The organism is Streptomyces curacoi, from assembly GCF_001513975.1.
In the GTDB taxonomy this organism is placed as follows: domain Bacteria; phylum Actinomycetota; class Actinomycetes; order Streptomycetales; family Streptomycetaceae; genus Streptomyces; species Streptomyces curacoi.
In genome coordinates, this window is the sequence record NZ_KQ947987.1 from 494,616 (window position 1) to 552,286 (window position 57,671).

Here is a 57,671-nt window from a genome sequence, read left to right on the forward strand (position 1 = left end):
CAACATCAACGGGCCGGCCAACATCGGCGACCACGGACGCATCGAGATCAACAACGGCGCCGACCCGGCCGCACTCGTGCGGCTCGCGGAGCGGCTCGTCGAGCGGCTGCACACCGAGAACCCGGCGCTCGTCCCGCAGGCGCAGATCATCCAGGGCGAGCTGGTCCACGCCGCACAGGACGGCCAGCCCGCCAACCGCGGCCGCATCCGCTCCGCCCTGGAAACCATCGGCATCGGCGTCGCGGCAGGCAGCGGCAGCCTGGCCCTGGCCCAGGAGATCGGCCGGGTGCTCGGGCTCTGAGGGGAGGGCGCCCCACACGTCCTGTGGGGCGCCCCCATCCGGTCACTGGGCGCGTACGACCGGGTCACCGGACGCGTACGACCGGGTCACTTGGCGCGTACGACCGCCCGCACCCCGCCTCCGAGGTCCAGCTCCAGGCCCGAGCGCAGCGGGACCGTCTGGCCGGGGCCGATCTGCTGGGGCGTGCCGTCGGAGCGGGTGCCCGTCCAGGTGTCCTTGGAATGGTTCTTTATGCCGAAGCGGCCCGGCTTGCTGGGGTGTTCGACCAGCTCCGCGACCAAACTCCCGTCCGAGCAGTCGTGCCGCGCCGGCTCGGGCAGCAGATGGTGCGTCTGGACGCGTGCCTCCCTGCGCAGCCGGATGTGGTGCTCGGTGCGCGGTGGCGGCGTGGTCACCGTCAGCCGGGGCGGCAGCACCAGCTGTGCCCTGCACGACCAGCACACGCGCGACGGCGGGTTCGCGCCCGGCTCCGTCATGTTCTGCCGCCCGCAGGACGCGCACTCGACCACCGCGTCCAGCACCGCCCGCAGCGCGTTGCGCCACTCGGTCTCGCGCACCCGGGCCGCGGGATCGTGCAGACCGGTCGTGAAGCTGCGGCGGAACAGCTCCTGGAGGGTGCCGACCGCCGCGTCCCACGTCGCCAGCACGGTCGCGTGCTCCATCGGGTCGGGCGCGTTGGAGTCGTCCGCCGGATCGAAGACGAACAGCGGACTCCTGCCGTACAACCGCTTCTCCGCCGCCTCGTCGAAGCAGTGGATGCCCAGCTCACGCATGCCCTCCAGCGGGTGGTGGTTCATCAGCAACATGAACAGCAGCACGGCCAGCGAGTGCAGGTCGGACTGGGTGCCCGGGCGCGCCCCCGGGTCGGCGCGCACCAGCTCCGGCGCCATGAACTTCATCGTCCCCGAGATACCGCTGGCATCGCCCTCGACGACCGCGTTGTCGTTGTCGCAGACCAGCACGTCACCCGTGGCCGGATCGAAGAAGACGTTCCCCCAGGAGATGTCCCGGTAGGCGATACCGCGCGAGTGCAGCGCCTGATACGCCTCCACCGTGTACAGACAGGCCGTCAGCAACGCCCGTGTGCTGGTGCGCAGTTGCCGCCGGAACAGGTCCGGCAGCCCCTTGAAGCGCTCCGGGCGCAGCGCCATCAGGTAGCCGAACGAACCCCGGTGCGCGCTGACGTACGCCTCGGGCCACAGGAACCGGTCGTCGTCGAAGTCCCGGCTGACCAGCTCCTTGACGATCGCCTCCTGCTCGGGCGTCGCACACGTCGGGTAGTACCACTTGAGCGCCTTGTCGCCGCCCGGAGTCCGCACCCGGTACACCTCGCCCTGACCGCCGGCCCCGAGCAGGTCGATGATCTCGACCTCGTCGCCGTTCTCCGCGGCCAGCCGCGTCCCGCTGTCGAGCATGCCGCTCATCTTCTACGTCTCCGTCTTCCGTTCCGTTTCCATGGCCGGGGTGTCCTCGGCCACCAGACCGACGTGCCGCAGCGCCGCCGCCAGGGTCGTGTCGTCACCGGAGTACCGCGAGGCCTGCCGCAGCCACTGAGGCAGCGAGGCCCGCACCCCGTCGCTGCCCTCGGCCAGCAGCCGGCCGTCCAGGCCCGCCACGAACTCCCGGTACCCGTCCGCCGAGGCGAAGCTCTTCGACAGCCCGTCCGTCGACAGCACCACCAGCCGCGGTGTCCGCGCCTCGTCGAACAGCGGCGCCCAGTGCGTCCGCACCGCACGCCAGGCCTCGGAGCCGCACAGCGACTCCGTCTCGTCGCCGAGGTCCTCCTCGCCGGTCGCCAGCGGCCGGCGCAGCGTCCCGTCGTGCTCGACCACCGCCAGGTCCCCGTCGCCGATCTGCCAGGCCACGAAGAGCCAGGGCGTGAGCACCGCCCCGATCAGTGTGGTGCCGTACAGCACCAGCTTCTCGTCCGGCGCCGGCTCCCGCGCCCCCTCGTCGGCGACCGGGCGGTGCCGGTCCCAGTGGCCCAGGGCCGCCTCCCGCCAGTCGTGCACCAGCACGCGCGGGAAGTCGTCCCGGGCGTAGGTCATCAGCCGTGCCAGGCGTCCCCGTTCATGGCAGTCCCGCGCGGCCCGCCCGAACTCGGCCGCCCGCACCACGAACCGGTCCACGGCGAACCGCGCACCGAGCCCGCTGCGCGCGTGCACGGCCGAGCCGTGCCCGTCGGCGACCGCCAGCACCAGCGGATCGTCCCCGCCGCCGCTGCCCTCGCAGGCGTACCAGTCCTGGTTGTGCTGCTTGTTGACCCCCTGGACGCTGTCGCCGATCGTCTCCCAGCGCCGCACCCCGAGCGTCACCACACGTCGTCGTCATCGTCGTCGTCGAGGACCGGCGGCGCGTACGGCTGCTTCACGGCCGCGTCCGCGGAGACCGCCATCTGCTGCGAGGCCGCCTTCACCGCCGCCGTCGACGCCCAGCGGATCGCCGCCGCGAGCTGCTTGGGGCTGTTGGCGTCCAGCGGCTGCAGCTCGGGGTTGCCGAGGAACTCCTGGAGCACCGAGCGGTCCGCGTCGGCGCCGATCGCGATGGCGACCCGCACCGCCTTGCGGCCCCACGGCGTGGCGTCGATCGCCTTCAGGCCCGCCCGCCAGTCGTCCGTCGGCACCCCGTCCGACACCAGCGCCAGCACCGGCTTCAGCGCCCGCTGCGGCATCGGCGGGCTCTGCAGCTCCCGCGAGACCAGGTGCAGCGCCTCGCCGAGGTTGGTCATGCCGTCCACCTCGACGTCCTGCCAGGTGAAGTCATCCACCGGGACCGGCGTCGGATGGTGCCACTGGGCCGTCGTGGAGAACGTGATGGTGCGCAGCAGCAGCTGGGCCGCCGGGTTGTCGTGCGCCACCGAACGCATCTCGGGAACGGCTTCCCTGATCGCGTAGTTGAGTCTGGCGATCTTCTCGCCCTGCATCGAGTACGAGCAGTCGAGCAGCCAGATGAAGTGGACCGGCCGGTTCGCCATGGGCCCGCCGGGAATGTCACTCACTGAGCTTGTCCTTTCCGGTAGTTGAGATGTCGTACGTCGCGGATCAGGGCAGCAGCCACATCGCGAGCAGGGCCAGGCCGGCCCCCGTCAGCACCAGCGAGGCGAGGAACAGGCCCGCCGCCATGCGCCGGCCACGCCCGATCGGCTTGGTCACCTGGGTCATGCCGGGCTGTACCTCTTCTCGCGCTCACCGCCGCGCGGCCTGGTCCCGCGCTCCTTGCCGCCCGCACCGCCGCCGGGCCCGATCAGCGCCCCGGTCCGCAGCCCCGAGGCCGCGAGCAGCCACAGCACCGGCTCGGCGGCCCTGCGCTGCTCCGGCTCCAGCGGGCCGGTGCCGGTGGCCGCGTGGGCGCTGACCGCCCAGTAACGTGCCGACCGGAAGTCGTGCCCGAGGGCGCGGACGAGGCCGCCCAGGCCGATCTCCGCCAGCCAGGTGTCGATCCGCGCGCCGGCCACGGGCAACGAGGTCAGCTGGTCCAGCACGTCCCGTTTGGTGACGACCGCCGCCACCGACAGCCGGCCGCGCCGGCCGGTCAGCGCGGCGAGCTCGCCGATCAGCCGCTGGTACGTCTCCCACGGCCCCTGCGCGGAGGGGCGGGCCGCCCCCGCCCGCCGGGCGTCGTCGGCACTCAGCCTGCCGCGCACCTTGGGGTCGGCCAGGACGTCGGCGACCAGGACCACACCGTCGGCGTGCGCCAAGTACCGCTGGGCCCGCACACGTTCGGCGTCGCTCACCGACTCGCCCATCGGGTCGTACAGATACAGCAGCCGGCGCCGCCGCCCCCGTGTCACGGTCAGCATCAGGGCGCGCGGCTGGCCGCCGGTCGTGGCGTGCGCCCAACCGGTCTGCTTCAGCTCCTGGCCGAGGTCCACGGCCGTACGGCGGTCCTCGGCGGAGGCGTACTCGACGGTCAGGTCACCGCGCCGGGCCCACGCGTGCAGGCCCTCCACCATCGCCGCCATCAGCATGGTCTTGCCGGACGAGGTCCCGCCGACCAGCGGGGCGTGCACCACACGGGTGGTGCCCGCCGTCTCCGGCAGCGGCCGGGTGCAGTGCGGGCACAGCGCGGTCAGCTTCCCGCGCCCCGCGAGCCGGGTCGTCGGCAGCCGGTGCCCGCACGCGCACGCGTGCCACAGCACGCCGTACCGTCCCGGCCGCAGCGCGCGATGCTCGGCCCGGCAGTTCGGGCAGCGGTGCACGGCCAGCGGTACGGGGCGATAGCAGCCCGGATAGGGGCACTTGACGCGCACCCCCCGCGCCAGCAGCCACCCGCGCTCCACACCCCGCAGCACCGGTACGGCCGCCGCGCAGCCGAGCCACACCAGGCCGAGCAGCACGGCGAACACGGCATGGACGAGGCCCAGTACGACGGTGGCGAGCACGACACTGAGCAGCGCGCCCAGGGCGAAGCCGGGCCCGAAGCACGCCGCCAGCACAAACCTGGACGCCGGTGAGCTGCCGCGCACCCCCGAGGGACGCCGCCCGTGGAACAGGTTCCGTACGAACCGCTCCATCCAGGGGTCGCGGAAAGCGGTCCAGATGACCCGCATCCCGTACCCGGCGGCCGAGACGGCGTCCACCCGCAGCTGCCGCCACCAGTAAGCGAGATGCGCGGGCTCCCCGGCACCCACGGCCGGCACCCGCTGATCCGGCCGCCCCGCCTGCCACGGCCCGAGCCCGCGCCAGACGGCCCCGACGCCGATGCCGAGGAAACGCCACAGCAGGCGGAAGAGACAGAGGCCGACGGCGATGGCGAGCGACGAGCCGAGCAGGGCGAAGAGCGGGAAGGCCAGGGTGAGCGTGTTCACGAGAGTCATCGGCGCCGCCCCTCGGCAGGCGGTTCCACGTCTCCCGGCCACACCGGCGGCTGGTCCGTGCCGCGTCGGCCGCGGCCGGACAGACGGCCGGCGAGACGGCCCAGGGCGCCGGGGCGGTTCCAGGTGCGGAACGCGTCGAGCCTGCCGCGGCCCGCGCGGCCGAGGGCCTCCTCGACCGCGGCGACGTCCTCGGCGGGCAGCGCCCGCACGACCGGCCGCAGCACCTTCGTCAGCAGGGCCGTCCGCGTCTCGTCCCACTCCGTACGGGTCCCGGGGAAGGCGCTCCAGGCGCAGAAGCAGGCGGCGGCAAACGACGGCACCGTCCGCAGCCGGCTGCCCACCCGGTCCGAACGCCCCGCCCGCTCGTACGCCGCCAGCAGCGCCGGCTCGGCCGACCGGGCCAGGGCGTACAACTCGCTCTCCGGCGCCGGTCCCTTGACGAGCCGCCACGCGAGGGCGTCGAACACCCGGTCCACGACCGCCGCCGGAACGGGCTCGGCCGCGCCGTCCCGCAGCGCCAGCACCCGGCCGACCCAGTCCTCGCCCTCGCCCTCCGTGCCGAGCAGGCCGGCGAATTCCAGCAGGAGCAGGGCCGCGCGCTGTCCGGGACGCAGCTCCGTGGGGAAGCAGCGCAACAGGTCGGCTGCGAGGGCAGGGACGTCGTGGTCGTCCCGGGGCGCGGCGAGCGCGGCGTCGATCAGCAGGTCCCGGGTACCGCTCGCGCGGTGGATGTCCGAGCCCAGTTCGTTCAGCAGCAGGCTCGCCTCCTGGCCCGTCGGCAGATCGCCGGACCAGACCAGAGCGAACGCGGTGCGCAGAACCGCCGGGTCGGCGTGCGGCGAGACGCCGGCGGTGCGCAGGACGCTGTGGAACCGGCCCAGCCGGTCACCGCCGGGCTCGCCCGCCGTGGCGCACATCCGCAGATGCGGGAACCCCGGCTGCAGGCCGACGGGGAGCCCCGCCCCGGCCAGCCTGCGCGCCACACCGGGCGGGTCGGCCGCGGCGAGCGCGTTCAGGGCGCCGAACAGCGCGATGCGCAGGGCGGGGTGGTCGTGCACGGCGTCGAGGAGGGCGGACGCATACGGCGCGGGCGAGCCGCCGGAGGGTGCGTCGGCCGCGCCGCCGGAGGGGGCGGCGCCTGAACGGTCGGCCGGTGTGCTGCCGGTGCCGTCGGCCGGGGTTTGACTCGACCGGCCGTCGGCCGGGTGGCGGCCCGGGGCGTCGCTCGGCGCCTGAACCGTGCGGTCGGCGGGGTGGCGGCCCGGCCTGTCGGCCGGTGTGCTGCCGGAGCCGTCGCTCGGGGCTTTGCTCCACCAGGCGTCGGCCGGGTGGCGACCCGCGGCGCCGGGCGACGCAGGACCCGCGCCGTCAGCGGGGGAGCGCCCCGGCGCGGCGGTCGCCGCATACCCCTCCGCGTGCCCCTCCGCACACCCCTCCATGTCCCTGCCGCCCCTGCCTGCCGCGCCCGGCGCGTCCGAGCCCGGTCCGCCCGCCGCAGCCGTCGGGTGGTCCGCGACCAGCCCCCGGGCCAGCCGGGCCGCCAGTTCCGGAAGCAGGTCCTGGCAGTCGATGTCCAGCAGGTCGGCGATCCGCAGCAGCGCGAGGGGACGCCCGGCGGCCGGCTCCCGCTCGTCGGCGACACCGGCACGCAGCGCGGGCGCCAGATCCCGGGCCAGTGCGGCCTGCGCCGGTGCCGTCAGCGACCCGGCACGCAGGGCGGGCACCGGCCCGCGGCCCAGTACCGCCGAGGTCAGCACCCGCGCGGCGAGCGGCGCCGTCACGGCGACCGGCACCCGCCCCTCCAGGCGGGCCAACAGGTCGGCCAGCGCGGCGTGTTCCTCGCCTGCCGGGGCGGGCGGGGCGGGCCTGGCGACGACCGGCTCGTGCCCGGCGCACAACGCCCCCACCAGCGCCGCCAACGTGTCGTCGGAGAGCGAGCCCGCGTGGTCCACCGCCCACCGCGCCGCAGCCGTACGCCCCTGAGCGCCCAGCTCGACCCCCGCCGCCAGCGCGGCCACCGCCAGCGGTCCGGCCTGTGCGGGCGTCTCGCGGAACAGGTCGGGGCGCCCGGCGCACCAGATGTGCGCGCAGACCTGGGCCCACACGTCCGTGACCGGCTCCGGCGACGGTCCGGCCGTACAATCGTGGACCCGGTAGCGGTGGTCGTGGCTGACCGGCTCGGAGGACGGCAGCACGCCGATGATCTGCTGCCGGGCCTGCTGCGGGCGGCGGGTGTACGTGGTGAACGTGAGCCGGTGGGCCTGCTCGCGCGGCAGCACCGCACAGGCGAGCGCGATCCACTGGGCGACGTCCGCGCTGTCGTGCTCGACGAGGACGATCTGGGCGGCGGCGTCCGGATCCGCCACCCAGGCCCGCAGGTCGGCCAAGAACGCCGCCAGGCGCTCGGACCGGGACGCGGCGAACGCGATCAGGCCGTCACGCCGGAGCAGGCCCGACGGCTCGAAGCGCTCGACCGGCTCGGGCCGGCCGTTGACGGGCGTGGAGTCCGCCCAGCGCGGCGACTCCCACGCCGTGATCGGCAGCGCGCCGTCCGGCAGCCGCGTCCCCGGCGGCATATGCAGCGCGTGCGCGTGGAAGTTGCCCCAACGGCCGCTGTAGTCCGCCCCGGTGTACACCGAGCGGCTCAGCAGCCGCCCTCCGTCGGCGAGCGCGGAGAAGGCGAAGGCCTTCGGGAAGCTCTTGAGCTGTTCGGCGTCGGGGCGGGCCGGGAAGTCGCGCGGGGGCTCGTAGCCGATGAGCTGCTCAACCTCCCTGAGCAGTCCGCGCGGGACCCCGGCACTGACCGCCGTGAACCGGAACCCCGAGCCGTCGGGCCCGGGCGGGGCCGATGTGTAGTGCAGCTGGGCGAGGGTCACTTGACACGTCCCTTCCCCGCCCGCCCCTTCGTGGCGGAGCGCACGGGCAGCAGGCCCCGGCGGGCCAGCAGCCACAGCAGCGGGTCCTCCACCCGCACCGGCTGCGGCCCCGACTTCGGTGCGTCCGCGGGCGCCTCGGCGGGCGGCGGCGCACCGAGCGCCGACAGTCCGAACAGCGACAACTCCGCGAAGTCCAGCTCCAGTTGGCGCACAAGGGCTCCCGAGTCCCAGTCCGCCATGAGCGACCGGATCTCCTCGTGCACGGCGAGCCGGTCGTCCTCGTCGAACCGGCCGTCGGTGTGCGGCGCGTTGCGCAGTACCGGCGAGTGCGGGTCGAGCAGCGACCTGAGCATGTCCGTCTTGGTGACGGCCACCGCGATCGGCGTGGACACCCGGCCGCGCGAGCCGCCCTTGCCGTGGGCGCGCAGCTGGGCCGCCAGGTCGGCGGCGATCTGCTGCGGCGGGGTCTCCACCACCGGCAGCGGAGGGCCGTCGTGCACGGGCAACCGGTCGCGCACGGAGCCGAGCTGGAGCGGATCGACGAGCAGGACTATCCCGTCCGCGGCGCTGAGATAGCGGGTGTAGCGGTCCATCGCCTCGGCCCCCGCGAGGTCCTCGCCCGCCGCGTCGAAGAACACCAGGGTCGTGTGTCGGGTACCGGAGCCCGGCCGGCCGCGTCTGGGCAGGCTGAGCCGGTACAGCAGCGGGTCGTTGAAGCCGAGGGCGGCCGGACGGGTGGCGTCCGGCAGCCGCAGCCGCTCGTAGAGGTCCTCGGCCATCTCCTTGTCCCGCTGCTGGGTGGACTGCCCCATCGCGGCCAGCGAGGCGTGGAAGGCCTGCCCTACGCGCTGGTTCAACTCGTTGACCAGCACGGACACATAGGTGCTCTTGCCGGAGGCCTTCGCCCCGACCAGGGCGATGATGCGGCTGTCCTGGTCGCAGTAGTCGCTCGGCAGATCGCTGTGACAGGCCCGGCACACCCGGACCGGCGTCTGCACCCCGCAGTCGGGACAGGGCACGCTGCTGCCGCCGCGCAGTGCGCTGCCCAGGGCGGGGATCCTGCGGGCCGCGGTGAACACGGGCCCGCGCATCCGGGCCGCCGGCGGCACACTGGGGCCCATGAACCCGGCCCATATGTCGTCGCGTTGAGGGCCGCAGGGGGTACCGCCGCGGACGCCGCTCGGCGTCATCAGACAGCGGTAGGGCAGCTTGGCCGCGGCGGCGCGGTCGAAGCAGTAGGGGCAGATCACGGTCGTCATGGCTCAGCGCACCACCAGGGTCGCGGGGGACGGTTCTTCGAGGCGGACGGCGGTCGCGTGCTCACCCAGCAGGAAGCCGCGCAGGGTGTAAGGGGCCGGGCAGGGCACGGCCGGCAGTTCCTGCTCGACCGTGCCGTGGCGGCTCAGGTCGGTGCCCGGTATGCGCAGCACGGTGGTGCCGTCGGTCGCGCTGCGCGGGCGGAGGGTGCCGCTGCGGGCGACGCACACGAACTCGGGTACGCCGCCATGTCCTCGGGGAGCGGACAAAGTGACGCGCAGCAGGGTACGGCCGCGGCCGAGGAACCGGCGCGAGGCGCGTACGAGTTGATAACCGATCGTCGTGTCGGGCGGCACTACGACCTCGGCGGCTGCGGCCGGTACGACGACGGCGCCGGGCGCCTGCGGAGCGGTCGAGGCCCGGATGCGGACGCCGTCGAGGCCGACGGGGAGTCGCAGTCCGCCACGGCGGTACGCGTGGACGGTGACGGTCCGTGTGCCACGGGCGTCCGTGCCGTCCTCCAACGGCTCCCAGGTGACGAGGAGATGCCCGACGTCGTCGGGCCAGTCGAGCGTGACGGAGACCTGCCCCTGCGGGAGCCGCTGGGCGGCCAGTCCGGTGACGGGGCGCAGCACCTCGACGTCGACCACGGGCCCGGCCAGCGCGCGCTCGCCGAGTACGGCGACGGCGGCGACCCGGCTGATCCCACCGGGCGGCGGATCCAGCACCCCGGCCCGCGTAGGCCGGTCGAGCCGCGCCGGCAGCCGGTCGGCACGCAGCTCGCTGCCGGGGGCCGGGACCTCGCCTGGCCACCGGACCAGATGCACCGCGGCGTTCCGCGCACCGGTCCAGTCGAACCGCAGTGCCGTGCCGTCGGGGTGTGCGGTCAGGGTGCGGACGGGGTCGGGCCAGGGGTGGACGGTGCGGGTGGCGTGCACGCCGGGGGAGGGGACGAGGCCTCCGCCCGGGGCCCGGTAGTGGCAGACGACGCGAAACGCGTGGGCGCCGGTCGTGAGGCCGGTGGCGGTGAATCCGTCGGCACGGCACGGCAGTCGCTCGACGACGCCGTCCGGCCCCGTCCGCTCGACCGTCACCTCGGCGGCCCCGGGTGGCCGCCGCCAGGAGCCCTCGATCCGCGCGGGCCCGTCCGTGAACGCCGGACCCGCCACCTCCGGGGCGACGAGCACCCGGCGCGAGACGAACGGCGGACCCACGACACGTCCGTCACACAGCGGGAGAGCGGCGTACCGAACGGCGGAGCCGAGCGCGGCGGCGGTGTCCTGTGCCCTGCCCTCCCGCGTCGCCACCTCCCGGACCTTCGGCGCGCCCTTCTCGTCGCGGTACAGACACAGCAGCAGCCAGTCGTCACCGCCCCCGGAGTCCGCCTCCGGCCAGCTCAACTCGACGCACCCTGCGCCGAGTTCCACATCGATCGAACCCCACCGCCCGGACCCCGGCCCGTGCCGGCGAACCAGACCGCGCAGGGCCCGTCGGTCGTCGGCGGCCTCGTGCAGCGCCCGCAGCCACTCCTCGGACGCCCGCTCGCCGTCCCCTCGGCCCTCGGCCTCCCGCGCCGCACGCAGGGCCGCCTCCACGGTGGCCAACCGAGCGGTCAGCGCGCCGCGCAGCGCCTCCAGGGCCGGGTCGGTGCCGTGGTGCGGGAGCCGCTCCAGCAGGGCGCGCACCCGGTGCAGCCGGTGCCGTTCCCAGGCGTCGGCGAGAGACTCGGCGGCCTCGCGCTGGTGCCGGGTGAGGGCGGGCCGCAGCCGGGCCGCCGCCACCAGGCCGGCCACCTCGTCCGGATGCACCCCCAACTCGACGGCGGCACGCGGGCGTTCGTCCCGGGGTCGGTCCTGCAGCAGGCCGATCAGCTGATACAGCACGACCCTGCGCGGCGCCTGCGGATCGCGGCGGTGCAACTCGGCCAGCAGCCCCACGAGGGACGCCGTCGGAGTGGCGGCGCGGGCGAGGCCGTCCAGCAGCGCGCCGTCCACCCGCCGCCGGCCACGCGGCCCGGACGGTACGAACAGCCCGTCGAGGACACGTAACCCGGAGCCGCCCGGCGGCAGCAGCGCCTCGCCCAGGTGCCGTAACCCGGCCGCGTGCTGGGCTGCGGCGAGCTCGCGGTAACCGGTCACCAGCGGGCTCAACGGCAGCCCGGACAGCGCTCGCGGCAGCCCCAGGTGATGCCCGAACTCCCGTCCAGCCACGTGCGCCGCTCTCCCCCGCTAGCTCTTCGAGGGACCATCCCAGCAGATCCCCGAGCCGGGGGAGGCGGTTTTCCCCGAATCGAAGCGGGGCCTGACCAGGGCCGCGATCCGGCTACCGCGTTGGCCGGGGGTGGGTCGCGCGGCCCGGCGCTGACGGGGTGCCTCCCCCAAGCTCTTCGAGCAGGGGGTACCCCCAGCGCCCACCCGTGCCGCCCCAGCGGCACGACTGCCCGCAGCTACGCGTGCTGGGCCGACGCGGCGATGGGGCGCGTGCCCCCGCGGGCCCGCAGTCGCGTACGGCGGGAAGGGGACGTGTCGGGGGGTGTCCGCCCGCAGTGGCCGGCGTCAACACGCGGCACCTCTTGGCCTAAGGGGGCCGCCGGTCCGAGGACGGACACCCCCCGGCGCGGCCCCGACCCACAACCGACCGCAGGCGCTACGCGCACCCCCACCCCACCCGCGCAGGCCGCCGCAGGCATCGCACCCGCACCCGCACCCGCAATCCCACCGCCGGAGGCACCGTCACGCTCCGACGGCCGCCAACACCGGCACCCCCGCCGCCTCGTACCGCTCCAGCAGCACCCGCGCCACCTCGGGCGCCGCCCCCAGCACATCCGCCAGCACGTCCGCCTCGGCCGCGCCCCGCGCGATGCGGTCCGGAAGGAAGCCGGGAGCCAGGACGTACGGCGCCACGGCCACCCGTGCGCAGCCGAGAGCCCGTAGCTCGCGCACCGCGTCCTCGGTGCGGGGAAGAGATGCGGAGGCGAACGCAGGCCGCACGGCACACCAACCGGTTTGCCGCCACTCCCGCGCGATTTCTGCGATCACTGCGATCGCCTCCGGGTCAGTGGACCCCGCCGAGGCCAGCACGACCCCGGTCGAGGACTTGTCGGCGGGCGTCAACCCCGCCTCGTACAAACGCCGCTCCAGGGCCGACAGCAGCAGCGGCGCCGGCCCCAGCACCTCCGCCTGCCGGATCCGCAGCTGCGGCGGCGCGTCCCGCAGTACGGCGGGGATGTCGGCCTTCGCGTGGAAGGCGCGCGTCAGCAACAGCGGCAGCGCCACCACGTCGCGGACGCCCTCCGCGGCCAGGGATTCCAGCACCCCCTGCACGGAGGGGATGTTGAAGTCCAGGAAGCCGGTCTCCACCCGTACGTCCGGCCGCAGCGAGCGCACCCGGCGCACCAGGGCGTGCACCGTCGCGGCATGCCGCGGGTCGCGGCTGCCATGGGCGATGACGAGCAGAACCGGCTTGGTGAACACGAGACTTCAGCTCCTTGCCAGCAGACCGCGGCTGCGCAGCACCCACCGCTCCAGCGGGCTGAAGATCAGCAGGTCGATGGCGATGCCGACGATCAGGATGAGCAGGATCGCGAAGAAGACCATGGACATGGAACTGGTCTGGCGGCCGTTCTCCAGCAGCTGGCCGAGGCCCACACCCAGGTCGGGGGAGGACGCGATGATCTCCGCTGCCATCAGCGAGCGCCACGAGAAGGCCCAGCCCTGCTTCAGCCCCGCCAGATAGCCGGGCAGCGCGGCCGGCATGACGATGTGCCAGGTGCCCTTCAGACCCGTCGCGCCCAGTGTGCGGCCCGCGCGCAGGAACAGCGGCGGCACCTGGTCGACGCCGGACACCAGACCGTTGGCGATCGAGGGGACCGCGCCGAGCAGGATCACCGCGTACATCATGCTGTCGTTCAGGCCCAGCCAGATCACGGCCGGCGGCACCCACGCGACGGACGGCAGGGACTGCAGCCCGGACAGGATCGGACCGATCGCCGCACGCACGAACCTCACGCGCGCCACCACCAGACCGAGCGGCGTACCGATGGCCAGCGCCAGCAGGAAGCCGAGCAGGCCGCGCGAGACGGACGTCCAGATGTACTCGTGGAGCGTGCCCTGGAGCCAGGACTCGCGCAGCTCGCCCCATACGTCGGACGGCGAGGGCAGCTTGGTCGGGTCGCCGGCGACTCCCGTGGACACCAGTATCTGCCAGATCCCCAGTACCAGGGCGATGGCGACGATCGGCGGCAGGACCTTCTGGGTCAGGGTCCGCCGGAACGGTGTACGGCTCGACTGGACCGTCTCCAGGGCGTCCAGGCCCGCTTCGAGTCCGGCGAGATCGTTGCCGTCCTTGGCGGCGGTCGTCTCAGTGCTGGCCATGACGGCGGATCTCCCCACGCAGTTCTTCGGTGATCTCCCGGGACAGCTCCGCCACCGCGGCGTCCTCGATGCGGCGCGGCTGCGGGATGTCCACGGTCCACTCCCGCGCGACACGGCCCGGGCGGGAGGACAGCAGCACGACGCGCTGCGCCAACCGCACCGCCTCGCGCACGTTGTGCGTGACGAACAGGACCGACAGCTGCGTCTCGCGCCAGATCCGGGTCAGCTCGTCGTGCAGCACGTCCCGCGTGATCGCGTCCAGCGCGGCGAACGGCTCGTCCATCAGCAGCAGCTTGCTGTCCTGGGCGAGCGCCCGGGCCATGGCGACCCGCTGCCGCATACCGCCGGACAACTCGTGCACCCGCTTGCCGTACGCGCCCTTCAGCCGCACGAGTTCGAGGAGCTCCTCGGCCCGCTCGCGCCGCTCAGTCTTGGGTACGCCCCGGAGCTTGAGGGCGAGTTCGATGTTCTTGCCCGCGGTCAGCCACGGGAAGAGGGCATGCTCCTGGAACATCAGCGCCGGGCGGCCGTCGGTCGTGATGCTGCCCGCGCTGGGCCGGTCCAGCCCGGCCACCAGGTTCAGCAGCGTCGACTTGCCGCAGCCGGACGCCCCGAGGAGGGTGACGAACTCGCCGGGTGCGACATCGAGCGTGATGTCGTCGAGGACGAGCTGCTGTCCGGCGGGGCCGGCGAAGGACTTCGAGACGTGGTCGATGCGCGCGGCGTGCTCCACGGACGCATCCGTGTCGGCGGCCTTGGCGAGGGCTGTTGCCATGGTCGTCACCTCCTGGGAACTCATCGGGGATCCGTGCTTACGAGCCGGCGCCGAGACCGGCGTCGTCGACCGTGGGTTCGCCCTCGGCCTTGAGGACCTTGTTCAGCGGTGCGAGGTCGTAGATGCCCTTCAGGTCGGGCTCCTCCAGCAGCCCCACCTTGACCGCGTGCTCGGCCTGGGTGCGCAGCGTGGCGGCCAGCGGGTCGTCCGTGACCTGGATGGACCGCCATGCCGGGTCGAGCACGTCGGCCGGCAGCGCCTTGCCGGTGTCGGCCTTCAGCTGGGCGTTCGCCGCGGCCTTGGCCTGGTCCGGGTGGGCGTTGATCCACTCGTTGGTCTTCACCGAGCCGCGCAGGACCGCCTCGACGACGTCCGGGTGCTTCTTCAGGAACGCCTGGCGCACGACGATGTTCGTGATCACGAACTTCTTGTCGGGCCACAGGTCGGCCTCGTCGAGGAGCACCTTCGCGCCCTCGGCGACCAGCTTGGACGCGGTCGGCTCGGGCACCCACGCCCCGTCGATCGAGCCGGACTTGTAGGCGTCCGGGGTGATCTTGTTGTCGGTACGGACCACCGACACGTCACCCTTGCCGCTCTCCGCGTCGACCTTCCAGCCCTGCTCGGCGATCCAGTTGAGGAACGCCACGTCCTGGGTGTTGCCGAGCTGCGGGGTGGCGATCCTCTTGCCCTTGACGTCCTTCAGGGACTTGATCTTCTCCGGGTCGACGACGAGCTTCACACCGCCCGAGGCCGAACCGGAGATGATCCGCAGGTTCTTGCCGTTCGCCTTGACGTAGCCGTTGACGGCGGGGGAGGGGCCGATCCAGCCGATGTCGATGGAACCGGAGTTCAGCGCCTCGATCTCCGAGGGACCGGCGTTGAACGTGGCGTACTCCGCCTTGGTGCCGCCCAGCTCCTTCTGGAACAGCCTCTCGTGCCGGCCGACCAGCGCCGTGGCGTGAGTCAGGTTCCCGAAGTAACCGATCCTCACGGAGTCCAGGCCGTCGACCTTGGCCGCCCCGGCGATGGCCTGCTCGGTGTTCTCCTGGGCCTGGGAGCCGTAGCCGCAGGCCGCGAGGGCGAGCAGCGGAAGCGAGACCAGGACGGCGAGCGTCCGGCGCAGGGCGGATGTGGCAGGCACGGGAGGTGTTCCTCTCGGTGGCCCGGCTCTCACGCCCTTACCAGGTCGTGGCCGGGGAGTCGGCAGGTCGGTGCGGAGCGGCGCGCATGCGGTGCGCGCGGGTCAGCGCACACATCGCGGCACTCCGCCCTGCCCGCTCCCGAGGGCGCCGCTGCCGACGCGGCCGCCCTCCTTCGCGAACGTGGAGTAGTAGTCGTGGGCCTTCATCTCAGAAGTCCCACCCGTCGTCCTCGGCCTCGTTCTTGACCGGCTCCGGCGAGGCGAACGACTCGCCGACCATGCCCGCGGTGAGCGTGGTGCCGTTGCTGGGGTCGATGAGGATGAAGGAGCCGGTGCGGCGGGAGTCGGCGTAGGAGTCGACCGGCAGCGGCTCGGCGGTGCGGATCTTCACCCGGCCGATGTCGTTGGCGACGAGCTGTCCCGGGTGCGGGTGCAGGGACAGGTCGTCGAGCGTGAGCCGGGAGGGGATGTCCTTGACGATCGCCTTGACCGTGCGGGTGCCGTGCTTGAGCAGCACGCGGTGGCCGACGGTCAGCGGGGCGTCGGCGACATGGCAGACGGTCGCCTCGATGTCCTGCGTGGTCGCGGGCGCGTCCTTGGTCGGCACGATCAGGTCGCCGCGCGAGATGTCGATGTCGTCCTCCAGCAGGACGGTCACCGACTGGGTGGTCCAGGCGACGTCGACCGGCTTGCCCAGCAGGTCGATGCCGGAGATCTTCGACGTGCGGCCCGAGGGCAGCACGGTCACCGACTCGCCGACGCGGAAGGAACCGGCCGCGATCTGACCGGCGTAACCCCGGTAGTCGGGGTGCTCGGCGGTCTGCGGGCGGATCACGTACTGCACGGGCAGCCGGGCGTGGCAGTGGCTCAGGTCGTGGCTGACGGGGACCGTCTCCAGGTGCTCCAGGAAGGTCGGCCCGCCGTACCAGTCCATGTTCGCGGACGGGTCCACCACGTTGTCGCCGGCCAGCGCCGAGATCGGGATCGCGGTGATCTCCGGGACGCCCAGTTCGAGCGCGTACGCCGTGAACTCCTCGGCGATCGCGGCGAACACGGACTCCTGGTAGTCGACCAGGTCCATCTTGTTCACGGCGAGAACGACATGCGGCACCCGCAGCAGCGCGGCGATCGCGGCGTGCCGGCGGGTCTGCTCGACGACGCCGTTGCGGGCGTCGACGAGGATCACCGTCAGCTCGGCCGTCGACGCGCCGGTGACCATGTTCCGCGTGTACTGCACATGGCCCGGGGTGTCGGCGAGGATGAACCGGCGCCGGGGCGTGGCGAAGTAGCGGTACGCCACGTCGATCGTGATGCCCTGCTCCCGCTCGGCCCGCAGACCGTCCGTCAGCAGCGCGAGGTCGGGGGCGTCCTGGCCGCGGCTGGCCGAGGCGCGCTCCACGGCCTCCAGCTGGTCGGTGAGGATCGACTTTGAGTCGTGCAGCAGCCGGCCGACGAGGGTGGACTTGCCGTCGTCGACGGAGCCCGCGGTGGCGAACCGCAGCAGGGTGGTGGCCGAGAGCTCCTCGGTCGTGATCGTGCTCATGCTTAGAAGTACCCCTCGCGCTTGCGGTCTTCCATCGCGGCCTCGGAGAGCTTGTCGTCGGCGCGGGTGGCGCCGCGCTCGGTGAGCCGGGAGGCGGCGATCTCGGTGATGACCTGCTCCAGGGTCACCGCGTCGGAGTCGACGGCACCGGTGCAGGACATGTCACCCACGGTCCGGTAGCGGACGAGCCGCTTCTCGACGGTCTCGCCGTCCTTCGGCCCGCCCCACTCACCGGCGGTCAGCCACATGCCGCTGCGCTTGAACACCTCGCGCTCGTGCGCGAAGTAGATCTCCGGCAGCTCGATGCCCTCGCGGGCGATGTACTGCCAGACGTCCAGCTCGGTCCAGTTGGACAGCGGGAACACCCGGACGTGCTCGCCGGGCGCGTGGCGGCCGTTGTACAGGTTCCACAGCTCGGGCCGCTGCCGGCGCGGGTCCCACTGCGAGAACTCGTCCCGCAGGGAGAACACCCGCTCCTTGGCGCGTGCCTTCTCCTCGTCGCGACGGCCACCGCCGAAGACCGCGTCGAACTTCTCGCTCTGGATCTTCTCGGTCAGCGGCAGCGTCTGCAGCGGGTTACGGGTGCCGTCCGGGCGCTCCTTGAGCACTCCCCGGTCGATGTAGTCCTGCACGGACGCGACATGCAGCCGCAGGTTGTGCTTGGCGACCGTACGGTCCCGGTAGTCGATGACCTCGGGGAAGTTGTGCCCGGTGTCCACGTGCAGCAGCGCGAACGGCACCGGCGCGGGCGCGAACGCCTTCAGCGCGAGGTGCAGCATGACGATCGAGTCCTTGCCGCCGGAGAACAGGATCACCGGCCGCTCGAACTCGCCCGCGACCTCGCGGAAGATGTGCACCGCCTCGGACTCCAGGGCGTCCAGGTGCGAGAGGGCGTACGGGGAGTCCGTACCCTCCTCCAGCGTGGCGACGGTCGTCATGCCAGTCCCCTTTCGGTGAGCAGGGCGTACACCGACGCCGCGGACTCCTGCACGGTCTGGTTCTGGGACTCGATGCGCAGATCGGGCGACTCGGGCTCCTCGTACGGGTCGTCGACCCCGGTCAGGCCGGTGAGCTCGCCCGCGGCCTGCTTGGCGTACAGACCCTTCACATCGCGTACGGAGCACACCTCGACGGGGGTCGCCACGTGGATCTCCACGTACGGCGTGCCATTCTGCTGGTGCCGCTTGCGCACCGCGTCGCGGCTGTCCGTGTACGGCGCGATGACCGGGACGAGGGCCAGCACGCCGTTGCGGGCGAGCAGTTCGGCGACGAAGCCGATGCGCTGCACGTTGGTGTGCCGGTCCTCGCGGCTGAAGCCGAGGCCCGCCGAGATGAACTCGCGGATCTCGTCGCCGTCGAGCACCTCGACGCGGTGGCCCTCCTCGCGGAGCCGGCCGGCCAGCTCGTGGGCGATGGTGGTCTTGCCGGCGCTCGGCAGACCCGTGAGCCAGACGGTGGCTCCGCTCGTCACGTGGTTCTCCAAATTCGCAGAAGGCGCGGGAAACGCAGAAGAGTCGGTCATGGGTCAGCCGTGCAGTCCGCACTCGGTCTTGGCGCGGCCCGCCCAGCGGCCGGCGCGTGCGTCCTCGCCCTCAAGGACCCGGCGGGTGCAGGGGGCGCAGCCGACCGAGGCGTAGCCGTCCATCAGCAGCGGGTTGGTGAGGACGCCGTGCTCGGTGACGTACGCGTCCACGTCGTCCTGGGTCCAGCGGGCGATCGGGGAGACCTTGACCTTCTGCCGCTTCTCGTCCCAGCCGACGACCGGGGTGTTCGCCCGGGTCGGGGACTCGTCGCGGCGCAGACCGGTCGCCCAGGCCAGGTAGCCCTTCAGGCCCCGCTCCAGCGGCTCGACCTTGCGCAGCTTGCAGCACAGATCGGGGTCGCGGTCGTGCAGCCTGGGGCCGTACTCCGCGTCCTGCTCGGCGACGGTCTGGCGCGGGGTGAGGGTGATGACGTTGACGTCCATCACGGCCTCGACCGCGTCGCGGGTGCCGATGGTCTCCTCGAAGTGGTAGCCGGTGTCGAGGAACACGACGTCCACGCCGGGCATCGCGCGGGAGGCGAGGTGGGCGACCACCGCGTCCTCCATCGAGGAGGTCACACAGAAGCGCTTGCCGAACGTGTCGACGGCCCACTGGAGGATCTCCAGCGCGGAGGCGTCCTCCAGGTCGCGGCCCGCCTGCTCGGCGAGCGCCTTGAGATCCTCGGTCGTGCGCTCTTGCTGAAGCGCCGTCATATCTCGTGCCCTCCCGTCGTGGTCTGCCGAAGGCCCCGGGCCAGCAGCCCGAGGAACTTCAGCTGGAATGCGCGGTTGCACGCCGCGCATTCCCAGGCGCCGTGGCTGCCTTCGCCGGCCTCGCTCGGCCGAAGGTCCTCGTCACCGCAGTAGGGGCAGTAGAAGGGGGCGGCCCGCTCGCTCATGAGAGGGCCTCCTCGCTGGCACGCGCCGCCCAGGTGGCGAACCGCTCGCCGTCCTCGCGCTCGGCCTGGAACCGCTTCAGCACGCGCTCGACGTAGTCGGGCAGCTCCTCGGAGGTGACCTTCAGGCCACGCACCTTGCGCCCGAACCCGGCCTCCAGACCGAGCGCGCCGCCCAGGTGCACCTGGAAGCCCTCGACCTGCTCGCCGTTGTCGTCCAGGACCAGCTGCCCCTTGAGACCGATGTCCGCCACCTGGATACGGGCGCAGGCGTTCGGGCAGCCGTTGATGTTGATGGTGATCGGCTCGTCGAAGTCCGGGATCCGGCGCTCCAGCTCGTCGATCAGCGAGGCGCCGCGCGCCTTGGTCTCGACGATGGCGAGCTTGCAGTACTCGATGCCGGTGCAGGCCATGGTGCCGCGCCGGAAGGCGGAGGGCCTGGTGGTCAGGTCCAGGGCCTCCAGGGCCTCGGTCAGTGACTCGACCTGCGCCTCCTCGACATCGAGGATGATCATCTTCTGCTCGACGGTGGTGCGGACCCGCCCGGAGCCGTGCGCCTCCGCCAGCTCGGCGATCTTCGTGAGCGTGGCGCCGTCGACGCGGCCGACGCGCGGGGCGAAACCGACGTAGTAACGGCCGTCGTTCTGCCGGTGCACGCCGACGTGGTCGCGCCAGCGCTCCACCGGCTGGGCGGGGGCGGGGCCGTCGACGAGCTTCCGCTTGAGGTACTCGTCCTCCAGCACCTGCCGGAACTTCTCCGCGCCCCAGTCGGCGACCAGGAACTTCAGGCGGGCGCGCGTACGCAGGCGCCGGTAGCCGTAGTCGCGGAAGATCGAGATGACGCCCTCGTACACGTCCGGCACCTCGTCCAGCGGCACCCAGGCGCCGAGCCGGACGCCGATCTTGGGGTTGGTGGACAGGCCGCCGCCGACCCAGACGTCGAAGCCGGGGCCGTGCTCGGGGTGGTTCACGCCGACGAAGGCGACGTCGTTGATCTCGTGCGCCACGTCGAGCAGCGGCGAGCCGGAGATCGCGGACTTGAACTTGCGGGGCAGGTTCGAGAAGGCCTTGTTGCCGATGATCCGGCGGTGGATCTCCTCGATGGCCGGGGTGCCGTCGATGATCTCGTCGGCGGCGATACCGGCGACGGGCGAGCCGAGGATCACGCGGGGCGTGTCACCGCAGGCCTCGGTGGTGGACAGACCGACCGCCTCCAGCCGGTCCCAGATCTCGGGCACGTCCTCGATCCGGATCCAGTGGTACTGGACGTTCTGCCGGTCGGTGATGTCGGCGGTGCCGCGGGCGAACTCCTGCGAGATCTCGCCGATGACGCGCAGCTGCCGCGTGGTCAGCCGGCCGCCGTCGATCCGCACCCGCAGCATGAAGTAGGAGTCGTCCAGCTCCTCCGGCTCCAGAATGGCCGTCTTGCCGCCGTCGATCCCGGGACGGCGCTGGGTGTACAGCCCCCACCAGCGCATACGGCCGCGCAGATCGTTCGGGTCGATGGAGTCGAAGCCCCGCTTGGAGTAGATCGTCTCAATGCGTGTCCGCACATTGAGACCGTCGTCGTCCTTCTTGAACTGTTCGTTGCCGTTGAGCGGGGTGAAGTGCCCCGCGGCCCACTGACCCTCGCCGCGGTGACGGCTCACCTTGCGGCGGGGAGTCGCGGCGGCAGGCTTCTGCGGGGTGGCGGCCATGGTTGTTACGTCCTTCGGGACAGGCGGAAATCGGCTCTGACCTGCGCGTTCGGGCGCATGGGCATACGTGCGCGACATTGCGCGGGAATAAAGCGAGAAGAGGGAGAGGTCGGGCGCTGGAGAGCTGTCAGCGCACCGGACAGATGGCGCTGGACATGCGGCCGAGGTCGACGTGCCGCCGACTCACCAAGGCAATTCCAGTTCCAGGCATGACGGAAGCGTGTCACGGCGATCTGGACACAGTCCAGCTTCGTCCATTATGCGGACACCCTTGTCCCGAAGAGCGAGACAAGGGTGTCGTCGGTCACATGACCGGATCGGGTCGTTTCTCCCCAGGTCAGCCAGGGTACGCCCCCGGCCACGGACCGGGCGCGGCCACGACGGCCTCCTCCTCGACCTTGGTGTCGAAGAGCCTGAAGCCCCGTCGCAGGTAGTTGTCCATGGCGTGCTCCCCGTCCTTGCTGCAGGTATGCAGCCACACCCGCTTCGTCTGCGCCAGCCCCGGCCAGCGGTCCGCGAGGTCCCAGGCGCGGGCGGTGCCGTACGACAGCAGATGCCCGCCGATGCGGTGTCCGCGGAAGGCCGGAATCAGGCCGAAGTAGACGATCTCCACGACCCCGTCGTCCTGCGGGTCCAGCTCCACATACCCGGCCGGCGTCCCCCGCTCATAGGCGACCCACGTCTCCACCCCGGGCCGCTCCAGATGTTCCAGCCACTGCGCGTACGTCCAGCCGAGCCGGTCGATCCACTGGATGTCCCCGCCGACGGACGCGTACAGGAACCGGCTGAACTCGGGCGAGGGCACCTCGGACCGGACGATCCGGACGTCGCCCTGCGGGGCCTGGGCCGGGAGGAGGTCGGTGGGCGCGGTCTGTTCCAGGGACCAGGTGGTCACGGGCATGTTGGTCATGGCGGCCAGGGAACCATCCGTATGGCCGATCTGTCGATCGGCGGCCACATGGACAGCCGGCCCCGGCCGCCGATACTCGGCGGCTATCCCAGCGCCCTGTCGATCGACGCCAACGGCACGGCGAACAGCGTCCGGCCCGACTGGGACCAGACCTCGCCGGTCGCCTCCCAGTACGAGAGGGGGCCGGCCCGCATGCCCCAGCAGCGCGGGGCCCCCTGCGAACCGCAGCGGGTCGCCTCGGCGCCGTCGGTGTCCTGGCGCCACAGGCTGCCGTGCCGGTCCGTGGCGCCCGGGGCGCGGCTCAGGTACCACTCGGAGCGTGCCGTGCCGGTGGCCCGGTGCGACAGGACGCCCTCGATGCCGGAGGCCTCCGTCTCGTACACCTCCACCGGGTGCGCGGATCCGGTGGCGTCGATGGCCGGCAGGCCGGTGCGGGCCGGGTCCGTGTCGAAGTCGTAGCGCCACAGGCGGGCCGGCCGGTCGCTGCCGGCCGGGGTCCGCTCGCTCGCGACCAGGCTGTCGGGCGTCGTGCTGCGGTCCAGGGAGATACCGCCGAGGCGCGGGGCGGCGCTGCCGCCGCTCAGGCGGTAGGAGCCGACGGCCGGCAGGACGAAGCGGTAGCCGTGCGCCGACCAGCCCTGTCCGACCCGGCCCACCGCGGCGCTGTCGACCGTGGTGCGCTGGACGCGGTCCATGTCGTACACGTACAGCCCGTCGGCGGCGGTGACCAGCAGTTTGTCCTGGTACCAGACCATCCCGGAGAGGCGGGACGTCAGGGCGCGGTAGTTCCGCCCGCCGTCCACCGGGACGACCAGGAGCGCCGACGTGTACCTGAGGTGGTCCGGGTCGTTGGCGTCGACGAAGGCGACCCGGGCGAGGCCCCGGCCTGCGGTGCCCTGGCTCCAGCCGGAGAGGATCACCCGGTTGTCGCTCCACCAGCCGTCGTCGTCGGCGTCCCCCGAGGTGGTGACCGCGCCCGCCCGCCAGGCCCGGGTGTCGGCGGCGTCCCAGCAGTACGCGCGCGTGGCGGCCGGCGCGACCGGCAGCGCCGTGCGCTCGTCGGCCGTGCAGCCGGCCAGGTCACGCATGCTCCGGTCGGCGCTTTCGAGGACGGCGCGGACACCGACCGGCTTGCCCATCCCGGAAGCGAGCTCGTCGAGCGTGGCCTGCGGGACCGGCTGCTCCTGCAGTCGCAGGGCGCGGGCCTCGGCGGCCCTGGTGAGAGGCGTCAGCGCCCCGGGGTCGTCACCGTCCGTGGCCTGTGAGGCGCTGATCATCGTGGCGGCGGCGGTGAGCGCGAGTGCGGTTCCGGCCAGGAACGCGCGCGCCGCGCGCCCCTGCTTGCGTCGACGGTGTCTGCCGCGGTGCTTCATCAAACCTCCCGAGGCGAGCCAACTGCGGCCATTGGTCCGTGCGTTGACCAAAGGAGCAGGTGGGGTGGCTCGTAGAGAGATGCTACGGCAGTTGGGCCCGCTTGCGGACTAAGACCCTGCAAATATGCGGAAGATGCCACTCTGGCTCAGAACGCCTCTGCCGACATCCGCCCCCGCGTCACCGCGGGCGCCGTCGAGTGCGGCAGCAGATCGTGCGGGTCGTCCGGCAGCAGCACCTCGACCTCCGCGTCCTCGCGGAAACGGTAGGGCCGATGCTCCAGAAACGCCCCGAGATAGCGCCGTACCCGCGACATCTCGGCCCGCACCGTCACCGTACGGCCCGCGTCGCCGAACACGTCCTCGGCCAGCCCCGCCGCACTGCGGCCCGTGCGGTGCAGGGCCAGCAGATACATCAACTCGGCGTGCCGGGGGCTCAGTTCATGGCTCCAGGAGCCCGCGCTGCCGGAGACGGTCACCGACCAGCGGCGCGGCTGCCTCAGATCCAGCACGATCCGCGTCGCCCCGACCGGCACCGGCTCGTCGGCGGGCCGCAGCAGCCAGCCGCCCGCCAGCGGCTCCACCGAGCACGGGCCGAGCGGCGGCAGCCACCGTCGGCCCGGCGCCAGGGACTTGGGCAGCGCGATCCGGTTCTGGTACGGCATCCCGGTCACCGCGGCGGTCCAGCCGTCCCGGTCCACCACCAGGGCCCGCCCGGCGATCCGGGCCAGCACCGGCGCCGCCACCGCGCGCAGCCGCTCCAGCGAGGCCAGATGCACTTCGCGCAGCCGGGCCTCGGCGAGTTTGGCCACCGAGTCGACCCAGGCGAGCGTGGCCGGGTGCATGGTCTCCAGCGGCCCGCTGACATCCACCACGCCGATCAGCCGGCCGTCCCGCGGATCCGTGATGGGGGCGCCGGTACAGGTCCAGGAGGTCTGCGAGCGCTGGAAGTGCTCGGAGGCGAAGACCTGCACCGGTCGGCGCACCACGGCCGGGGTGCCGACACCGTTGGTGCCGACGACGCTCTCCCGCCAGTCGGCGCCGAGTTCGAACCCGAGCCCGTCGGCCTTGCGCAGCACCGAGGAGTTGCCCTCCCGCCACAGCACCCGGCCCTCGTCGTCGGCGACGACCATGATGTGGTGGGCGACGTCCGCGACCGACAGCAGCCCCTCCCGCAGCACCGGCAGCACATGTCTGAGCGCGGTGGTCTCCCGGCGCCGCTGCACCTCCTCCCGGGACAGCAGCCCGGACCGGAAGTCGTGGTCCGGATCCACACCGCTGCGCAGCAGGCGCCCCCAGGACTGCTCGATCACGGGGCGCGGGGCGACGGGCGCGCGCTGTCCGGAGAGCGTGGCGGAGCGGACCTCGCTGAGTACTCGCGCCGCACGCGCCGCGTCCACGGCGGCGAGGTGCGTCACGTCTGTCGGCGAGAGCGCCACTGGTCCCTCCCGGGGAAGACTGTCCGGACTCGTCCTCACTGTGCGTCTCATAGTGCCGTCCGCCTCTCGCGGAGGGACACAGTCCGCACACAGACGCCAGCAAGTTGCAACCCCTTGCAACCCTGGTGAACCGCTCTGGCCTGGTTGAAACTTGAGCGACGCCGTCCCGAGCGGCGTTCGCGGCCTCGAACGGGCCATGAGCGGGGGTGGTGCCGTGTCGGCGCAGCACCACCCCCTACCTCCGGTGGTCGGGCCGCGTTGCGCGACAGGGGGTGCGGCTTTCTGTCGCGTCGGCGGCCGCGGGGCGGTTCGTGGCTGGTCGCGCAGTTCCCCGCGCCCCTCGGTCAGGCCTGCGGCCTGGACCGATCCACCACCGACCGCAGGTCCAGGGTGGACGGCAACGTGCCGAAGGCCGCGCCGCCGTCGCCGCCCAGACGAGAGGCGCAGAAGGCGTCGGCGACCTCCGGTGGGGCGTAGCGGACGAGCAGAGACCCTTGGAGCACAAGTGCCAGCCGCTCCGTCAGCCGGCGGGCCCTCGCCTCGATGCCCTCCAGGTCGGCCAGTTCGGTCAGCAGGGACTTGATCGCCGTGTCCAGGCGGTGATCGGCGCCGCGTGCCTTGCCCACCTCCTGAAGGTAGGCGTTGAGTGCGGTCGGCTCGCGCTGCAACGCCCGCAGCACGTCCAGCGCCTGGACGTTGCCCGCGCCCTCCCAGATCGAGTTCAGCGGCGACTCGCGCACCAGCCGGGGCATCCCGGACTCCTCGACGTACCCGTTGCCGCCCAGGCACTCGGACGCCTCGACGGTCACCGGCGCACACCGCTTGGTCACCCAGTACTTGGCGGCCGGCACCGCGATCCGCAGCAGCGCCCGCTCCTGTTCGCCGCCGTCGTCGTAGGCGGCCGCGAGCCGCAGCGCGAGGGTCGTCGCCGCCTCGGACTCGACGGCCAGGTCGGCCAGGACGTTGCGCATGAGCGGCTTGTCGACGAGCTTGCCGCCGAAGGCCTCGCGGTGGGAGCAGTGATGGACAGCCTGCGCCACGGCCTGCCGCATCAGTCCCGCCGAGCCGAGCACGCAGTCGAGGCGGGTCGCGGCCACCATCTCGATGATGGTGCGCACCCCGCGCCCCTCCTCACCGACCCGGCGCGCCCACGTCCCGTCGAACTCGACCTCGCCGGAGGCGTTCGAACGGTTGCCCAGTTTGTCCTTGAGCCGCTGGATCAGGAACACATTGCGGCTGCCGTCGTCCAGGACACGCGGCACGAGGAAACACGTCAGGCCCTCCGGCGCCTGGGCGAGGACCAGGAACCCGTCCGACATCGGCGCCGAGCAGAACCACTTGTGCCCGGTCAGCGCGTACGTCCCGGCCTCGGCGAGCGGTGTGGCGGACGTCGTGTTGGCGCGTACGTCGCTACCGCCCTGCTTCTCCGTCATCCCCATCCCGAACAGCGCCCCGGCCTTCTGCCGGGCGGGCCTGAGATCACGGTCGTAGATCATGGACGTCAGCCGGGGTTCCCACTCGGCGGCCAGGTCCGGGTCGGTGCGCAGGGCAGGGACGGCCGCGTGGGTCATGGACAGCGGGCAGCCGTTGCCGGCCTCGACCTGCGTCCACATCAGGAACGCGGCCGCCCGCCGCAGATGCCCGGCGGGCCGGGTCCAGGCGGCGGTCAGCCCGGCCGCGACGCCCTTGCCGAGCAGCCGGTGCCAGGCCGGATGGAACTCGACCTCGTCGACACGACGGCCGTAGCGGTCGTGGGTGCGCAGCTGCGGCGGGTTCTCGTTGGCCTGCGCCCCCCACTCCTGGACCTGCGCCGCGCCACAGGTGCGCCCGAGCGCGGCCAGCTCCGTGCGGACCTCGTCCAGCAGCTCGGGAGCGACATGCCGCTCCACCGCCGCCACCAGGGCCCGGTCGGCGGTGAAGACGTCGTAGGCCACGAGGGGCGGGGCCTGGTTGGTCACGCTGTGGGTGCTGCCTGCCATGTCTGCGAACCTACCCGCGCGGCGCCGGAGGCCACCACAGGGCGGGCGCCTCGGCCCCATGGGGTGAGTGCGACCTGGCACGACGGATACCTTTGGTTCGTGCAGTCAGCAAGTGAATCCCCCCAGCGGCCCTCCGGCCGTCTCCACCGGGCGCGTGCCCTCTACCGGAACGTCTCCAAGCGGAGGACCGCCTGGCTGCTGCTCAAGGACACCGTCAACTCCTGCATCGAGTACCGCATCCTGGGCCTCGCGGCCGAGGCCGCGTTCTTCACCCTGCTGTCCGTGCCGCCGCTGCTGCTCAGCCTCATCGGTCTGCTCGGCTACGTCGACGACTGGACCGGCACCGACACCATCACCAGCCTGGAGACCAACCTCCTGGAGGCCTCGCGCACCGTCCTGTCCGACAAGGGCGTGCGCCAGATCGCGCAGCCGATCCTGGACGACGTGATGAAGGGCGGCCGCCCCGACGTCATCTCCGTCGGCTTCCTGTTCGCCCTGTGGTCGGGCTCGCGCGCGGTGAACGTCTTCATCGACACCATCACCGTGATGTACGGCCTCGACGGCGTCCGGGGCATCGTCAAGACCCGGCTCGTGGCGTTCCTGCTGTTCATCGCCGCGCTGCTGATCGGCTCGGTGGCGCTGCCGCTGATGGTGGCCGGACCGGACGCGGTGGTGCGGATCGTGCCGTGGTCGGAGACCGTGGTGCAGGTGCTGTACTGGCCGGTCGTGATCGTCCTGTCGATCGCGTTCCTGACGACGCTGTACCACGTGTCCGTGCCGGTGCGCTCGCCCTGGATCGAGGATGTGCCCGGCGCCCTCGTCGCCCTCGGCATGTGGGTGCTCGGCAGCTTCCTGCTGCGCATCTACCTGACGAACACGATCGAGGGCGCGACGATCTACGGCTCCCTCGCCGCCGCCGTGGCCGTGCTGCTGTGGATCGGCGTGTCCGCGTTCGCCGTGCTCGTCGGGGCCGCGGTCAACGCCGCGATCGACCGGGTCTGGCCGGCCGCCGCGACGGCCGCGGCCCGCGCCGCGAACGAACGGATGCGCGAGGCCCAGGTCGCCGAGTACGTGGCCCGCGCCGCCGCGAGCCGGGAGCCGGACCCCGAGGACCCGGACATGCCGTCGGAGTTCCCGGAGCGGTGGTCCCGTTTCCTGCCGCCGGAGGACGTGACCTCGCGGCTGCGGACCCACGTGAAGAGCACGCACACCCATCCACCGCACAAGCCGGAGGACTGAAGGGCGGGGCTTCAGACCTGCCACGCCCCCGCCGCCGCGGCCTCCCGCACGAAGTCCCCGAAGTCCCGTGGTCCACGGCCGAGCACCTCGCGCACGTCGTCCGTGAGATGCGCGTTGCGGCCGTCCATGAGGGTTTCGAAGACCTCGATCAGGAGCTCGGCCTCCTCCGCCGGGACACCGAAGCCGGCCAGGGCATCGCCGTAGGCCCGGGTCGGAACCGGTGTGTAGGTGATCGTGCCGCCCGTCGCCTCGGACACCTCCGCGACCGCCTCCCGCCAGGTGAGCAGCCGGGGCCCGGTCAGCTCCAGCGTCCGGCCCGCATACCGGTCACCGCGGACGAGCGCCGCCACCACGACGTCCGCGATGTCCCGCACGTCGACGAACGGCTCCTTCACCTCTCCCGCCGGGAACACCAGCTCCCCGTGGCGCAACCCCTCCACCAGCGGCCCCTCACTGAAGTTCTGCGAGAACCAGGCCGCCCGTACGACCGTCCAGTGCGCGCCGGACGCCTTCAGCGCCTCCTCCGCCGGCAGCGCCTGGTCCTCGCCACGCGCCGACAGCAGCACGAGCCGCCGTACCCCCAGCCCGACCGCCTCCCGGGCGAGCGCCCCGATGTCCTCGGCCGCCGCCGGGGAGCCGACGTCGGACGGATGCACCAAATACGCCGCGTCGGCGTCGCGCAGAGTGGCCGCCCACGTCGTCGGATCCTCCCAGTCGAAGCCCCACGCCCGGGACGCGGGCCGTACCGTGAGCCCCGCGGCGCGTGCCGCCTCCGCCACCCGGCTGCCGGTACGGCCCGAGGCACCGGTCACCACCACCGTCATCTGCTGCGTGTTCGCCTTGTCGGCCGCGTTCTGCGTCATGCCTCCAGTCAACGGTCACGCGCCCCGACAGCCCATCGCTGAACGGCTCATTCCCATGTGCGGGCGTCTACGCTGACGCCATGGACGCCCTGGCAGGCCTGCTGGAGGGGCCACGCGCGCGTGGCGCCTTCATGATCCGCACGTGCTTCGAGCCGCCGTGGTCCATCCGTGTCGAGGACCGCGCCCCGCTCACCGTCATGGTCATGGTCCGCGGTGACGCCTGGGTGATCCCGGACGACGGGGAGCGCGTCCGGCTGCGCCCCGGCGACCTCGCCATCGCCCGCGGCCCCGACCCCTACACCTGCGCCGACGACCCCGGCACCGCACCCCAGGCCCTGATCCTTCCGGGCGCCGAGTGCCGCTACCCCGACGGACGCCCCCTCAACGGCTCGATGGACCTCGGCGTGCGCACCTGGGGCGACCGGATCGACGGATCCGCCGTGATGCTGATCGGCACGTATCTGTGGCAGGGCGAGGTCAGCGGACGGCTGCTCAGCGCGTTGCCGCCGCTGCTGTCCCTCCCCGCCGAGGTGTGGAACTGCCCCCTCACGCCGTATCTCCTGGAGGAGATCGTCCGCGACGAACCCGGCCAGGAGGTCGTCCTGGACCGCCTGCTCGACCTGCTGGTCATCGCCGCGCTCAGGGCCTGGTTCGCCCGCCCCGAGGCGGAGCCGCCCGGCTGGTACGCGGCGCTCGCGGACCCCGTGGTGGGCCGGGTGCTGCGCCTGGTCCAGGACCACCCCGCGCACCCGTGGACGGTCGCCTCGCTCGCCGCCAAGGCGGGGGTCTCCCGGGCCGCGCTGGCCCGCCGGTTCACGGAGCTGGTGGGGGAGCCGCCGATGACATACCTCACGGGGTGGCGGCTCGCGCTCGCGGCGGATGCGTTGCGCGACACCGACGACACGTTGGAGGCGATTGCGCGAAAGGTCGGCTATGGCAGCGCGTTCGCTCTGTCCAGTGCGTTCAAGCGGGTGTACGGGGTGAGTCCGCAGGAGCATCGGATGCGGGCTTCGTAGGGTGTCGGGTTTCGTGGTCGGGGGCAGCTCGTCTGAGGGCTGAGGGCTGAGGGCTGAGGGCTGAGGGCTGAGGGCTGAGGGCTGAGGGCCGAGGGCCGAGGGCTGAGGGCTGAGGGCGGCGGGATGTGTGGCTGGTCGCGGCGTAGCCTGGCCTGTGTGTACGCCGAGCGGGCGTCGCGGCTGACCGGTGCCGTGGTGTGGACGAACACCCCTGGTGGGAGGGGTGAGGGGCGTGTGCTGCCCGACGGGTGCATGGACCTGCTGTGGAACGAGGGTCGGCTGCTGGTCGCCGGGCCCGACACACGTGCGTACGTCACCGAAGGGGAGCCGAGTACCTGGGTGGGTGTCCGCTTCCTTCCGGGGACCGCACCCGGATTCCTCGGCGTTCCGGCTCATGAGGTGCTGGACCGGCGGGTCGACCTCGCGGACCTGTGGCCGGCCTCCGAGGTGCGGCGGCTGCGCGGCCGTATCGAGAACGCGGCCGACCCCGTGACCGCGCTCGAAGACGTGGCCCTGGAGCGGGCCGCCGACGCCGAGTCGCCCGACCCGCTGCTACGACGGGTCGTCACCGCCCTCGACGCCGGGCGGCCCGTCGCCGCCACCGCCGACGAACTCGGCCTGGGCGTACGCCAGTTGCACCGCCGCTGTCTGACCGCCTTCGGGTACGGCCCCAAGACGCTGGCCCGGATCCTGCGGCTGCAGCGGGCGCTCGGCCTCGCCCGCCGTGGAGTGCCCTTCGCGGACACGGCCGCCCGGGCCGGATACGCCGATCAGGCTCATCTGTCCCGGGAGGTGCGGGAGTTGGCGGGCCTGCCGCTCACCGGACTACTCGGCCGGAGCGGCGGCTAGCGGCGCGAAGAGGTCGACGCCGTTGCCGTCCGGATCGTGGACGGTGGCGTACCGCTGGCCCCAGAAGGCGTCCCACGGCTTGAGCTCGCCGTGGTACCCGGCGCCCACCAGCTCCTCGTACACCGCGTCGACCTCCGACGGGCTCTCGCAGCGCAGCGCCAGGGAGTGCCGGCCGCCGCCCGTCGGTGGCTGCCACTGCGGAAGGAAGGACCGCACGGTCTCCTCGGTGTCGAGCATCAGCCGCAGCCCGCCCGGCAGTCCGGCCTCGGTGTGCGGCTCGTTCTCGGCGCCCTCGGGGAAGGCGAAGCCGAGGCGGCGGTAGAAGGTGACGGCTGCGGCCAAGTCGGAGACGACGAGGCCGATGGCATCGAGTCGTGGAGTCATACGGCCACCGTAGGGAGCCGGAGGCCGGCCGTCTTGAAGGAATCGGACACCCTGTCGGACACCGTGTCGGCCACCCGGTCCGACATCCTCAGTGGAAGGTGACCGGCCCCAGGGGGGTCTCCACGGTGAAGGACATCCCCACCGGGCCCGTCGTGAGGGCGAGGTCCGTGCCGAGGGCCGACAGCAGGGGACGGATCTCGTCCGGTTCGGGGGCGCTCGCGGACAGGGACAGCAGGGGGGTGGTGGGCAGGCCAGAGGCGCTGGGGTGGACCGAGGTGCCCCAGTCGATGAGGAACGGGACGAGGCCGGACGGGTGGGCGTCGTCGCCGTCGGTGAGCCGCCATTCCAGCAGGGTGCCGTCGGGTCTGCGGCGGCTCATCGCCTGCGCGGACCCGGGATCGTAGCCCTGGGCCCGGGCGCCGTCGATCGCCGCGTCCAGGTCGGGCGGGCTGATCGCCCAGGTGACCGTGCGCGGGGCGGTCAGGCCGTCGACGTCGAAGGGGCGGGGCTGCCCGGGCGCGGACTGCTCGGGATCCGGGCCGATGATCTCCAGGTAGCTGCTGCCGCCCAGCGACACCAGATGATTCCGCGTGCCGAGCCCGACGTGCACGCCGCCCGGGGCGGGGGTGACGCCGGTGCGCCGGGCGAAGTCTGCGACCGTGGCGGCCAGGTCGGGGGTCGCGAGGACGAGATGGTCCAGGAGCGGGGGAATGGCGTTCATCGCAGCCGAGGCTACGCAGAGCGGCCCGGGTTGTGGAACACCTGTGCGTCAGGACCGGGGAGGTCACTCCTCGAAGACGACGGTGCCGTCATCGAGCAGCGTCGGATGGATCCTCATGGGGCCGTACTCGTCCACGTCCGAGGGCCGCGGGGTCTCCGGACCGTCGGGCCCCATGCGGACCATGCGCTCGACGCGGCAGATCCGGAAGACCCGGTCCGCCACCCGCGCCTCGTCGGCGTGCTCCAGCGTCCGGAACTCCTCGGCGGCCTTCGCGTACGCGGCCTTCTTCTCGTCGTCGAACCGGTACAGCATGGGCCACATCTCGGCCATCGCGTCATGGAGCACGCGCCGGGCGTCGTGCGGGGTGGACTGGATCGCGAGGGCCGGTTCCCAGCCGGTCCGTTCGCGCTCGACCACACCGAAACAGGTGGGCATCAGCACGACGTGCGGATGCGAGGCCACCGCCCGCTCCGAGTCACGGCGTACGTCGGCGGGGAACCGCACGCCCCGGTAAGTGAAGTCCCGCAGCCCGGCCCGCAGGGCGCCCGCCATCGGGCCGTCGTCCGCGCGGTCGGCGTCCAGGGCGAAGTCCAGGTCGGGGGAGGGGGTGAGGCCGGTGCTCCGCTCCCAGGAGCGTTCGGCGGGCTCCGGGTCGGTGGGCCGGGGCGGCTCCAGCCCGTGGTCGTCGCAGCGCGAGAACTCGTCCCCGCGCACGATCCGGTACCGCACCCCGCACGCCTCGACCTCGTTCACCGGCTCCCGTTCCAACACGTCCACCGCGGCGAGCAGTTCACGGCGTACGGCCGGATCGTCGGTGTCGTCCTTCGCCGTGAACCACAGATGGGTGTTCAGCGAGTCCCGGGCCATCTGCGGCATCCCGTTCACGACCGGCTTGAGCACCCGCCACTCGGGCCCCATTGCCGCATCCTGCACGGCGACCCCGAACACCGGCCCGCGCAGGGCGAACCCGGGATAGCGCAGCGAGGCGTCCACCGCGTCGGCCTCCCGCACCCAGGCGGCGGGGTCGTCACGGCGGATCAACTCCTCGTGGAGCGCGTGGATCTGTTGCTGCCAGTCATGGGTCATTCACGCATTGTTTCCAGTGGGGGAGTGCGTCGGGGGCGAACCGACCCAACTGCCGGGCTGGTTGGGCGGCGCCCTGAAGGCGGCCCGCGCCTCGAAAGTTTCCGATCACCGGCGGCAGTGGGTCCGCGCCCCCCGCTCGCCTAGGCTCCGTCGCATGCCCGCACGACTCCTCGTCCACACCCGCACCACCGCCTACCGGCACGAATCCATCCCGGCCGGCGTCGCGGCCCTGCGCACCCTCGGCGACTTCGAGGTGGACCACACGGAGGATCCCGCCGCCGTCGAGCAACCCCTCGACGGTTACGCGGCCGTCGTCTTCCTCTCCACCAGCGGCGAGGTGCTCACCCCCGCCGGGCGTGAGCGGCTCGCCGCGTACGTCGAGGCGGGCGGCGGGTTCGTCGGCGTCCACGCGGCGGCCTGCACCGAGTACGACTGGCCGTACTACGGCGAACTGCTGGGCGCGTGGTTCGACCGGCACCCCGAGTACCAGCCCGGCAAGGCGGTCGTCGAGGACCGCGAGCACCCGGCCACCCGGCACCTTCCCGCCGTATGGGACTTCGTCGACGAGTGGTACGACTTCCGCACCAACCCCCGGGGCACGGTGCGGGTGCTGGCCTCCGCCGACGAGTCTTCGTACGAGGGAGGCGGCATGGGCGAGGACCACCCCCTGGTGTGGTGCCGCCAGCAGGGATCCGGCCGCGTCTTCTACACGGCCCTCGGCCACGCCGCCGAGGCCTACGCGGACCCGGACTTCCGGGCCCACCTGCTCGGCGGGATCGCCTGGGCGGCGCGACAGGACTGAAACAGGACGGAGGGCCACTCCTGCGAAGTGGCCCTCCGTCATTCCCCCGTCGTGATGGTCGAAGAGGCGCCCGGCGTTCGCGCTGCCGGTCGGTCAGCGGGTGCAGGTCGTCGTCACACCGCCGTAGGGAAACGACAGGTACTTCGCGCCGTAGATCCATCCCCAGTCGGTGTAGTACCACCAGTTGCCGTGGGTGTTCTGGTACTTGCACGCCACCGACACCCACGCGTCCCGCACGTTGTAGCTCTCGCACGCGCCGTACGGTCCGCTGTGGGAGATGGCGTCCCCGCCGGAGTTGGCCCACTGGTTGTGCGATCCGGCCTGCCTGGGCGTCCAGCAGTCCGCCGCGGAGGCGGACGGCGCGGTCATGACTCCGCCGCCGAGGAGTCCGGCCGTGACGGCGAGGGTGGCGGCGGCGCTTCGGAGACGAGACATTCGGTACACACCTTCCTGTCGGTGCCGTCGAGTGCAAGGTCGGCCGAGCTGCCCACCACCTTGGCGGCCCGACCCTGCCCAAACCTTGAAAAGAGCTTGAAACAGCTGGTCAGTGCCACAGCGATCGGCCCTAGGATCCCCTCGGGGGGTGGTTCATGTGGCCGTGGAGATCCGTGTGCTGGGCGAGGTCGAGGTCCGGGTCGACGGCCACCGGCTGGATCCGGGCCCGGCGCGGCAGCGGCGCGTCCTCGCGGTGCTGGTGCTGGCGGCGAACCACGTGGTGACGGTGGACCAGCTCATCGACCGCGTCTGGGCGCAGCGGCCCCCGCAGCGCGCCCGGGAGACGCTGTACAGCTACCTCTCCCGACTGCGCCAGGCGTTACGGACCACGGCCGGGGCGGCACGGATCGCGCGGCGGTCGGGAGGCTACGAGCTGTCCGTCGAGCCCTCGGCCGTCGACCTGCACCGCTTCCGGGCCCTCAGCACCGGCGCGCGAACCGCCGCGAAAGCGGGGGACGAGGACGCGGCGGCGCGACTGTTCGAGGAGGCGCTCGCGCTGTGGCGGGGCGAGCTGTGTCCCGACATGGACAGCCCCTGGTTCGCCGCCCAACGCGAGACGGCGCGGGTGGAACGGCTCGCGGCCGTCCTGGACCGGGCCGACGTCCAGTTGCGTCGCGGCCTGCACGCCGAGCTGCTGACCACGCTGCCCGCGCTCGCCGAGAGCCACCCGCTGGACGAGCGGCTCGCCGCCCAGCTGATGCTCGCCCTCTACCGTGGCGGACGCCCCGCCGACGCCCTGCGGCACTACCAGGTCGTACGGCGCCGTCTCGCCGACGAGCTGGGCATCGACCCCGGGCCCCCGCTGCAGGAGCTGTACCAGCGGATCCTGATCTGCGATCCACGGCTCGCGCCCCCGGTGCGGAGCGCTGACCCCGGCCCGGCGCGGGCCGCCGAGCCGAGCCCGGCCTCAGCGGCTCGGCCCCGACAACTGCCCGCCCCGCCAACGCTGTTCACCGGACGTGGCAGCGAACTGGCCCGCCTGGACAAGCTGCTGGCCCCCCGGGGCAAGCCGGACGGCGGCAGCGTCCTGATCGCGGCGATCTGCGGCACCGGCGGCGTCGGCAAGACCTCGCTGGCCCTGCGCTGGGCCCACGACCAGCAAGAACTCTTCCCCGACGGCCAGTTGTACGCCGACCTGCGCGGCTTCACCCCCTCCGGTGAACCGGCGGACCCGTACGCGGTCATGCGAGGCTTCCTGGAGGCCCTCGGCGCCGACCCCGCCGGCCTGCCCACCGCCCCGCAGTCCCAGGCCGCGCTGTACCGCAGCCTCACCGCGGACCGGCGACTGCTCGTCGTGCTCGACAACGCCCGGGACAGCGAGCAGGTACTGCCCCTGCTGCCGGGCAGCCCCACCTGCACGGTCCTGATCACCAGCCGCCACCAACTCCCCGGACTCGCCGCCACCCACGGCGTCGGCCGGCTCACCCTGGACACGCTCGACGATCCCGAGGCGCGCGATCTGTTCGTCCGCCGCGTCGGCGCCGACCGGCTCGCCGCCGAACCCGAAGCGGCGGCGGAGCTCCTCCGCCACTGCGCCGGGCTCCCGCTGGCCGTGAGCGTCCTCGCCGCCCGCGTCACCACGAACCCGGTGCTCACCCTGACCGCCCTGGCGGCCGAACTGCGCGACACCGCGACCCGCCTCGACGCCCTGGAGACCGGCGAGGCGTCCGGTGACATCCGCACCGTCTTCGCCGCCTCCTACCTCGCCCTCGACCCCGACTCCGCCCGGGTCTTCCGCCAGCTCGCCCAGGCACCCGGCGCCGACATCGGCCTGCCCGCGGCAGCCGGCCTCACCGCGCTGCCACCCGCCCGGCTGCGCACCCGGCTGCGCCGCCTGCAGGCCCACCACCTCGTCCAGGAGCCCGTCCCCGGCCGCTTCACCTGCCACGACCTGCTGCGTGCCTACGCCCTCGAACTGGCGGCGACCGCCGCGCCCGCCGGCGAAGCGGACGCGGCCCTCACCCGCGTACTCGACCACTACGCGCACACGGCATACGCCGCCGACCGCCTCCTGCTCCCGCACCGCGACCCGCTCCCGCCGGCCCCGGCCGCGGACGACGCCCGGCCCGAGGAACTCGCCACCCACGACCAGGCCATGGCGTGGTTCGCCCGCGAGCACACCGTCCTGACGGCGACCGTCGACCACGCGGCCCGCGCCGGACACGACACCCGAGCATGGCGGCTGGCCTGGGCCCTCACCACCTTCCTCGCCCGCCGGGGACGCTGGGCCGACGTCACCGCCGTACACACCACCGCCCTCGCCGCCGCCGTCCGCCTGGCGGATCCGGCCGCCCGGGCCGAATCCCACCGCACGCTCGCCTGGGCGTGCACGGAGACTGCCCGCTTCGCCGAGGCCCACGACCAACTGGCCCGAGCGCTGGACCTTTCGGAGCGGAGCGGCGATCTGCGCTCCGCCGCCCACACCCACCTCGCCCTGGGCTGGCTCTACGAACGCCAGGACGACAAGCCCGCCGCACTCCGGCACGATCAGCGCGCCGTCGACCTGTTCACCTCGCTCGGCCACCTCCCGGGACGGGCCCGCGCCCTGAACGCGGTGGCCTGGGACCACACCCGGCTCGGCGACCACACCGAGGCGGTACGGCACTGCCGGCTGGCGCTGGCCATCCAGCGGGAGCTGGGCGACGAACGCGGCCAGGCCGGCACCTGGGACACCCTCGGCTACGCCTACCAGCAGCTCGGCGACCACACGAACGCCGTCGACTGCTACGCGCACAGCCTGGACCTCAACCGCGCCCTGGGCCACCGCTACAACGAGGCCGAGACCCTGGTCCACCTGAGCCAGACCCACCGGGCGACAGGAGCCGTCGAACCGGCCGGGCAGGCCCTGCGCGAGGCCCTCGCCATCTACCTCGACATCAACGCCCCCGAGCCGGACGTGGCCCAGGTCCGCACCCTCCTGCGCGAACTCGACGAGCCGACGGCGGACTAGTGCTGGAGCCTGTCCGGCGGATCAAGCCGACGTCGGGGCCTGTCGTCAAAGGGCCCACCAGCAATACAGGCGGCATCCCGTCGAGCGCGCGCGGCGGGCCAGGCCCGAAAGGAGGCCCAACATCTCGGTCGCGGCTTCGGCGGTGGTCCCGTACTGCCGCAGCTCATCGGTCTCGGCCCACGGCCCGGCCGCCTCGGCCAGCACGGCCGGGGTCGCCGAGGCCAGTGCCTCGGTCAGGGTGTCGGAGACACTGACGACGAAGGCGCTCTCCGCCTCGGGGGAGGAGAGCAGCTGTCCGGAGCGGGGACGTTCGGCCGCCTCCTCATGGGTGCAGCCGGTCAGGACCGCCTCCAGCCGAGCCATCACCACGACCGGATCGATGCCCTTGAGCGGCACGACATCCCATCCCGCCGGGTCCGGACCACCAGGCTCGTCGAGAACGCGCAGCGCTGTGTCGTCGTCGGAGGCCGAGAAGTAGTCGCACATCACCATGCGGTGATCCTCGCATTCAGGACCGACAGGGACGGGTGGACGGCAGGGCGGCTCGGGGGACCTCCTCGACGGTGTGCGGCGGGGCCCCGCGGCATCCGTCCACAGGACGTCGAACGCTGCCTGGAGGCCGATGCGTGTGCGGTGCCGTCCGCGCGACGACGCTCACCTGCTCAGCCGGACGACGTGTCGCACGGCCCGGCCGTGCTCGACCGTTCCACCAACCGCGTCGACAGCTCCGTCCGGGTGCTCTCCGGCCGGTCCCCGTCCATCATCCGCACCAGCAGACGCAGCGCCGTCGCCGCCATCTCCGACAGCGGCTGGCGGACCGTAGTGAGGGCCGGGGAGAGCCAGCGGGCCTCCGGCAGGTCGTCGAAGCCCACGACGCTCATGTCGTCCGGCACGCTCAGACCCCGTTCCGCCAGCGCCTCGTAGACCCCCAGGGCCATCCGGTCCGAGCAGACGAAGACGGCCGTCGGCGGCTCGGGCAGGTCGAGGAGGTCCAGCATCCGGCAGCGGGCGACACTCTCGTCGAAGCCCGCGTGACGGACGTACTCGGGACGGTGCCGCACCCCGGCCGAGGCGAGCGCGGAGCGATAGCCGGCCACCCGTGCGGTGCTGCACATCTTGCGCTGGTGACCGGCGATGACGGCGATGCGTTCGTGGCCGAGCGACAGGAGGTGCTCGGTCGCGATGACGCCGCCGTGCCAGTTCGCCGCGCCCACTGACACCACGCCCGGCGGCGGCTCAAGGACCGGGTCGATCATCACGAACGGGATGCGGTGCTGCTCCAGCCACGCGTACTGCGACGCCGTCAGCTCGGCCAGGTTGAACAGCACCCCGGACGAGCCGCGCGCGATGAGCTTGTCCAGCCAGCCGCGCTCCGGGCGGCCGCCCCGGGTGCGGGTGAGGCCCGCGGAGACCACGACCTCCAGCCCCGCGTCGTGCGCCGCCGCCTCCACCCCGTGCAGCACCGCGCCCGACCAGGAGCTGTCCAGCGAGTGCACGACGAGGTCGACCAGGCCCGGCGTCTTCGCCGCGTCGAAGCGGGGTCTGCGGACATAGCCGAGCCGGTCCAGCGCCTCGGTGACCCGGCGGCGGGTCTCGGGGGCGACGTCCTCCCGGCCGTTGACCACCTTGGATGCGGTCGGCACGGACACCCCGGCCTCGCGGGCCACGACCGCCAGGGTCGGGCCGGCCGCAACGCTCACACTGCCCGTACGGACCATCGGGAACCACCTCTCCGGCCCGCCCGAGGGCCATGAAAAGTTTCGACCAGCGCGGAAACGGTAAGCGCTTCCTACCCTAGGTTCGCCGCAATGAGTCCGGAAGAGGCCGGAGTTCGCAGGTCCGCACGGACCGCGGCTTTCGAAACCTCGAACATGCCCGGGGCTACCAGCAGGTGAGCCGGAATCCGGTGAAGTCGGCCGTGAACGCGGCGTCCACCAGATCCACGGCATGGACGCCCGCCATCGACCCGGTGAAGCGCAACTTGGAGCCGTAGTCGTCGGAGAGCTTGGTGAAGTCCAGCGGCGGCCCGACCGGTGTGCGGACCCCGCCCAGGACGTACCAGAACCGCGCCTCGGGGCCGTCCACCGTCACACCGAGCGTCAGTGGCCCGTCCCGGTGGACGTCGTCGACGTCGACCACGGCCACCTGCCGGGTGGCGAACTCCTCACGCTCCACGAGGCCGAGCACCGTACGGCCACCCCCGCGCCACTGCTGCCCGCGCTGCTCCTCCCCGTCGGGCTCCGCCCAGGTCAGGTCCAGCGCCAGATACGCCTCCGTGTTGTACCAGAGCACCAGCCCCGCCGCCTGCGTGAACGTGCGCGGCCGTGCCTCCACGGTGACCTCGGCCTCCGCGCGGTGCTCGGTGATCCGCCGGGCCAGGAGACTGTGCGCCCACCGCGACTCGGGACCGTGCCGACCGCGCAGCCGGATCCAGCCGGGGCGGGCGGCGGTGTCGGCCCAGGACGGGTCGGCGTAGCCGCGCAGGGTGCTCCACGGCCAGCCCAACCGGTCGCCCGGGTCGGGGACTTCGGGCTCCGGCTCGGCGGGACGCGTCGGTACCTCGACCTCCACCGCCGGGTGCCAGTCGCCTTGCCGCAGCCTGGGCCAGCCCGCCTTGTCCCAGGTCAGCGCCTGGATCGCCGTCTCCCGGCCGAGCGTGCAGCGCGGGCCGTCCGGCGTGGGCAGCGGGCGGGCCGTCAGATGGCTCATCACCCAGTCGCCGTCCGGTGTCCTGACCAGCTCACCGTGACCGGCCTTCTGCAACGGCAGCGACGGGTCGTCCCGGGACGTCAGCAGCGGACGGTCGTCGAGTTCGTACGGGCCGGTGAGGGCGCGGCTGCGCGCGGTGCGCACGCCGTGCTCGACACCCGTGCCGCCCTCCGCGAGGATCAGGTGGTACCAGCCGTCGCGGCGCAGCAACTTCGGCCCCTCGATGAGCCGTTCGTGCTGCAGCAGCAGATGCGTGTCACCGACCGGGCCCAGCGTCTCCCGGTCCAGCTCGGTCAGCACGATCCCGGCGAACCGCCGCCCGCCCGGCCGGTGGTCGTTCTGGAGGTTGAGCAGCCACAGCCGCCCTTCGTCGTGGAAGAGCGCGGGATCGAAGCCGTGGCTCGGCAGGCGGCGCGGCGCCGTCCACTTGCCGCCGGCCTCCGTGGCCGTACTGACGTACGTGTCCACGTCGAAGTACGGCGTCCCCACCGAGCGCACCACCGAGTAGACCACCCAGAACCGCTCACCGTCCCAGCTCAGCGACGGCGCCCAGACGCCGCCCGAGTCGGGGACGCCGGCCAGTGAGTCGCCGGGGACCGCGCCCCGGACATGCCCGGCATACTCCCAGTGGGCCAGGTCCCGGGAACGGTGGATCGGGATCGTCGGGAACCACTCGAAGGAGCTCGTGGCCACGTAGTACCAGTCGCCGGCCCGGACCAGGGAGGGATCCGGGGCGAAACCGCGGATGACGGGATTGCGCAGCAGGGTCACGGGAGGACTCCGGGGGCGTGGGTCACCTGGGGGCCGCGGGGAGTCGGGGTCACCCGCGGCTCCCAGGGAGTCGGATGCGCGGTCCGGGCGGCGCCGCTCACTTCAGGGCTCCCAGCGTCACGCCGGTCCGCCAGTAGCGGCGCATCGCGACCATCATGATCGCCATCGGGATGATCGACAGCAGCGCGCCGGTCAGCACGAGGCTGGTCACGTCGATGCCGGATTCCTGGCGCTTGCCGATCCAGTTGTACAGGCCCAGGTTGAGGGTCCAGTTCTCCTCGCCGCGCAGCACCGTGAGGGGGAGGAAGAAGGCGTTCCAGGTGTTGACGAAGGCCAGCAGGAAGACCGTCGCGCCGCCCGTGGTCATCATCCGCAGCACGATGCTGAAGAAGATGCGCAGCTCACCGGCGCCGTCGATCCTGGCCGCCTCCAGCAGCTCGAACGGGATGGTCGCCTCGGTGTAGACCTTGGCCAGATACACGCTGAACGGGTTGATCAGGCAGGGGATCAGCATCGCCCACGGGGTGTCGACCAGCCCGATCGCCGAGAACAGCAGATACAGCGGCAGGGTGAGCAGCGCGATGGGGATGAGGAAGGAGCCCACCACGCACGCGAACACCGCGCCCCGTCCGGGGAAGTCGAAGCGGGCGAGGCCGTAGCCCGTGGCGAGGGCGATGAGGGTGCCGCCCAGGGAGCCGACACCGGCGTACAGGAACGAGTTGGCGGTCCAGCGCAGGAAGATGCCGCCGTCGTAGGTGAACACCTGCTGGAGGTTGTCCCACAGGTGCCAGCCGGAGAACCACAGCCCGTTGCTCTGGTACAGCCCCACGCGGTCCTTGGTCGCGGCGATCATCAGCCAGTACACGGGGAAGAGGCTGTAGACGCCGGCCAGGGCCAGACCGAGCAGCATGAAGCGCTGGCCGCCCCTGGAACGCGAGGCCGGATCCGGGCGGGTGAGCCGTCGCACGGTGCGCCGGCAAGGCGGCACGGCGGCCGTTTGCGCGTTGTTCTCCTTACGGTTTTCCGTGAGCGCCATCAGTCCGCCTCCCTTGAGGTCAGCCGGTAGAAGACGAAGGACGCCACACCGAGGATCAGGGCGAGCAGCACCGAAAGGGCCGCGGCGTAGTGGTAGTTGGCGGCGTTGAACGCCTGGTTGTAGATGATCATGATCGGGGTGAAGCTGTCGCTGACCGTCTCCGGGGTCACGTTCCGGAAGAGCGCGGGCTCGTTGAAGATCTGCAGCATCTGGATGATCGACAGCAGCGCGGTCAGGACGAGCGCCCCGCGCACGAACGGGATCTTGATGCTCAGCGCGATCCGCAGCTCCGAGGCACCGTCCAGCCGCGCGGCCTCGAACAGCTCACGGGGCACGCCCTGGAGCGCCGCGTAGATGATCACCATGTTGTAGCCGATGCCGTGCCAGGTCAGCAGGTTGCCGATGGCCGGCCACACCATGGACGGCGCGAAGAAGTTCCAGTCGAAGCCGAACAGGTCGCCGAGCGGGGTCAGCGGGCCCACCGCGGGGCTGTACAGGTTGATCCACACGATGGCCGCGACCACCCCGGGGATCATGTACGGCACCAGCAGCACGATCCGGAACCGGCCGGCCACCCTGGCGCTCACCGCGTCCAGGAACAGCGCCAGGACCAGGCTGACGAGCAGCATGAACGGGATCTGGACACAGGCGAACACCACCACCCGCAGGATGGAGGTCATGAACGCCGAGTCGGTGAGCCCGTGCTGGTAGTTCTCCAGGCCCACGAACTCCGTGGTCGCACCGCCGAGCCCGAGCCCGGACTGCTTCTGCAGGAACAGCGACTGGTAGACCGCGTAGCCGATGGGGAGCAGGTACAGGAAGGCGAAGCCGAGCTGGAAAGGCACCGTGAAGGCGGCACCTTTCCAGCGCTGGGAGCGAATCATCGAGTCTGCCTCAGCCCTTGACGCTGATGCCGCGCTGCTTCAGGTCGTTGACCGTCCACTCCTGCATGTGCGCCAGGAGACCGGTGACCTTCTGCTTCTTGCTGACGACCTTGGCCCACTCGTCCTGCATCTCGGTGAACATCGCGGTCCAGTTCGGGCCGAAGGTCCAGCCGGTCCGGACGGTGCCCAGGCTGTCCGTGACGATCTTCTTGGCCGGCTCGTAGTTCTTGCCGAGCAGCTTCTCGGAGATCGCCTCGGAGACGTACGACTCGCTGTCGGCCAGCGCCGGCATCACACCGCTGCCGGTCTCCGGGCTCGCCATGGTCTTGACCGCACCGGTGTCGGTGGACATCCACAGCGCCGCCTCGGCGGCCTGCTCCTTGTACTCGCACTGCTCGCTGACCAGCGTCAGATTGCCGCTCTGGTTGGTGGCGGCCGGCGTCCGGGCCGCCTCGCCCTTGAAGGTCGGCCACGGGGTGAGCGCCCACTTGCCGAAGGACTTGGTGAAGTTCTGCACCATGCCGGACATCTGCCAGGTGGAGATCTGCCGGGTCGCGGTGGCGCCGGTGTCGAAGCTGCGCTGCACGGCCGCGTAGTCGGCGAAGGAGAGCTTGGCGTTCAGGTCGTTGTCGATGATCTCCTGGATCACCTTCGCGGCCTTCAGCGTGCCCTCGTCCTGGAAGTTCACCTTCCAGGAGTCGCCGTCGATGCTGTACCAGTCGGCCCCGGCCTGCATGGCCAGCACCTCCAGCGTGCTGGGGTCCTCACCGGCGTAGTTGGTGACCTTGATGCCGTGCTTCTTCAGCTCCTTGCCCGCGGCGATGAAGTCGTCCCAGGTCTTGGGCGGCTGAAGGCCGTACTTCTCGAAGATGTCGGTGCGGTAGATGGTGAAGGCGGGTGCCGAGGCGGTCGGGACGCCGTAGACCTTGCCCTGGACCTGGCCGACGGCCCACGAGCCCGGGTTGAACTCGTCCTTGCTGGACTCGACGTACTGCGTGATGTCGGCGAGCGCGCCCTGCGAGACCCAGCTCGTCACGTACTCACCGGTGTTCTGCAGCAGGCAGGGCGCGTTGCCCGCCTTGACGGCGTTGGTCAGCTGCTTCTGCATGGTCAGCTGGTCGGTGACCTTCGTGTACTTGAGCTGGACGTCCTTGTGCGAGGAGTTGAACGCCTTGACGACGGCCTCCTGGCCGTTGGCCCAGCCCCAGAAGTCGAGGGTGACGGGGCCGGAGGCCTTGGACTCGGAGTCCGAGGAGCCGGACCCACCGCAGGCCGCGAGCAGACCGGTGAGCGCGATTCCCGCGACGGCGGCGGAGGCGAACCTTCTCCGGGGGCTGGTGAAGTTCATCTGACCCTGATCCTTCGAAAATAGGCGTTCTCAGAACGAGAGGACGGCGGCACGGTGTTGCCGGCCAGGAACGGCGGCCGGAAACCGTCGGCTCGCGGTTGCGGGGGGTCGGCCAAGCGGAAGCTGTAGTAAGCGGTTGCAGGGAAGGTAGGCCGACGGCTCGGCTCATAGCAAGAGGTGCGCGGAAATTTGTTACGGCGGGTTGTCCGAGGGGTTGCCTGCGCACGCACGTCGAAGACACCCGGCGTGCGCAACATAACCGCAGGTCATAAGGGCATGCGGGGCAGATGGGCCGGCAGCCGCGGCGCCTCCTCGACTGCCCCCGGACGGACTGAAAACAGGGAGAAACCGATTACGTAACGCCTCGCTCCACGCGATCCAAAGAGACGTGGCGCGCCTTAACGCGGCTCAGCCCCGCCGGCCGGGCGGCTGCACGGAGTTGCGTACGACGACATGGGTGCCCAGCACCAGATGCTCGCCGTCGCTGCCCTTGCGGCGGCCCCCGTTGCCCTCGCGCCGGTCGGCCACCGCGCGCAGCGCGACCCGGCCCATCTCCTCGTACGGCACGTGCACGGTGGTGAGTTGGGGGGTGAGCTGGGAGGCGAGCGGGATGTCGTCGTAACCGACGATCGACACGTCCTCCGGCACCCGCAGACCCGCCGCGCGCAACGCCTGCATGGCACCGGCGGCGACCACGTCCGTCCCGGCGAGCACGGCGGTGAAGTCCAGCCCCTGTTCCAGGGCCTCCTCGACGGCCTCGTACCCGTGCTCGTAGTCGTACGGCCCGTGCCGCACCATGCCCGGATCGAACGGCACCCCGTACGCCTCGAAGGCCCGCCGGGCCCCCTTCAACCGCCCTTGCGCGGTGGTGAGTTCGGCATGCCCCGGCAGCACGAGCACCTTCCGGTGCCCGGCGGACAGCAGATGGCTGGCCATGGCGTAGGCGCCGCCCTCGTTGTCGTAGTCGACCGTCGTGGCCGGTACGTCCCCCTCCAGCGGCGGCCTGCCCACGAGCACCAGATGGGAGCCGGCCGCGTCGAGGGAACGGGCGAAGCGGGCCATGCGCAGCTGGTACTCGTCGTAGTCGTAGGCCCCGCCCAGCAGCACCACAGCGGCGACACCCTGCTGCCGCATGAGGTTGACCAGGGCGAGTTCCCGCTCGGGATCGTCACCGGTGGTCCCCACCAGCGACAGCCAGCCGCGCAGCGTGGCGGCACTCTCCACGCCCTTCGCCACGTGGGCGAACGCGGCGCCGGTGATGTTGTTGATCAGGATGGCGACCGTCGGCGTACCGCCACCGGCCAGGGAGCGGGCGTGGGCGTTGGTGACGTAGTCCAGGTCCCGGACGACCTTCATCACCTTGCGGCGCAGGTCCTCCGACACCGGGTAGTTGCCGGACAGCACCCGCGACACGCTGGCGACGGAGACGCCCGCGCGTTCCGCCACGTCCCGGATGGTGGCCCGGCCGGCATCGCCGGACGCCTTGCGCTGACTCACCCTTGTGGCTCCTTCACCGTCGCGTCTGCCTCACCGGACGACCGGGCACCTGACCCAAGGACCAGTGCCTGGCCACCCGGCCGGAAAACACGCCCCCACTGATACGGAAACCGTATCCCATGCCCCTCCGGGCCCACTGTCCTCGCACAACGCCGGGCAAGTGCCCACCCACTCGCACTGTCCCAAGGCGACCGAGCCGGACATCCGGCACACCGGCCGCGCCCCCTCCCCGCCGGTTCACGCCACCCGGACCAGGTCGGCGTGCCGCACCTCATGGGCCGGCGGCAGGCCCGCGACCAGGCGTTCCAGCTCCTCCACGACGATGCGGCCGAGCCGCTCCAGCTCGTTGCCGAGCGACCCGGCGATATGCGGCGTGAGAAACACATTGGGCAGGTGATACAGCGGCGACCCGGCCGGCAGCGGCTCCGGCTCGGTCACATCGAGGACTGCGTGCAGCCGCCCGGACACCAGCTCGTCGGTCAGCGCCTCGGGATCGACCAGCGCACCCCGCGAGGTGTTGATGAGCACGCCCCCGTCCCGCATGAGGGCGAGCCGGGCGCCGTCGAGCATGCGGTACGTCTCCGGGATGTCGGGGGCGTGCAGGCTGACGATGTCGCTGTGCCGGAGGAGGTCCTCCAACGGCAGGAGCTCGGCGCCGAGTTCGGCGGCCTCGGCGGGGCTGACGTACGGGTCGTGCAGCAGCACGGTGAAGTCGAACGGCCGCAGCAGCTCCAGCAGCCGTCTGCCCACCCGGGAGGCGCCGATGACGCCGATCCGGCGGCCGACGTTGCCGGTCGCGGCGGTCTCGGCGTGGGTCGGATAGGCGTGCGTGGTGCGGAAGCGCTCCCGGTGGGTGAAGGCGTCCTTCCCGGCGAGCAGGATCATGGCCAGCGTGTACTCCGCGACCGGCAGCGCGTTGCCGGTGACCGCGCTGGAGACCGTGATGCCCCGCTGCCACAGGGCCTCGCCGACCAGCGAGCGGACCGACCCGGCGGCGTGCAGGACGGCACGCAGGCCGGGCGCTACGGCGAGGGCGTCGGCGTCCAGGTGGGGGCAGCCCCAGCCGGTGATCAGCACCTCGGCCTCGGACAGGGCGGCCGCGGACGCCGGATCGGCGAAGTCCCGCACCACCAGCGAGGGGTCGAGGTCGGCGGCCTTCTTCAACCGAGCCATGAGGGGCGGAGGGAAGAGCAGGGGGAGGTGCACCGGATCCATGGCGAACACGGCCCTCGGTGGCAGGGGGCTGGGCATGAGTCTCCTGACGGACTGGAGTGGAAACATTTTCAGAAAGCGCCTTCTACCGTAGATCTGCCGGGAACGGCCGGTCAATCGGTTGGGCGAGTGAGGGCCGCACCGTTTTCCGCGCGCCCGTTTCTGCCGCGTACGCGCTTGTCGCGCCTGGGCTGCGACCGGGGGCGGCGGGGCAGGAGGCGGCGGGCGTCAACAGGCCGCCCTTCGCGCCGTCGCGGCCACGGGCCCCTGATTCTGCTCGGTCGCGAAATCGGTTACTGCGTTGTCTCCGAGCCGGCGCCGCTTCCCGGGCGGGGGCGAGGCGGCCGTCTCAGCCGCCCGTCCCGCCGCGCAGCCCTGGCGTCAGTTCGGCGGCGAGCGGTGCCACCGGGGCGTCCGGGTCGCAGGTGAGCCGGCCGCCGCGTACCTCCAGGCGCGCGGCGCGGACGACCGAGCGGCGGCCGGCCGGATCGCTCCCGTCCGCGGTGAAGTACCAGAACACCGCCGCGCACTCGCCCTGCTCGACGGTCATGGCGTGGTGGCCCTCGGGCGCCGCCGTCAGCAGCTGGTACGGCTCGCGCGACCAGGCGTCCAGGTCCGTGGAGCGGTAGAGGACAGGCCGTTCCAGTTGTCGGTCATCATGCAGTAGGCGTCGGCCGGCCGGAACACGGTGGGGCCCTCCTGCGGCTGGTCGGTGACGGCCGGAGCGCCGCGCGTCCAGGTGTGCAGGTCGGGGGAGTCGGCGGTGTGGATGCGGGAGTGGTCCCGCTCGTCCTTGAACCACATGCGCCGGCCCCTCCCGTCCGGCAGCGGGTACACCGTCGCGTCGATCACCCGGTCGCTGCCCAGATCGAGCGCCGAGCGGAACTCCCAGCGGAGCCGATCGCCCGAGACGTAGTGCAGCAGTTGCGCGTCGCCGGTCCAGGAGTCCCGGACGCCGGGGAGGTAGGAGACGTACATGTGGTACGTGCCGACGTCGGCGGCGATCACCTCGGGCGCCCAGTAGGTCATGCGGCCAGGGGCGTACTCCAGGCCCTCCGCGATCCCGCGGTAGGTCCAGGTGCGGCCCTCGTCCGCGCTGACGGCGACACCGATGTCGTCGGGGTTGGTCAATTCGACTCCAGGGGTCGGCCGGCGAGGTGCCGAGGGCGGGACACGTACGGGGTGCCGCAACGGCTTCTGCCCGCGGACGTTATGGCAACCGGTTCCCAGCAGCACCGTCAAGAGTGTCTGCTATCGGCCCCTCGGTGGCGATGATCAAGCCGGGTGCCGCACGCCCCCGCGGCGAGCGCGGGACCCGATGTGCGGGCCCCTCCGGGCTGCTGCGCCGAGTCGGCTCAGGGGAGTGGCCTCAGTCCACCCGGAGGGCCATGAGCTGCTGATTTCTCCGCGGAGTCGCGCTCCGTCGCGCCTCTTCGGGCCGAGGGCCGGTATCGCCGAGGTGACACATTCTTTTCGAAAGTTCGCCAAGGCTCTTGACGCGGTTTCCGGACAGGAAGAAGCTCTGCCCCACTGTCCAACAACCGGTTGCCCAGCGATCGGCTTCGGTCGTCGAGTCGACCCATGACCGAAATCGCGAACGAACAGAGCAGGAGGTGGTGCGCTGATGCGCCCACATGCCGGTGCCTCGCTGAGCCGCCGTCGCTTCCTCGGCCTCTCCGCGGGCGGCGCCGTGGCCGGTGCCGCGGCGTTGAGCGGCTGCGCGCTACAGGTGTCGACCGGGGTCGGCGGATCGGGCGAGACCGTCACGGTGATGGTCAACTCCGGGGACATCCTCCCGGAGCAGGTCCAGCAGGCGAAGAAGGCCCTCGGCATCAAGATCAAGCTGGTGAAGTACGACATCACCAAACTGATCGCGATGCTCACCGGCGGCAACCCGCCCGACCTGGTGCGCGGCGTCGGCGCGGTGGACCTGCCGTTCTTCGCGGCGCGGGACGTGGCCGAGGAGCTGGACCCCTACTTCGCCCGGAGCAGCGTCCTCAAGCCCGACGACCTGGACCCCGTGAACGACCTGTGGCGGTTCGACGGCCGTACCCAGGGCAAGGGCCCGCGCTACGGCATGGCCAAGGACTTCTCCCAGGACTCCATGTTCTGGTACAACGCCGCGGCCTTCGACAAGGCCGGTGTCGACTACCCGCCGGAGACCGAGCCGGTCACGTACGAGGAGTGGCTCGACAACGCGAGGCGCCTCGTGCAGCGCAGAAGCGGCCAGACCACCGTCTTCGGTGGAAGTTTCAACGGGCTGACCCGGTCCACGCTCCTGGCGACCATGACGGCGTCCGCCGGCGGCAGCCTCTTCAATGACGACTTCTCCCAGGTCGACTTCACCACCCCCGAGGCCCGCAAGGCCCTGACCTGGTACATGGACTACGCCAAGACCAAGGTCGGGCCGAGCCTCATCCAGCCCGACCCCAACGGCTGGGACGGCCCCACCTACCAGGCCGGGCGAATGGCCATGTCGAACTCCGGCTACTGGATGGGCGGCATGATCTACCCCGACAAGAAGCTGGCGGAGGTGTCCCGACTGGCGCCCGCTCCGCTCTTCGCGGGCGGCGAGCGGATCAGCGCCTGCCAGGGCGGAACCGGCCTGTGGATGCCGCGCGGGGCGAAGAACAAGGACGCCGCCTGGCGGGTCTTCGAGTGGTTCTTCGGCGAGGAGCCCGCCAAGGCACGCGCCTCCGGCGGCTGGGGCATCCCCACGCTCAAGTCGCTGCGGTCGCTGATGCCGGCCGAGGAGGAGTACCAGAAGCGGGTGCTGAAGGTGCAGGAGAACGAGCTGAAGCACTTCTCGGTCGTCTCTTTCACGCCTTACACCAGGGCGGAGGCGCTCGACGCCCTCTTCAACCAGATCGCCCCCGCCGCGATGAACGGCCAGATCTCCGTCGACGCCCTCGCCGGCCGCCTCAACTCGGCCATCAACGAGCAGCTGAAGCGCGGTAAGGAGCAAGTGGGATGACGGTCGACCAGATCTCCTCCGTCGCGGACCGGCCGGGCGCCGCCGCGGACACCGGCCGCGCCCCGGCCGCCGGCGGGCCGCGGATCTCCATGACCACGCGCAGGCACCGGGCGTTCTACATGTTCACCTCGCCCTGGATCATCGGGTTCCTGCTGCTGACCATCACGCCGATGGTGTACGCGCTGTGGCTGAGCTTCACCACGTTCGACGGCATCTCGCCCCACTGGAAGTACGTCGGACTCGGCAACTACCGCGAGCTGCTGAACGATCCGGTCACCTGGGACGCCCTGGGCCGCGCGGGCCTGTTCGCGGTGACCTCGGTGCCGCTGTCGATCGCCGCGGGACTCGCCCTCGCCGTCCTGGTCAACCGGCCCCTCAAGGCGCGCGGCCTGTTCCGCACCCTGCTCTACCTGCCCGCCGTGGTGCCGCCGGTGGGCGCGGGCCTCGCCTTCAAGCTGCTCTTCGACCCGAACTCCGGCGCCACAAACGGCGTCATCACCTTCTTCGGCTTCGACGCCATCGGCTGGCTCGCCGACCCCTACGCCCGCTATGTGCTGCTGATGACGGTGCTCTGGGCGGCCGGAAACGTCATGATCATCTCGCTGGCCGGCCTCCAGGACGTGCCCCGGGAACTCCACGAGGCCGCCCGCATCGACGGGGCGAGCGCCTGGCGCACCTTCCGCAGTATCACCGTGCCGCTGCTGTCACCCGTTCTGCTCTTCCAGACGGTGACCGGAATGATCGCCTCGGTGCAGACGATCATGCCGCTGCTGCTGGCCCCGCTCGGTGACACGAGCGGCATCACCACGGTCCCGCAGTCCAACTACCTGTACATGATGCACGTCTTCGCGCAGTACTTCGCGCTCGGCCGCTACGGCTACGCCTCCGCGCTGCTGTGGGTGCTCTTCGTCCTGATCCTCATCGCGACCGGACTCATCTTCAAGTTCACGTCCGGCGTGGTGTTCTACAACGTCGACCCGGAGGCGAAGAAGTGACCGCCACGACCGCCACCACCGCCACCCCGGCCCCGACCGCCACCGGTCTGCCTCGACGGTCCCCCTCGGCCGACGTACGCGTGCGGATACGTGTCAAGCGCCTCGTCCTCTACACGGTCCTCGTCTCCGTCACCGGCCTGTTCCTCGGCCCGTTCGGCTGGCTGGTCCTCTCCGGCCTGAAGACCCAGGGCGAACTGGCCGCCTCACCCGTGCACTGGCTGCCCGAGGTCTTCCAGTGGCACAACTTCGCCGATGCCTTCACCCAGATCGACTTCCTCGGCTACGCCCGCAACTCCCTGATCATCGCCCTGCTCTACGCCACGCTCGTCACCGTCAGCTCGGCCTGGGTCGGCTACGGGTTCGCCCGCCTGGACGCGCCCGGCAAGAAGACCCTGTTCGGCATCCTGCTCGCCTCGATGATGCTGCCCCAGATGGTGACCCTGCTGCCGACCTATCTGATCTTCGCCAAGCTCGGCATGGTCGACACCTACTGGCCGTGGGTGCTGTGGGGCCTGTCGGCGGCGCCGTATCTGGTCTTCCTCTTCCGGCAGTTCTTCGCCGGCCTGCCCCGCGAACTGGAGGAGGCGGCCATCGTCGACGGCGCCGGCTACGCCCAGATCTTCTGGCGGATCTTCCTGCCGCAGTCCTGGCCCGTGCTGTCCGCGAGCTTCATCATCGCCTTCACCTGGACCTGGGGCGACTACATCGCCCCGCAGCTGCTGCTGTCCACCGACCGCACCACGCTCGCCGTCGCGGTGATGACCACCTACGTCAACGAAGGCGGCACGCCCGTCCCGGAACTCCAGGCCGCGGCCTCCGTGATGTACGTCGTCCCGATCCTGCTGATCTTCCTCGTCGCCCAGCGCGGCTTCGTCGCCGGGATGTCCACCTCCGGACTCAAGTGACCTTCCGTATCTCTCATCTCCCCCTTCGCGAAGGGACCGCACCGTGAACGACACCGAGAGCACCGGACCGTCCCGGCGTACTCTCCTCCAGGCCGCGGGTGCCACCGTCGCCGCGTATTCCCTGACAGGCGCCACGGCCGGCACCGCGAGAGCCGACGACAGGCCCGCTTCGGCCGACAAGCTGGTGGTGTACCCCATCCCGAGCGGGGTCCCGACCAACGCCGGCTTCTCCGTCAAGGCCCGTCCTCCCGGCGGTGAATGGCGGACGGTGCCGGTCTACCGCGCCCGGGCGAAGCAGATCGACGCGAACACGGGCAGCGGCCCGGTCTTCAACTCCTCCGTCGCCACCTTCGACTTCAAGGGCACCGTCGAGGTCGCCGTCACCTCGGCCAAGGGCACCATAGGCTCCGCACGGATCCGCCCGCTGTCGTACGGCACCCAGTTCACGGTGGACGGCGCCACGGTGAGCTTCACCCTCACCGAGCCGCGCAACCTCTCCATCGAGATCGACGGCGAGCTCTTCAACAACCTCCAGCTGCACGCCAACCCGATCGAGGAGAACGCCCCCGACCCCGACGACCCGGACGTCATCTACTTCGGCCCCGGCCTGCACAGGACCACCGACAACGTGGTGAAGGTGCCCAGCGGCAAGACGGTCTACCTGGCCGGCGGCGCGGTGCTGACGTCCCGGGTGGAGTTCGTGAACGTCGAGAACGCCCGGCTGACCGGCCGCGGTGTGCTGTACAACTCGCCGAGCGGTGTCCTGCTGCAGTACTCCAGGAACATCGAGATCGACGGCATCACGGTGCTCAACCCGAGCAGCGGCTACGCCTGCACCGTCGGCCAGTCCAAGCAGGTCAGCATCCGCAACCTGCACTCCTACAGCCACGGCCAGTGGGGCGACGGCATCGACATCTTCTGCAGCGAGGACGTCCTCATCGAGGGCGTGTGGATGCGCAACTCCGACGACTGCATCGCGATCTACGCCCACCGCTGGGACTACTACGGCGACTGCCGCAACATCGTCGTCCGCGACTCCACCCTCTGGGCGGACGTCGCGCACCCGGTCAACGTCGGCACGCACGGCAACACCGACAAGCCGGAGACCATCGAGAACCTCGTCTTCAGCAACATCGACATCCTCGACCACCGCGAACCGCAGATGGACTACCAGGGCTGCATCGCGCTCAACCCCGGCGACAGCAACCTGGTCCACAACGTCCGCGTCCAGGACATCCGGGTGGAGGACTTCCGCCGGGGTCAGCTGCTCAACATGCGGGTCATGTACAACAAGACGTACAACACCTCCGTCGGCCGGGGCGTCGACGGCGTGTACATACGGAACCTGACCTACACCGGGACGCGCGCCAACCCCTCCACCTTCGTCGGCTACGACGCGGACCACGCCATCAAGAACGTCACCTTCCAGAACCTGGTCATCAACGGCAGGTTCATCGGCAACGGGATGAAGAAGCCCGGCTGGTACAAGTTCACCGACATGATGCCGGGCTACGCCAACGAGCATGTGCTGAACACCCGGTTCCTCAACGCCGCCGAGGCCACGTCCAGCAGCGCGCCCGAGGTCACCAGCCCGGAGCGGGCCACGGCCACCAAGAACCAGGTCTTCAACCACCTGATCACCGCGTCCGAGCTGCCGACGTCGTTCGCCGCCGAAGGGCTCCCCAAGGGCCTGGCCGTCGACACCGCCACCGGTCTGATCTCCGGCACCGCCGAGGACAACGTCGGCAGCTTCACGGTCACCGTCTCGGCCACGAACAGCGTGGGCACCGCCACCCAGTCCCTCACGCTCACCGTCCAGCACGCGTGACGCGCCCCTTCAGAACCTTGGAGTCACCCGTGCTTCCACTCAGCAGACGGTCCTTCCTCGGTGCCGCCACCCTGGTGGCCGCGGCCGGCGGCGGCCTGCTGTCCGCCTCCGCGACGGCGGCGTGGGCCCAGGACGACAAGACCCGGCTGCGGGCCTTCACCCACCCTGGGCTGCTGCACAGCGCCGCCGACCTCGCCCGTATGAAGGCGGCGGTCGCCGCCCAGGAGTCGCCGATCCATGACGGCTACCTGGCGTTCGCGGCCCATGCCCGCTCGAAGTCCACGTACGCCGTCCAGAACACCGGCCAGATCACCTCCTGGGGCCGCGGCCCCACCAACTTCCAGAACCAGGCCGTCGCCGACTCGGCCGCCGCCTACCAGAACGCCCTGATGTGGTGCGTCACCGGCAACCGCGCGCACGCCGACAAGGCCCGGGACATCCTCAACGCGTGGTCGGCGTCCCTGACCATGGTCACGGGCGCCGACGGTCCGCTCGGTGCCGGCCTGCAGGCCTTCAAGTTCGTCAACGCGGCCGAACTCCTCCGGCACAGCGACTACGACGGCTGGGCGGCGCAGGACATCGCCCGCTGCGAGCGGTCCTTCCTCGACGTGTGGTATCCGGCGATCTCCGGCTACATGCTCTACGCCAACGGCAACTGGGACCTGACCGCCATCCAGTCCATCCTGGCCATCGCCGTGTTCTGCGAGGAGCCCACGCTCTTCGAGGACGCCCTGCGGTTCGCCGCGGCGGGTGCCGGCAACGGCAGCGTCCGGGGCCGCGTCGTCACCGACGCGGGTCAGGGCCAGGAGTCCGGCCGCGACCAGGGCCACGAGCAGCTCGCCGTCGGCCTGATGGGCGACGCCGCCCAGGTCGCCTGGAACCAGGGCGTCGATCTGTGGGCCTTCGACGACAACCGGATCCTCGCCAACGCCGAGTACGTCGCCAAGTACAACCTCGGCGGCGACGTCCCCTTCGTCCCCGACCTCGACCGCACCGGCAAGTACATCAAGACGACCGTCTCCGACAAGGTCCGCGGCAATCTGCCCCCGGCCTACGAGATGTACTACGCCCACTACGCCGGCGTCCGCGGCCTCGACACCCCGTACACCAAGGCGGCCGTCTTCCGCGGCACCGGCGGCAGCCGCGTCGTCGAGGGCAGCAACGACGACCTGCCCAGCTTCGGCACCTTCACCTTCGCTGGGACCAAGGCCCCGGAGCCGACCGCGCCGACGGCTCCGACAGGAGTCACCGCGGTGGGCGACGGCACGTCGGTCACCGTGGCGTGGCTGCCGTCCGCGTGGGCGACGTCGTACACCGTCCGCCGGGCCACCAGGCCGGAGGGGCCGTACGAGGAGACCGGCGTCACCGACAAGCCGGAGTTCAAGGACACCGAGGTACGCGGGGGACGGACGCACTACTACACGGTCACCGCCACCAACTCCCAGGGCACCAGCGCCCATTCGAGCCTCGTCGCCGCCTCCGCCGCCCTCCCCGAACCCTGGTCCACCCGCGACCTCGGCGAGGTGAGGATCCCCGGCTCCGCCGCCTTCGACGGCGAACGGTTCGTGCTGGCAGCCTCCGGCACCGCCGACACCTACCGCTCGGTCCACCTCCCGCTGCCCGGCGACGGCACGATCACCGCGCGGATCGTGTTCCCGCTCAGCTCGCAGTACTCCAAGATCGGCGTCACCCTGCGCGACTCGCTCGACGCGGACGCCGCGCACGCCTCGATGCTGATCCAGGGCCTGCCGCTGCACACCTGGAGCGGCGTGTGGACCGTACGCCCCGAGGCCGGAGCCGACATCTCCGCCACCGGCAGCACCCCCGTGCCGCCCTCGCAGCAGCAGGCGATCACCGTCAACGCCTCCTTCCCGATCTCCGACCTCGGCAAGCTGCCCGAGTCGGCGACCCCGCTCCAGGCGCCGTACGTGGAGGGCGCCGGCGACGGCTACCGGCTGCGGGCGCCCTACTGGGTCCGGGTGACGCGCAGGGGCCGCCGCTGCACCGGCGCCATCTCCCCGGACGGCATCCGCTGGACCGAAGTCGGCGCCGACGAGGTCGAGTTGGGCCGCACCGCGTACGCGGGCCTGGTCCTCACCTCCTGCCTCGGCGTCGACGCGGACTACGCCGAGACCGGCACCGGCGCCTTCGACAACGTCAGCGTCGTCTCCGCGACGGCGGGCGAGGTCTGGTCCGCGCCGCGCCCGGCCCGCACCGCCACCGGCCTGACCGCGACCGCCGGCGCCGATGCCGTGGCGCTGGCCTGGACCGACCCGGACCTCTCCGCCCGCTACAAGGTGCTGCGCGCCACGAGCGCCGACGGGCCGTACGAGACGATCGCGACCGGCGTCGGCCCGGTCGGCTTCGGCGCCCGCCTCCGGTACGCGGACGCCACCGGCACCCCCGGGACGACGTACCACTACGCCGTCGCGAAGACGAACTGCGGCGGCCGCGGACCGCTCTCCGCGCCGGCCTCCGCGCAGATGCCGACGCCGGGCGTACCCCAGCTCACCTCGGACGGCGCCGCGTTCGCCAACAAGGGCGTCCCGTTCCGTCATCTGCTGCGCGGCTCGCACGAGCCCGTACGGTTCGCCGCCGACGGACTGCCCGAGGGTCTCCGACTGGACAGGCGCACCGGCCTGATATCCGGAACCCCCACCGAGACCGGCGAGTTCACGGTCACCACCAGCGCGGGCAACGCCTCCGGCGACGGCACCGGCACGCTCACCCTCACCGTCGGCACACCCCCGCCCGCCCCCTGGACCTACGGCGACCTCGGCGACCCGGTGCTCGACGACCGTGCCTTCGGGACGCTGGGCGTGGTCGCTATCCGCACCCAGGGCAGCACCTCCTACGCCGACGGAACCTTCACCGTGCGCGGCGCGGGCGTCGACCTGACCGTCAACAACCAGGGAATGACCGGGCAGTTCGTACGCAGGCCCGTCACCGGAGACTGTGAGATCACCGCCCGGCTCGTCTCCCGCACGGGCGCGAGTGCCGACCGGGTGGGCCTGCTGATGGCCAAGTCGCTGTCGCCGTTCGACCAGGCCGCCGGGGTGATCGTCACCGGGGGTACCAGCGCGCAGCTCATGCTGCGCACGACCGTCGCCGGACGGTCGACGTTCACCGGGAACGGGACGGCCGCCCTTCCCTCCCTGCTGCGGCTGAAGCGCGCCGGGACCGCCTTCACCGCAGCCCTGTCCACCGATGACGGCGCCACTTGGACCCCCCTCGCCGAGGGCTCGATCCCCGGCTTCGGTGACGCCCCCTACTACGTGGGCCTCGTGGTCTGCTCACGCAACCAACTGGCCCGCTGCACCACCGAGTTCGACGAGGTGAGCATCACTCCCATGTAGATCCTCCACGGAATGGAGATGCACCAATGAGCCGCACTTCCCCCCACAAGCACCTCCACACACCGGAGTTGAGCCGCCGCGGTCTGCTGAAGACCGCCGGCGGTCTCACCGCCGCCCTCGCCGCCGGCGGGTCCGCGGCCGTGCTGACGGGCAGCACGGCCGGCGCGGCCCCCGCGACCTTCACCCACCCCGGCATGCTGCACAACTGGGGTGACATCAACCGGGCCAAGGTCAGGGTCGCCGCGGGCGACGACCCCTGGCTGTCCGGCTGGAGGCGGCTGACCGCCAACTCCCACTCCCAGTCCACCTGGACGCCCCGCCCCACGGCCACGATCATCCGCGGCGGCGACGGCCAGAACTACCCCCAGCTCTACAACGACATCCACGCCGCCTACCAGAACGCCCTGCGCTGGCACGTGGGCGGCACCGCCGCGAACGCCGACTGTGCCGTGCGCATCCTCAACGCCTGGTCGTCCACGCTCACCGAGATCACGGGCAACGCCGACCGGTACCTGGCCGCCGGCCTCTACGGCTGGCAGTTCGCGAACGCCGCCGAACTCATGCGCGGGTACGCCGGGTTCGACCTCAACCGGTTCAAGACGATGATGCTCAACGTCTTCTACCCGCTCAACGACCGGTTCCTGCGCGAGCACAACGACGCCTGCATCACCAACTACTGGGCGAACTGGGACCTGTGCAACATGGCCTCGATCATGGCCATCGGGATCCTGTGCGACGACGGTGCCAAGTACGACCAGGCCGTCAACTACTTCAAGAACGGCGGCGGCAACGGCGCCATCCGGCGCGCGGTGCCGTTCCTGTACTCGAACGTCGAGGGCTACGACCTCGGCCAGTG

The 57,671-nt window shown here is 71.8% G+C and carries 49 protein-coding genes (2 of these 49 cut by a window edge); 12 read left to right on the forward strand and 37 right to left on the reverse strand.

Translation table 11 applies throughout. From position 1 onward, the window contains the following. Positions 1-301, forward strand: the 3' portion of a protein-coding gene (locus AQI70_RS15640; protein WP_062149423.1) for a hypothetical protein. Its footprint begins 20 nt before the window's first position; only the last 301 of its 321 coding nucleotides appear in the window; its start codon lies beyond the left edge, outside the window; its stop codon occupies positions 299-301. A gap of 86 nt (positions 302-387) precedes the next feature. Here AQI70_RS15640 and AQI70_RS15645 read toward each other — a convergent pair whose 3' ends face one another. The 22 genes from AQI70_RS15645 to AQI70_RS15750 form a co-directional block, all read right to left on the reverse strand. Then, entirely contained in the window at positions 388-1,725 is a 1,338-nt protein-coding gene (locus tag AQI70_RS15645; protein ID WP_062149427.1) for a protein kinase domain-containing protein, read from the reverse strand. A gap of 3 nt (positions 1,726-1,728) precedes the next feature. Beyond that, a complete protein-coding gene (locus tag AQI70_RS15650) occupies positions 1,729-2,619 on the reverse strand; it encodes a protein phosphatase 2C domain-containing protein (protein WP_062149430.1) in 891 nt (296 codons plus the stop codon). Continuing rightward, positions 2,613-3,275: a vWA domain-containing protein gene (locus tag AQI70_RS15655; protein ID WP_003996892.1), complete on the reverse strand. Its 663-nt coding sequence runs from the start codon at positions 3,273-3,275 to the stop codon at positions 2,613-2,615. The genes AQI70_RS15650 and AQI70_RS15655 overlap by 7 nt, the downstream gene beginning before the upstream one ends. Positions 3,276-3,458: 183 nt before the next feature. Further along, the gene (locus AQI70_RS15660) at positions 3,459-5,117 is read right to left on the reverse strand and encodes a TRAFAC clade GTPase domain-containing protein (RefSeq protein WP_244181647.1); all 1,659 of its coding nucleotides are present in this window, start codon (positions 5,115-5,117) and stop codon (positions 3,459-3,461) included. Beyond that, positions 5,114-7,993 carry a GTPase-associated protein 1-related protein gene (locus AQI70_RS15665; RefSeq protein WP_062149433.1) on the reverse strand — a complete coding sequence of 960 codons (2,880 nt, stop codon included), beginning with the start codon at positions 7,991-7,993 and terminating at the stop codon, positions 5,114-5,116. The genes AQI70_RS15660 and AQI70_RS15665 overlap by 4 nt, the downstream gene beginning before the upstream one ends. Then, a complete protein-coding gene (locus AQI70_RS15670) occupies positions 7,990-9,252 on the reverse strand; it encodes a TRAFAC clade GTPase domain-containing protein (protein ID WP_062149437.1) in 1,263 nt (420 codons plus the stop codon). The genes AQI70_RS15665 and AQI70_RS15670 overlap by 4 nt, the downstream gene beginning before the upstream one ends. A gap of 3 nt (positions 9,253-9,255) precedes the next feature. Further along, positions 9,256-11,460, reverse strand: a complete 2,205-nt coding sequence (locus AQI70_RS15675; RefSeq protein WP_062149440.1) for a hypothetical protein — start codon at positions 11,458-11,460, stop codon at positions 9,256-9,258. 522 nt (positions 11,461-11,982) lie between these two features. Next, positions 11,983-12,723 (reverse strand): sirohydrochlorin chelatase, encoded by a 741-nt coding sequence (locus AQI70_RS15680; RefSeq protein ID WP_062149443.1) that lies wholly within the window; start codon positions 12,721-12,723, stop codon positions 11,983-11,985. A 6-nt stretch (positions 12,724-12,729) separates the two neighbouring features. After that, positions 12,730-13,623 (reverse strand): ABC transporter permease, encoded by an 894-nt coding sequence (locus AQI70_RS15685; protein WP_062149447.1) that lies wholly within the window; start codon positions 13,621-13,623, stop codon positions 12,730-12,732. Next, positions 13,610-14,398, reverse strand: coding sequence for an ABC transporter ATP-binding protein (locus AQI70_RS15690; protein ID WP_062149450.1), 789 nt, complete (start codon positions 14,396-14,398; stop codon positions 13,610-13,612). Before AQI70_RS15690 ends, AQI70_RS15685 begins: the two co-directional genes overlap by 14 nt. Before the next feature lie 37 nt (positions 14,399-14,435). Further along, positions 14,436-15,539: an aliphatic sulfonate ABC transporter substrate-binding protein gene (locus AQI70_RS15695; RefSeq protein WP_062149453.1), complete on the reverse strand. Its 1,104-nt coding sequence runs from the start codon at positions 15,537-15,539 to the stop codon at positions 14,436-14,438. 208 nt (positions 15,540-15,747) lie between these two features. Then, positions 15,748-17,082, reverse strand: coding sequence for a sulfate adenylyltransferase subunit 1 (locus AQI70_RS15705; RefSeq protein WP_062149456.1), 1,335 nt, complete (start codon positions 17,080-17,082; stop codon positions 15,748-15,750). A 2-nt stretch (positions 17,083-17,084) separates the two neighbouring features. After that, complete coding sequence (cysD, locus tag AQI70_RS15710; RefSeq protein ID WP_062149459.1) at positions 17,085-18,020, reverse strand: sulfate adenylyltransferase subunit CysD; 936 nt, start codon at positions 18,018-18,020, stop codon at positions 17,085-17,087. Continuing rightward, a complete protein-coding gene (gene cysC / locus AQI70_RS15715) occupies positions 18,017-18,553 on the reverse strand; it encodes an adenylyl-sulfate kinase (protein ID WP_062150084.1) in 537 nt (178 codons plus the stop codon). Before cysC ends, cysD begins: the two co-directional genes overlap by 4 nt. A 54-nt stretch (positions 18,554-18,607) precedes the next feature. Then, positions 18,608-19,318: a phosphoadenylyl-sulfate reductase gene (locus tag AQI70_RS15720; RefSeq protein ID WP_062149462.1), complete on the reverse strand. Its 711-nt coding sequence runs from the start codon at positions 19,316-19,318 to the stop codon at positions 18,608-18,610. Further along, entirely contained in the window at positions 19,315-19,503 is a 189-nt protein-coding gene (locus tag AQI70_RS15725) for a hypothetical protein (protein ID WP_003996877.1), read from the reverse strand. The genes AQI70_RS15720 and AQI70_RS15725 overlap by 4 nt, the downstream gene beginning before the upstream one ends. After that, a complete protein-coding gene (locus tag AQI70_RS15730; protein ID WP_062149465.1) occupies positions 19,500-21,197 on the reverse strand; it encodes a nitrite/sulfite reductase in 1,698 nt (565 codons plus the stop codon). The genes AQI70_RS15725 and AQI70_RS15730 overlap by 4 nt, the downstream gene beginning before the upstream one ends. Positions 21,198-21,324: 127 nt before the next feature. Continuing rightward, on the reverse strand, positions 21,325-21,408 hold the full coding sequence (locus AQI70_RS40910; RefSeq protein ID WP_351391960.1) for a putative leader peptide: 84 nt from the start codon (positions 21,406-21,408) through the stop codon (positions 21,325-21,327). Positions 21,409-21,534: 126 nt separating this feature from the next. Further along, positions 21,535-22,107, reverse strand: coding sequence for a GNAT family N-acetyltransferase (locus AQI70_RS15735; protein WP_062149467.1), 573 nt, complete (start codon positions 22,105-22,107; stop codon positions 21,535-21,537). Positions 22,108-22,190: 83 nt separating this feature from the next. After that, positions 22,191-23,480 (reverse strand): hypothetical protein, encoded by a 1,290-nt coding sequence (locus AQI70_RS15740; protein ID WP_062149470.1) that lies wholly within the window; start codon positions 23,478-23,480, stop codon positions 22,191-22,193. 146 nt (positions 23,481-23,626) lie between these two features. Then, entirely contained in the window at positions 23,627-24,916 is a 1,290-nt protein-coding gene (locus AQI70_RS15745) for a GAF domain-containing protein (protein ID WP_062149473.1), read from the reverse strand. A 344-nt stretch (positions 24,917-25,260) separates the two neighbouring features. Next, positions 25,261-26,895, reverse strand: a complete 1,635-nt coding sequence (locus tag AQI70_RS15750; RefSeq protein WP_062149476.1) for an acyl-CoA dehydrogenase family protein — start codon at positions 26,893-26,895, stop codon at positions 25,261-25,263. A 99-nt stretch (positions 26,896-26,994) separates the two neighbouring features. On the opposite strand from AQI70_RS15750, the gene AQI70_RS15755 reads away from it, so the two are divergent. Beyond that, positions 26,995-28,134, forward strand: a complete 1,140-nt coding sequence (locus AQI70_RS15755; RefSeq protein ID WP_062150087.1) for a YihY/virulence factor BrkB family protein — start codon at positions 26,995-26,997, stop codon at positions 28,132-28,134. Positions 28,135-28,145: 11 nt separating this feature from the next. Here the strand turns inward: AQI70_RS15755 and AQI70_RS15760 are convergent, their stop codons facing one another. Beyond that, positions 28,146-28,997: an NmrA family NAD(P)-binding protein gene (locus AQI70_RS15760; RefSeq protein ID WP_062149479.1), complete on the reverse strand. Its 852-nt coding sequence runs from the start codon at positions 28,995-28,997 to the stop codon at positions 28,146-28,148. 80 nt (positions 28,998-29,077) lie between these two features. Between AQI70_RS15760 and AQI70_RS15765 the strand changes: the two genes are divergently transcribed. Continuing rightward, complete coding sequence (locus AQI70_RS15765) at positions 29,078-30,013, forward strand: AraC family transcriptional regulator (protein ID WP_062149482.1); 936 nt, start codon at positions 29,078-29,080, stop codon at positions 30,011-30,013. A gap of 156 nt (positions 30,014-30,169) precedes the next feature. Further along, complete coding sequence (locus AQI70_RS15770) at positions 30,170-30,862, forward strand: helix-turn-helix transcriptional regulator (protein WP_062149485.1); 693 nt, start codon at positions 30,170-30,172, stop codon at positions 30,860-30,862. On the opposite strand, the gene AQI70_RS15775 is transcribed toward AQI70_RS15770, so the two are convergent. The 3 genes from AQI70_RS15775 to AQI70_RS15785 all read right to left on the reverse strand — a co-directional run bounded on the left by AQI70_RS15775 (position 30,839) and on the right by AQI70_RS15785 (position 33,053). Continuing rightward, a complete protein-coding gene (locus AQI70_RS15775) occupies positions 30,839-31,246 on the reverse strand; it encodes a VOC family protein (RefSeq protein WP_062149488.1) in 408 nt (135 codons plus the stop codon). The genes AQI70_RS15770 and AQI70_RS15775 overlap by 24 nt on opposite strands. An 88-nt stretch (positions 31,247-31,334) precedes the next feature. Further along, a complete protein-coding gene (locus AQI70_RS15780) occupies positions 31,335-31,967 on the reverse strand; it encodes a VOC family protein (RefSeq protein ID WP_062149491.1) in 633 nt (210 codons plus the stop codon). Between the two features lie 63 nt (positions 31,968-32,030). After that, positions 32,031-33,053 (reverse strand): DUF5954 family protein, encoded by a 1,023-nt coding sequence (locus tag AQI70_RS15785; protein WP_062149494.1) that lies wholly within the window; start codon positions 33,051-33,053, stop codon positions 32,031-32,033. Positions 33,054-33,207: 154 nt separating this feature from the next. Between AQI70_RS15785 and AQI70_RS15790 the strand changes: the two genes are divergently transcribed. Then, positions 33,208-33,855: a ThuA domain-containing protein gene (locus tag AQI70_RS15790; protein ID WP_062149497.1), complete on the forward strand. Its 648-nt coding sequence runs from the start codon at positions 33,208-33,210 to the stop codon at positions 33,853-33,855. A gap of 93 nt (positions 33,856-33,948) precedes the next feature. Here AQI70_RS15790 and AQI70_RS15795 read toward each other — a convergent pair whose 3' ends face one another. Next, positions 33,949-34,290 carry a hypothetical protein gene (locus AQI70_RS15795; protein ID WP_062149500.1) on the reverse strand — a complete coding sequence of 114 codons (342 nt, stop codon included), beginning with the start codon at positions 34,288-34,290 and terminating at the stop codon, positions 33,949-33,951. A gap of 157 nt (positions 34,291-34,447) precedes the next feature. Here AQI70_RS15795 and AQI70_RS15800 point away from each other — a divergent pair, with 157 nt between their 5' ends. Continuing rightward, the gene (locus AQI70_RS15800; RefSeq protein ID WP_062149503.1) at positions 34,448-37,300 is read left to right on the forward strand and encodes an AfsR/SARP family transcriptional regulator; all 2,853 of its coding nucleotides are present in this window, start codon (positions 34,448-34,450) and stop codon (positions 37,298-37,300) included. A gap of 45 nt (positions 37,301-37,345) precedes the next feature. Here AQI70_RS15800 and AQI70_RS15805 read toward each other — a convergent pair whose 3' ends face one another. The 10 genes from AQI70_RS15805 to AQI70_RS15850 all read right to left on the reverse strand — a co-directional run bounded on the left by AQI70_RS15805 (position 37,346) and on the right by AQI70_RS15850 (position 47,888). After that, entirely contained in the window at positions 37,346-37,792 is a 447-nt protein-coding gene (locus tag AQI70_RS15805) for a hypothetical protein (RefSeq protein WP_062149505.1), read from the reverse strand. A 170-nt stretch (positions 37,793-37,962) separates the two neighbouring features. Continuing rightward, positions 37,963-39,018, reverse strand: a complete 1,056-nt coding sequence (locus AQI70_RS15810; RefSeq protein WP_062149509.1) for a LacI family DNA-binding transcriptional regulator — start codon at positions 39,016-39,018, stop codon at positions 37,963-37,965. A 163-nt stretch (positions 39,019-39,181) separates the two neighbouring features. Continuing rightward, positions 39,182-40,780: a glycoside hydrolase family 43 protein gene (locus tag AQI70_RS15815; protein ID WP_062149512.1), complete on the reverse strand. Its 1,599-nt coding sequence runs from the start codon at positions 40,778-40,780 to the stop codon at positions 39,182-39,184. A 97-nt stretch (positions 40,781-40,877) separates the two neighbouring features. After that, positions 40,878-41,816 carry a carbohydrate ABC transporter permease gene (locus AQI70_RS15820; RefSeq protein WP_062149515.1) on the reverse strand — a complete coding sequence of 313 codons (939 nt, stop codon included), beginning with the start codon at positions 41,814-41,816 and terminating at the stop codon, positions 40,878-40,880. Continuing rightward, the gene (locus AQI70_RS15825) at positions 41,816-42,700 is read right to left on the reverse strand and encodes a carbohydrate ABC transporter permease (protein WP_062149518.1); all 885 of its coding nucleotides are present in this window, start codon (positions 42,698-42,700) and stop codon (positions 41,816-41,818) included. Before AQI70_RS15825 ends, AQI70_RS15820 begins: the two co-directional genes overlap by 1 nt. A 10-nt stretch (positions 42,701-42,710) precedes the next feature. Beyond that, positions 42,711-44,048 carry an ABC transporter substrate-binding protein gene (locus AQI70_RS15830; protein WP_062149531.1) on the reverse strand — a complete coding sequence of 446 codons (1,338 nt, stop codon included), beginning with the start codon at positions 44,046-44,048 and terminating at the stop codon, positions 42,711-42,713. A gap of 408 nt (positions 44,049-44,456) precedes the next feature. After that, positions 44,457-45,545, reverse strand: coding sequence for a LacI family DNA-binding transcriptional regulator (locus AQI70_RS15835; protein ID WP_062149534.1), 1,089 nt, complete (start codon positions 45,543-45,545; stop codon positions 44,457-44,459). A gap of 237 nt (positions 45,546-45,782) precedes the next feature. After that, positions 45,783-46,796, reverse strand: a complete 1,014-nt coding sequence (locus AQI70_RS15840; protein ID WP_208607369.1) for a hydroxyacid dehydrogenase — start codon at positions 46,794-46,796, stop codon at positions 45,783-45,785. A 310-nt stretch (positions 46,797-47,106) separates the two neighbouring features. Beyond that, on the reverse strand, positions 47,107-47,307 hold the full coding sequence (locus tag AQI70_RS15845) for a hypothetical protein (protein ID WP_062149540.1): 201 nt from the start codon (positions 47,305-47,307) through the stop codon (positions 47,107-47,109). A 26-nt stretch (positions 47,308-47,333) separates the two neighbouring features. Further along, a complete protein-coding gene (locus tag AQI70_RS15850) occupies positions 47,334-47,888 on the reverse strand; it encodes a glycoside hydrolase family protein (RefSeq protein ID WP_062149542.1) in 555 nt (184 codons plus the stop codon). A 493-nt stretch (positions 47,889-48,381) separates the two neighbouring features. Here AQI70_RS15850 and AQI70_RS15855 point away from each other — a divergent pair, with 493 nt between their 5' ends. The 6 genes in view from AQI70_RS15855 to AQI70_RS15880 are tightly spaced (at most 47 nt apart) and all read left to right on the forward strand, a layout consistent with a single transcriptional unit that may run on beyond the window. Further along, positions 48,382-49,731 (forward strand): extracellular solute-binding protein, encoded by a 1,350-nt coding sequence (locus AQI70_RS15855; RefSeq protein WP_062149545.1) that lies wholly within the window; start codon positions 48,382-48,384, stop codon positions 49,729-49,731. Next, positions 49,728-50,726: a carbohydrate ABC transporter permease gene (locus tag AQI70_RS15860; RefSeq protein WP_062149548.1), complete on the forward strand. Its 999-nt coding sequence runs from the start codon at positions 49,728-49,730 to the stop codon at positions 50,724-50,726. Before AQI70_RS15855 ends, AQI70_RS15860 begins: the two co-directional genes overlap by 4 nt. A gap of 47 nt (positions 50,727-50,773) precedes the next feature. Next, positions 50,774-51,631, forward strand: a complete 858-nt coding sequence (locus tag AQI70_RS15865) for a carbohydrate ABC transporter permease (protein ID WP_208607380.1) — start codon at positions 50,774-50,776, stop codon at positions 51,629-51,631. A gap of 43 nt (positions 51,632-51,674) precedes the next feature. Beyond that, entirely contained in the window at positions 51,675-53,459 is a 1,785-nt protein-coding gene (locus AQI70_RS15870; protein WP_062149554.1) for an Ig domain-containing protein, read from the forward strand. 29 nt (positions 53,460-53,488) lie between these two features. After that, positions 53,489-56,815 carry an alginate lyase family protein gene (locus AQI70_RS15875; protein WP_062149557.1) on the forward strand — a complete coding sequence of 1,109 codons (3,327 nt, stop codon included), beginning with the start codon at positions 53,489-53,491 and terminating at the stop codon, positions 56,813-56,815. A 26-nt stretch (positions 56,816-56,841) separates the two neighbouring features. Beyond that, positions 56,842-57,671, forward strand: the 5' portion of a protein-coding gene (locus tag AQI70_RS15880; RefSeq protein ID WP_062149560.1) for an alginate lyase family protein. Its footprint extends 427 nt past the window's final position; only the first 830 of its 1,257 coding nucleotides appear in the window; its start codon is at positions 56,842-56,844; its stop codon lies beyond the right edge, outside the window.

Bases quoted from the DNA above. Each gene is read 5' to 3' on its own strand.
- AQI70_RS15790 (WP_062149497.1), top strand. From the start codon at position 33,208: ATGCCCGCACGACTCCTCGTCCACACCCGCACCACCGCCTACCGGCAC.
- AQI70_RS15845 (WP_062149540.1), bottom strand. From the start codon at position 47,307: ATGACCGTCGAGCAGGGCGAGTGCGCGGCGGTGTTCTGGTACTTCACC.
- AQI70_RS15740 (WP_062149470.1), bottom strand. From the start codon at position 23,480: ATGAAGCACCGCGGCAGACACCGTCGACGCAAGCAGGGGCGCGCGGCG.
- AQI70_RS15805 (WP_062149505.1), bottom strand. From the start codon at position 37,792: ATGGTGATGTGCGACTACTTCTCGGCCTCCGACGACGACACAGCGCTG.
- AQI70_RS15685 (WP_062149447.1), bottom strand. From the start codon at position 13,623: ATGGCCAGCACTGAGACGACCGCCGCCAAGGACGGCAACGATCTCGCC.
- AQI70_RS15810 (WP_062149509.1), bottom strand. From the start codon at position 39,018: ATGGTCCGTACGGGCAGTGTGAGCGTTGCGGCCGGCCCGACCCTGGCG.
- AQI70_RS15840 (WP_208607369.1), bottom strand. From the start codon at position 46,796: ATGCCCAGCCCCCTGCCACCGAGGGCCGTGTTCGCCATGGATCCGGTG.
- AQI70_RS15825 (WP_062149518.1), bottom strand. From the start codon at position 42,700: ATGATTCGCTCCCAGCGCTGGAAAGGTGCCGCCTTCACGGTGCCTTTC.
- AQI70_RS15765 (WP_062149482.1), top strand. From the start codon at position 29,078: ATGGACGCCCTGGCAGGCCTGCTGGAGGGGCCACGCGCGCGTGGCGCC.
- AQI70_RS15760 (WP_062149479.1), bottom strand. From the start codon at position 28,997: ATGACGCAGAACGCGGCCGACAAGGCGAACACGCAGCAGATGACGGTG.
- AQI70_RS15660 (WP_244181647.1), bottom strand. From the start codon at position 5,117: ATGACTCTCGTGAACACGCTCACCCTGGCCTTCCCGCTCTTCGCCCTG.
- AQI70_RS15720 (WP_062149462.1), bottom strand. From the start codon at position 19,318: ATGACGGCGCTTCAGCAAGAGCGCACGACCGAGGATCTCAAGGCGCTC.
- AQI70_RS15795 (WP_062149500.1), bottom strand. From the start codon at position 34,290: ATGTCTCGTCTCCGAAGCGCCGCCGCCACCCTCGCCGTCACGGCCGGA.
- AQI70_RS40910 (WP_351391960.1), bottom strand. From the start codon at position 21,408: ATGCCTGGAACTGGAATTGCCTTGGTGAGTCGGCGGCACGTCGACCTC.
- AQI70_RS15785 (WP_062149494.1), bottom strand. From the start codon at position 33,053: ATGACCCATGACTGGCAGCAACAGATCCACGCGCTCCACGAGGAGTTG.
- cysD (WP_062149459.1), bottom strand. From the start codon at position 18,020: ATGACGACCGTCGCCACGCTGGAGGAGGGTACGGACTCCCCGTACGCC.
- AQI70_RS15655 (WP_003996892.1), bottom strand. From the start codon at position 3,275: ATGGCGAACCGGCCGGTCCACTTCATCTGGCTGCTCGACTGCTCGTAC.
- AQI70_RS15820 (WP_062149515.1), bottom strand. From the start codon at position 41,816: ATGGCGCTCACGGAAAACCGTAAGGAGAACAACGCGCAAACGGCCGCC.
- AQI70_RS15830 (WP_062149531.1), bottom strand. From the start codon at position 44,048: ATGAACTTCACCAGCCCCCGGAGAAGGTTCGCCTCCGCCGCCGTCGCG.
- AQI70_RS15670 (WP_062149437.1), bottom strand. From the start codon at position 9,252: ATGACGACCGTGATCTGCCCCTACTGCTTCGACCGCGCCGCCGCGGCC.
- AQI70_RS15780 (WP_062149491.1), bottom strand. From the start codon at position 31,967: ATGAACGCCATTCCCCCGCTCCTGGACCATCTCGTCCTCGCGACCCCC.
- AQI70_RS15775 (WP_062149488.1), bottom strand. From the start codon at position 31,246: ATGACTCCACGACTCGATGCCATCGGCCTCGTCGTCTCCGACTTGGCC.
- AQI70_RS15860 (WP_062149548.1), top strand. From the start codon at position 49,728: ATGACGGTCGACCAGATCTCCTCCGTCGCGGACCGGCCGGGCGCCGCC.
- AQI70_RS15750 (WP_062149476.1), bottom strand. From the start codon at position 26,895: ATGGCAGGCAGCACCCACAGCGTGACCAACCAGGCCCCGCCCCTCGTG.
- AQI70_RS15690 (WP_062149450.1), bottom strand. From the start codon at position 14,398: ATGGCAACAGCCCTCGCCAAGGCCGCCGACACGGATGCGTCCGTGGAG.
- AQI70_RS15645 (WP_062149427.1), bottom strand. From the start codon at position 1,725: ATGAGCGGCATGCTCGACAGCGGGACGCGGCTGGCCGCGGAGAACGGC.
- AQI70_RS15725 (WP_003996877.1), bottom strand. From the start codon at position 19,503: ATGAGCGAGCGGGCCGCCCCCTTCTACTGCCCCTACTGCGGTGACGAG.
- AQI70_RS15855 (WP_062149545.1), top strand. From the start codon at position 48,382: ATGCGCCCACATGCCGGTGCCTCGCTGAGCCGCCGTCGCTTCCTCGGC.
- AQI70_RS15705 (WP_062149456.1), bottom strand. From the start codon at position 17,082: ATGAGCACGATCACGACCGAGGAGCTCTCGGCCACCACCCTGCTGCGG.
- AQI70_RS15730 (WP_062149465.1), bottom strand. From the start codon at position 21,197: ATGGCCGCCACCCCGCAGAAGCCTGCCGCCGCGACTCCCCGCCGCAAG.
- AQI70_RS15735 (WP_062149467.1), bottom strand. From the start codon at position 22,107: ATGACCAACATGCCCGTGACCACCTGGTCCCTGGAACAGACCGCGCCC.